Origin of the sequence: Curvibacter soli (genome assembly GCF_029211125.1) — a bacterium.
Lineage (GTDB): Bacteria > Pseudomonadota > Gammaproteobacteria > Burkholderiales > Burkholderiaceae_C > Curvibacter_A > Curvibacter_A soli.
Map to the genome: position 1 here is coordinate 1 of NZ_JARGEN010000071.1, position 57,215 is coordinate 57,215.

At 66.2% G+C, this 57,215-nt stretch carries 48 protein-coding genes and 2 pseudogenes (1 of these 50 running past the window's edge); 10 read left to right on the top strand and 40 right to left on the bottom strand.

Translation table 11 applies throughout. The features are described from left to right. Positions 1-90: 90 nt before the first annotated feature. From PY257_RS14285 to aroB, 7 genes are all read right to left on the bottom strand, one after another. On the bottom strand, positions 91-1,569 hold the full coding sequence (locus PY257_RS14285; protein ID WP_275742997.1) for a glutamate synthase subunit beta: 1,479 nt from the start codon (positions 1,567-1,569) through the stop codon (positions 91-93). A gap of 36 nt (positions 1,570-1,605) precedes the next feature. Then, positions 1,606-6,327 (bottom strand): glutamate synthase-related protein, encoded by a 4,722-nt coding sequence (locus PY257_RS14290; RefSeq protein ID WP_275742999.1) that lies wholly within the window; start codon positions 6,325-6,327, stop codon positions 1,606-1,608. 170 nt (positions 6,328-6,497) lie between these two features. Further along, positions 6,498-7,211: a transposase gene (locus tag PY257_RS14295; RefSeq protein ID WP_275743001.1), complete on the bottom strand. Its 714-nt coding sequence runs from the start codon at positions 7,209-7,211 to the stop codon at positions 6,498-6,500. A gap of 87 nt (positions 7,212-7,298) precedes the next feature. Next, positions 7,299-8,183 (bottom strand): class I SAM-dependent methyltransferase, encoded by an 885-nt coding sequence (locus PY257_RS14300; RefSeq protein ID WP_275743003.1) that lies wholly within the window; start codon positions 8,181-8,183, stop codon positions 7,299-7,301. Continuing rightward, on the bottom strand, positions 8,180-8,761 hold the full coding sequence (locus PY257_RS14305; protein ID WP_275743006.1) for a DUF1415 domain-containing protein: 582 nt from the start codon (positions 8,759-8,761) through the stop codon (positions 8,180-8,182). The genes PY257_RS14300 and PY257_RS14305 overlap by 4 nt, the downstream gene beginning before the upstream one ends. Before the next feature lie 43 nt (positions 8,762-8,804). Next, on the bottom strand, positions 8,805-9,977 hold the full coding sequence (locus PY257_RS14310) for a deoxyguanosinetriphosphate triphosphohydrolase (RefSeq protein WP_275743008.1): 1,173 nt from the start codon (positions 9,975-9,977) through the stop codon (positions 8,805-8,807). 73 nt (positions 9,978-10,050) lie between these two features. Next, a complete protein-coding gene (gene aroB / locus PY257_RS14315) occupies positions 10,051-11,181 on the bottom strand; it encodes a 3-dehydroquinate synthase (protein WP_275743010.1) in 1,131 nt (376 codons plus the stop codon). Positions 11,182-11,423: 242 nt separating this feature from the next. Here aroB and PY257_RS14320 point away from each other — a divergent pair, with 242 nt between their 5' ends. The 4 genes from PY257_RS14320 to PY257_RS14335 all read left to right on the top strand — a co-directional run bounded on the left by PY257_RS14320 (position 11,424) and on the right by PY257_RS14335 (position 14,932). Next, a complete protein-coding gene (locus PY257_RS14320; protein ID WP_275743012.1) occupies positions 11,424-11,879 on the top strand; it encodes a hypothetical protein in 456 nt (151 codons plus the stop codon). A 157-nt stretch (positions 11,880-12,036) separates the two neighbouring features. Then, positions 12,037-12,570, top strand: coding sequence for a TRAP transporter small permease (locus PY257_RS14325; protein WP_275743014.1), 534 nt, complete (start codon positions 12,037-12,039; stop codon positions 12,568-12,570). Next, a complete protein-coding gene (locus tag PY257_RS14330) occupies positions 12,567-13,865 on the top strand; it encodes a TRAP transporter large permease (protein ID WP_275743016.1) in 1,299 nt (432 codons plus the stop codon). The genes PY257_RS14325 and PY257_RS14330 overlap by 4 nt, the downstream gene beginning before the upstream one ends. Before the next feature lie 29 nt (positions 13,866-13,894). Further along, positions 13,895-14,932 carry a DctP family TRAP transporter solute-binding subunit gene (locus PY257_RS14335; RefSeq protein WP_275743018.1) on the top strand — a complete coding sequence of 346 codons (1,038 nt, stop codon included), beginning with the start codon at positions 13,895-13,897 and terminating at the stop codon, positions 14,930-14,932. Between the two features lie 10 nt (positions 14,933-14,942). Here the strand turns inward: PY257_RS14335 and PY257_RS14340 are convergent, their stop codons facing one another. From PY257_RS14340 to PY257_RS14365, 6 genes are all read right to left on the bottom strand, one after another. Continuing rightward, positions 14,943-15,125, bottom strand: a complete 183-nt coding sequence (locus PY257_RS14340) for a hypothetical protein (protein ID WP_275743020.1) — start codon at positions 15,123-15,125, stop codon at positions 14,943-14,945. A gap of 23 nt (positions 15,126-15,148) precedes the next feature. Next, positions 15,149-15,886, bottom strand: a complete 738-nt coding sequence (locus PY257_RS14345; RefSeq protein WP_275743022.1) for an amino acid ABC transporter ATP-binding protein — start codon at positions 15,884-15,886, stop codon at positions 15,149-15,151. Positions 15,887-15,897: 11 nt separating this feature from the next. Beyond that, on the bottom strand, positions 15,898-16,566 hold the full coding sequence (locus tag PY257_RS14350; protein ID WP_275743024.1) for an amino acid ABC transporter permease: 669 nt from the start codon (positions 16,564-16,566) through the stop codon (positions 15,898-15,900). 1 nt (position 16,567) lies between these two features. Then, positions 16,568-17,293, bottom strand: a complete 726-nt coding sequence (locus tag PY257_RS14355) for an amino acid ABC transporter permease (RefSeq protein WP_275743026.1) — start codon at positions 17,291-17,293, stop codon at positions 16,568-16,570. A 130-nt stretch (positions 17,294-17,423) separates the two neighbouring features. Further along, on the bottom strand, positions 17,424-18,323 hold the full coding sequence (locus PY257_RS14360) for an amino acid ABC transporter substrate-binding protein (RefSeq protein ID WP_275743028.1): 900 nt from the start codon (positions 18,321-18,323) through the stop codon (positions 17,424-17,426). 151 nt (positions 18,324-18,474) lie between these two features. Beyond that, complete coding sequence (locus PY257_RS14365) at positions 18,475-19,386, bottom strand: amino acid ABC transporter substrate-binding protein (RefSeq protein WP_275743030.1); 912 nt, start codon at positions 19,384-19,386, stop codon at positions 18,475-18,477. Between PY257_RS14365 and PY257_RS14370 the strand changes: the two genes are divergently transcribed. Further along, entirely contained in the window at positions 19,385-19,558 is a 174-nt protein-coding gene (locus PY257_RS14370) for a hypothetical protein (protein WP_275743032.1), read from the top strand. The genes PY257_RS14365 and PY257_RS14370 overlap by 2 nt on opposite strands. Before the next feature lie 383 nt (positions 19,559-19,941). On the opposite strand, the gene PY257_RS14375 is transcribed toward PY257_RS14370, so the two are convergent. The 3 genes and pseudogenes from PY257_RS14375 to PY257_RS14385 form a co-directional block, all read right to left on the bottom strand. After that, on the bottom strand, positions 19,942-20,889 hold the full coding sequence (locus tag PY257_RS14375; RefSeq protein WP_275743034.1) for a LysR substrate-binding domain-containing protein: 948 nt from the start codon (positions 20,887-20,889) through the stop codon (positions 19,942-19,944). Positions 20,890-21,055: 166 nt separating this feature from the next. After that, positions 21,056-21,253 (bottom strand): annotated as a pseudogene (locus PY257_RS16285) (NAD(P)-dependent oxidoreductase); the annotation flags it as partial. Between the two features lie 239 nt (positions 21,254-21,492). Further along, positions 21,493-23,409, bottom strand: coding sequence for an ABCB family ABC transporter ATP-binding protein/permease (locus PY257_RS14385; RefSeq protein ID WP_275743209.1), 1,917 nt, complete (start codon positions 23,407-23,409; stop codon positions 21,493-21,495). Between the two features lie 41 nt (positions 23,410-23,450). Here PY257_RS14385 and PY257_RS14390 point away from each other — a divergent pair, with 41 nt between their 5' ends. Next, positions 23,451-23,861, top strand: coding sequence for an acyl-CoA thioesterase (locus PY257_RS14390; protein ID WP_275743035.1), 411 nt, complete (start codon positions 23,451-23,453; stop codon positions 23,859-23,861). A 63-nt stretch (positions 23,862-23,924) separates the two neighbouring features. Here PY257_RS14390 and PY257_RS14395 read toward each other — a convergent pair whose 3' ends face one another. The 14 genes and pseudogenes from PY257_RS14395 to PY257_RS14460 all read right to left on the bottom strand — a co-directional run bounded on the left by PY257_RS14395 (position 23,925) and on the right by PY257_RS14460 (position 41,073). Next, positions 23,925-24,461: a bactofilin family protein gene (locus PY257_RS14395; RefSeq protein WP_275743037.1), complete on the bottom strand. Its 537-nt coding sequence runs from the start codon at positions 24,459-24,461 to the stop codon at positions 23,925-23,927. Between the two features lie 273 nt (positions 24,462-24,734). Then, on the bottom strand, positions 24,735-24,929 hold the full coding sequence (locus PY257_RS14400) for a hypothetical protein (protein WP_275743039.1): 195 nt from the start codon (positions 24,927-24,929) through the stop codon (positions 24,735-24,737). Positions 24,930-24,977: 48 nt separating this feature from the next. After that, complete coding sequence (locus tag PY257_RS14405; protein WP_275743041.1) at positions 24,978-26,609, bottom strand: PEP/pyruvate-binding domain-containing protein; 1,632 nt, start codon at positions 26,607-26,609, stop codon at positions 24,978-24,980. Beyond that, on the bottom strand, positions 26,606-28,555 hold the full coding sequence (locus PY257_RS14410; protein WP_275743043.1) for a phosphate transport regulator: 1,950 nt from the start codon (positions 28,553-28,555) through the stop codon (positions 26,606-26,608). The genes PY257_RS14405 and PY257_RS14410 overlap by 4 nt, the downstream gene beginning before the upstream one ends. A 115-nt stretch (positions 28,556-28,670) precedes the next feature. Beyond that, positions 28,671-29,681, bottom strand: a complete 1,011-nt coding sequence (locus tag PY257_RS14415) for a formylglycine-generating enzyme family protein (protein ID WP_419095721.1) — start codon at positions 29,679-29,681, stop codon at positions 28,671-28,673. Between the two features lie 238 nt (positions 29,682-29,919). Beyond that, complete coding sequence (locus tag PY257_RS14420) at positions 29,920-30,687, bottom strand: enoyl-CoA hydratase (RefSeq protein ID WP_275743045.1); 768 nt, start codon at positions 30,685-30,687, stop codon at positions 29,920-29,922. A gap of 4 nt (positions 30,688-30,691) precedes the next feature. Further along, positions 30,692-31,522 carry an acyl-CoA thioesterase gene (locus PY257_RS14425; RefSeq protein WP_275743047.1) on the bottom strand — a complete coding sequence of 277 codons (831 nt, stop codon included), beginning with the start codon at positions 31,520-31,522 and terminating at the stop codon, positions 30,692-30,694. 47 nt (positions 31,523-31,569) lie between these two features. Then, the gene (locus PY257_RS14430; RefSeq protein ID WP_275743049.1) at positions 31,570-32,766 is read right to left on the bottom strand and encodes an acetyl-CoA C-acyltransferase; all 1,197 of its coding nucleotides are present in this window, start codon (positions 32,764-32,766) and stop codon (positions 31,570-31,572) included. Between the two features lie 38 nt (positions 32,767-32,804). Further along, positions 32,805-35,294, bottom strand: coding sequence for a 3-hydroxyacyl-CoA dehydrogenase/enoyl-CoA hydratase family protein (locus PY257_RS14435; protein WP_275743050.1), 2,490 nt, complete (start codon positions 35,292-35,294; stop codon positions 32,805-32,807). Positions 35,295-35,561: 267 nt separating this feature from the next. Continuing rightward, the gene (locus PY257_RS14440) at positions 35,562-37,367 is read right to left on the bottom strand and encodes an acyl-CoA dehydrogenase C-terminal domain-containing protein (RefSeq protein ID WP_275743052.1); all 1,806 of its coding nucleotides are present in this window, start codon (positions 37,365-37,367) and stop codon (positions 35,562-35,564) included. A 222-nt stretch (positions 37,368-37,589) separates the two neighbouring features. Beyond that, positions 37,590-37,937 (bottom strand): annotated as a pseudogene (locus tag PY257_RS14445) (TetR/AcrR family transcriptional regulator); the annotation flags it as partial. 88 nt (positions 37,938-38,025) lie between these two features. Then, the gene (locus PY257_RS14450; protein ID WP_275743056.1) at positions 38,026-38,874 is read right to left on the bottom strand and encodes a fumarylacetoacetate hydrolase family protein; all 849 of its coding nucleotides are present in this window, start codon (positions 38,872-38,874) and stop codon (positions 38,026-38,028) included. A gap of 28 nt (positions 38,875-38,902) precedes the next feature. Then, positions 38,903-39,571 (bottom strand): nucleoid occlusion factor SlmA, encoded by a 669-nt coding sequence (gene slmA, locus PY257_RS14455; protein WP_275743058.1) that lies wholly within the window; start codon positions 39,569-39,571, stop codon positions 38,903-38,905. 77 nt (positions 39,572-39,648) lie between these two features. Beyond that, positions 39,649-41,073: a sensor histidine kinase gene (locus PY257_RS14460; protein ID WP_275743213.1), complete on the bottom strand. Its 1,425-nt coding sequence runs from the start codon at positions 41,071-41,073 to the stop codon at positions 39,649-39,651. A 434-nt stretch (positions 41,074-41,507) separates the two neighbouring features. Here PY257_RS14460 and PY257_RS14465 point away from each other — a divergent pair, with 434 nt between their 5' ends. Then, the gene (locus PY257_RS14465; RefSeq protein WP_275743060.1) at positions 41,508-41,789 is read left to right on the top strand and encodes a type II toxin-antitoxin system TacA family antitoxin; all 282 of its coding nucleotides are present in this window, start codon (positions 41,508-41,510) and stop codon (positions 41,787-41,789) included. Further along, positions 41,786-42,283, top strand: coding sequence for a GNAT family N-acetyltransferase (locus tag PY257_RS14470; RefSeq protein WP_275743062.1), 498 nt, complete (start codon positions 41,786-41,788; stop codon positions 42,281-42,283). The genes PY257_RS14465 and PY257_RS14470 overlap by 4 nt, the downstream gene beginning before the upstream one ends. A 214-nt stretch (positions 42,284-42,497) precedes the next feature. On the opposite strand, the gene PY257_RS14475 is transcribed toward PY257_RS14470, so the two are convergent. After that, a complete protein-coding gene (locus PY257_RS14475; RefSeq protein ID WP_275743064.1) occupies positions 42,498-43,211 on the bottom strand; it encodes a response regulator transcription factor in 714 nt (237 codons plus the stop codon). Between the two features lie 269 nt (positions 43,212-43,480). Further along, positions 43,481-44,371 carry an acetylglutamate kinase gene (gene argB, locus PY257_RS14480; protein WP_275743066.1) on the bottom strand — a complete coding sequence of 297 codons (891 nt, stop codon included), beginning with the start codon at positions 44,369-44,371 and terminating at the stop codon, positions 43,481-43,483. A 104-nt stretch (positions 44,372-44,475) separates the two neighbouring features. On the opposite strand from argB, the gene PY257_RS14485 reads away from it, so the two are divergent. Continuing rightward, positions 44,476-45,597, top strand: coding sequence for an acyltransferase family protein (locus PY257_RS14485; RefSeq protein ID WP_275743068.1), 1,122 nt, complete (start codon positions 44,476-44,478; stop codon positions 45,595-45,597). A gap of 1 nt (position 45,598) precedes the next feature. Here the strand turns inward: PY257_RS14485 and PY257_RS14490 are convergent, their stop codons facing one another. After that, positions 45,599-46,702, bottom strand: coding sequence for a glycosyltransferase family 4 protein (locus tag PY257_RS14490; RefSeq protein WP_275743070.1), 1,104 nt, complete (start codon positions 46,700-46,702; stop codon positions 45,599-45,601). Positions 46,703-46,732: 30 nt separating this feature from the next. Further along, the gene (locus PY257_RS14495; protein ID WP_275743072.1) at positions 46,733-47,557 is read right to left on the bottom strand and encodes a glycosyltransferase family protein; all 825 of its coding nucleotides are present in this window, start codon (positions 47,555-47,557) and stop codon (positions 46,733-46,735) included. A gap of 63 nt (positions 47,558-47,620) precedes the next feature. Between PY257_RS14495 and PY257_RS14500 the strand changes: the two genes are divergently transcribed. Next, the gene (locus tag PY257_RS14500) at positions 47,621-51,532 is read left to right on the top strand and encodes a methyltransferase domain-containing protein (RefSeq protein ID WP_275743074.1); all 3,912 of its coding nucleotides are present in this window, start codon (positions 47,621-47,623) and stop codon (positions 51,530-51,532) included. 36 nt (positions 51,533-51,568) lie between these two features. Here PY257_RS14500 and PY257_RS14505 read toward each other — a convergent pair whose 3' ends face one another. The 6 genes from PY257_RS14505 to PY257_RS14530 form a co-directional block, all read right to left on the bottom strand. Next, positions 51,569-52,165 carry a methyltransferase domain-containing protein gene (locus tag PY257_RS14505; RefSeq protein WP_275743077.1) on the bottom strand — a complete coding sequence of 199 codons (597 nt, stop codon included), beginning with the start codon at positions 52,163-52,165 and terminating at the stop codon, positions 51,569-51,571. 15 nt (positions 52,166-52,180) lie between these two features. Continuing rightward, on the bottom strand, positions 52,181-53,071 hold the full coding sequence (locus tag PY257_RS14510) for a class I SAM-dependent methyltransferase (protein ID WP_275743079.1): 891 nt from the start codon (positions 53,069-53,071) through the stop codon (positions 52,181-52,183). Between the two features lie 24 nt (positions 53,072-53,095). Further along, a complete protein-coding gene (locus PY257_RS14515; protein WP_275743081.1) occupies positions 53,096-54,331 on the bottom strand; it encodes an ABC transporter ATP-binding protein in 1,236 nt (411 codons plus the stop codon). A 1-nt stretch (position 54,332) separates the two neighbouring features. Continuing rightward, a complete protein-coding gene (locus PY257_RS14520; protein ID WP_275743083.1) occupies positions 54,333-55,133 on the bottom strand; it encodes an ABC transporter permease in 801 nt (266 codons plus the stop codon). Positions 55,134-55,145: 12 nt separating this feature from the next. Then, positions 55,146-55,970: a peptidylprolyl isomerase gene (locus tag PY257_RS14525; protein WP_275743085.1), complete on the bottom strand. Its 825-nt coding sequence runs from the start codon at positions 55,968-55,970 to the stop codon at positions 55,146-55,148. A gap of 295 nt (positions 55,971-56,265) precedes the next feature. Continuing rightward, positions 56,266-57,215, bottom strand: partial view of a cell surface protein gene (locus PY257_RS14530; RefSeq protein ID WP_275743087.1) — the 3' portion only. The gene runs 601 nt beyond the window's last position; 950 of the gene's 1,551 nt are visible here — the last part of the coding sequence; its start codon lies off the right edge, out of view; its stop codon occupies positions 56,266-56,268.

Sequence of the window (57,215 nt, forward strand, 5' to 3'; positions counted from 1 at the left end):
AGACCCCACACTAAGAACCAAAACAAGGACGGCTACGCCGTCCGCGCTATCCTTCCCCGCCCTGAACGGCAGGGCTTGTCGCGTACCGGGTCAGCGCGGCAGGTCGCTGAAGCCCATCAGGAACTCATCGACCGCGCGCGCGGCCTGCCGGCCTTCGCGGATGGCCCACACCACCAGGCTCTGCCCGCGCCGCATGTCGCCGGCGGCGAACACCTTGGGCACGCTGGTGGCATAGCCGCCGGTGAAGTCTGTCGTGGCCTTGGCGTTGCCGCGCGCGTCCTTCTCTATGCCAAAGGCGTCGAGCACGGGCGCCACGGGGCCGGTGAAGCCCATGGCCAGCAGTACGAGGTCGGCCTGGTAGGTCTTCTCGGTGCCGGGGATGTCGACGAACTTGCCGTCCTTGAATTCCACGTGCACGGTCTTCAGGCCCGTGACCTTCCCTTTCTCACCGATGAATTCCTTGGTGGCGATGGCGAATTCACGCTCGCAGCCTTCCTCGTGGCTGGAGCTGGTGCGCAGCTTGATGGGCCAGTAGGGCCAGGTGAGCGGGCGGTTCTCCTGCTCGGGCGGACGCGGCATCAGCTCGAACTGCACCACACTGGCCGCGCCATGGCGGTTGCTGGTGCCCACGCAGTCGCTGCCGGTGTCGCCACCGCCGATCACGATCACGTGCTTGCCCGTGGCCATGATCTGGCCCTTGAGCTTGTCGCCCGCGTTGACCTTGTTCTGCTGCGGCAGGAACTCCATGGCGAAGTGGATGCCGTCGAGGTCACGGCCCGGCACGGGCAGGTCGCGGCTCTGCTCGGCACCGCCAGTGAGCAGCACGGCGTCGAACCCGGCCTGCAACTGCTCGGGCGTGACGGTTTCCTTGGCCCAATTGGTCACCTTGCTGCCCTTGCCCAGGGTGTCCTTGGCCGCCCCCACGGCCACGCCGGTGCGGAAGACGACGCCCTCGGCCTGCATCTGCTCCACGCGGCGGTCGATGTGCGACTTGTCGAGCTTGAAGTCGGGGATACCGTAGCGCAGCAGGCCACCGGCGCGGTCATTCTTCTCGAACAGCGTCACGTCATGGCCGGCGCGCGCGAGCTGCTGCGCGGCCGCCAGGCCCGCCGGGCCAGCGCCGACCACGGCCACCTTCCGGCCCGTCCTGCGCTTGGCCGGACGCGGCACGACCCAGCCGTTTTCCCAGGCATGGTCGATGATCGCGTGCTCGATGCTCTTGATGCCCACGGGGTCGTCGTTCACGTTCAGCGTGCAGGCCGCCTCGCAGGGCGCGGGGCAGATGCGGCCCGTGAACTCGGGGAAGTTGTTGGTGCTGTGCAGCACCTCGATGGCATTCTTCCAATCTTGGCGGTAGACCAGGTCGTTGAAGTCCGGAATGATGTTGTTGACCGGGCAGCCGTTGTTGCAGAACGGCGTGCCGCAGTCCATGCAGCGGGCGCCCTGGATCTTGGCCTGCGCGTCGTCGAGGCCGACGACGAATTCCTTGTAGTTCTTGAGCCGGGCAGCCACGGGCGCATAGCCTTCGTCGATGCGCTCGTACTCCATGAAGCCGGTGACTTTTCCCATGATCTTGCGGTTCCTTCGTGCTTCGTGTTCCGGCGGTCAGGCGGCAGCGGTTTCCAGCCCCAGCTGGGCGTTGTTGCCGCTGCTGGCGGCTTCGATCTGGCGCTCGTACATCTCGGCCAGCGCGCGCTTGTATTCGTTGGGGAACACCTTCACGAACCGGGTGCGTGCGGACTCCCAGGTGTCGAGCAGTTCGCGGGCGCGCTTGCTGCCGGTCCAACGGTAGTGGTCGGCCAGCAACTGGCGCAATTGCACCTCGTCGCTCTCGTCGCGGTGCCAGCGGGTGCTGGCATGGCTGACCTTCTGCTCGGCGGCGGGAACCACCTTCTCCAGTGACACCATGGCGGTGTTGCAGCGCGCGGCGAAGTGGCCGTCCTCGTCGAACACGTAGGCCACGCCGCCACTCATGCCGGCGGCAAAGTTGCGGCCCGTCTTGCCGAGCACGGCGACGGTGCCGCCGGTCATGTACTCGCAGCCGTGGTCGCCCGTGCCCTCGACCACCGCCGTGGCGCCCGAGAGACGCACCGCGAAGCGCTCGCCGGCCACGCCGCTGAAGAAGGCCTCGCCCGTGGTGGCGCCGTACAGCGCGGTATTGCCGATGATGGTGTTGCGCGTGGCCTCGCCACGGAAGTCGATGCTCGGGCGCACGACGATGCGCCCGCCCGACAGGCCCTTGCCGGTGTAGTCGTTGGCGTCGCCGATCAGGTACATGGTGATGCCGCGCGCCAGGAAGGCGCCGAACGACTGGCCGCCCGTGCCTTCGAGCTGGATGCGGATGCTGTCGTCGGGGAGGCCCTCGGGGTGGGCCTTGGTCAGCACGCCCGAGAGCATGGCGCCCACGGTGCGGTTGACGTTGCGCGCCACTTCGATGAACTGCACCTTCTCGCCCCGGTCGATGGCCGGGCGTGACTTGGCGATCAGCACGTTGTCCAGGCTCTTTTCCAGTCCGTGCTCCTGCGACTCGACATGGCGGCGCGGCACGTCGGCGGGCACGTTGGGCAGCGCGAACAGGCGGCTGAAGTCCAGGCCTTTGGCCTTCCAGTGCTCGATGCCCTTCTTCGTGTCGAGCAGGTCGGCGCGGCCGATCAGGTCGTCGAACCTGCGGATGCCGAGCTGAGCCATGATCTGGCGCACTTCCTCGGCGATGAAGAAGAAGAAGTTGACCACGTGCTCGGGTTTGCCGGAAAACTTCCGGCGCAGCACTGGGTCCTGCGTGGCCACCCCCACGGGGCAGGTGTTGAGGTGGCACTTGCGCATCATGATGCAGCCCTCCACCACCAGCGGCGCGGTGGCGAAGCCGAATTCGTCGGCGCCCAGCAGCGCGCCGATGACGACGTCGCGCCCGGTCTTCATCTGACCGTCGGCCTGCACACGGATGCGCCCGCGCAGGCGGTTGAGTACCAGGGTCTGCTGCGTCTCGGCCAGGCCGATCTCCCACGGGCTGCCGGCGTGCTTGATGGACGACCAGGGCGAGGCGCCCGTGCCGCCGTCGTGGCCGGCGATCACCACGTGGTCGCTCTTGCACTTGGCCACGCCCGCGGCGATGGTGCCGACGCCGATCTCCGACACCAGCTTGGTGCTGATGCTGGCGTGCGGCGCCACGTTCTTGAGGTCGTGAATGAGCTGCGCCAGGTCTTCGATGGAGTAGATGTCGTGGTGCGGCGGCGGGCTGATGAGGCCCACGCCGGGCACGCTGTAGCGCAGCTTGCCGATGTACTGGCTGACCTTGCCGCCGGGCAACTGGCCACCTTCGCCGGGCTTGGCGCCCTGGGCCATTTTGATCTGGATCTGGTCGGCGCTGGTCAGGTATTCAGCCGTGACGCCGAAGCGCCCCGACGCCACCTGCTTGATGCGGCTGCGCAGCGAGTCGCCGGCCTGCAGCGCCACGTCGGCCTCGACCTGCGCCGCGCCGATCACGCTCTTGAGCGTGGCGCCGGCCTGGATCGGGATGCCCTTCAATTCCTGCCGGTAGCGCGCCGGGTCTTCGCCGCCCTCGCCGGTGTTGCTCTTGCCGCCGATGCGGTTCATGGCCACGGCCAGGGTGGCGTGCGCCTCGGTGCTGATGGAGCCCAGCGACATGGCGCCGCTGGCGAAGCGCTTGACGATTTCCTTGGCCGGCTCCACCTCGTCCACGGGAATCGCCTTGGCCGGGTCGATGCGGAACTCGAACAGGCCGCGCAACGTCATGTGGCGTCGGCTCTGGTCGTTGATGATCTGGGCGTATTCCTTGTAGGTGTTGAAGTTGTTGGCGCGTGCGCTGTGCTGCAGCTTGGCGATGGCGTCGGGCGTCCACATGTGCTCCTCGCCGCGCGTGCGCCAGGCGTATTCGCCGCCGGCGTCGAGCATGGTGGCGAGCACCGGGTCGTCGCCGAAGGCGGCGTTGTGCATGCGGATGGCTTCCTCGGCGATTTCGAACACGCCGATGCCTTCCACGCGGCTGGGCGTGCCGGTGAAGTACTTATCGATCGTGGCGCTGTTGATGCCGATGGCCTCGAACAATTGGGCGCCGCAGTAGCTCATGTAGGTGGACACGCCCATCTTGGACATGATCTTCGACAGGCCCTTGCCGATGGCCTTGACGTAGTTGTAGACGGCCTTCTCGGCGCTCAGGCCGCCCGGTAGGTCCTTGTGGATGACGGCCAGCGTCTCCATGGCCAGGTAGGGGTGCACGGCCTCGGCGCCATAGCCCGCGAGCACGCCAAAGTGGTGCACCTCACGCGCAGTGCCGGTTTCCACCACCAGGCCCGCCGTGGTGCGCAACCCTTCGCGCACCAGGTGCTGGTGGATGGCGGAGAGCGCCAGCAGCGCGGGAATGGCGATCTGTCCTGCACCCACGCGGCGGTCGCTGATGATGAGGATGTTCCTGCCGCCCTGGATGGCATCCACTGCCTCGGCGCACAGCGAGGCGAGTTTGGCCTCCACGCCCTCGCGGCCCCAGTCCAGCGGGTAGGTGATGTCGAGCGTGTAGCTCTTGAACTTGCCCTGCGTGGTGTGCTCGATGTCGCGCAGCTTGGCCATGGCGGCGAAGTCGAGGATGGGCTGGCTCACCTCCAGCCGCATCGGCGGGTTGACCTGGTTGATGTCGAGCAGGTTGGGCTTGGGGCCGATGAAGCTCACGAGCGACATCACGATGGCCTCGCGGATCGGGTCGATCGGCGGGTTGGTCACCTGCGCGAACAGCTGCTTGAAGTAGTTGAAGAGCGGCTTGTTCTTACTCGAGAGCACGGCCAGCGGGCTGTCGTTGCCCATGGAGCCGATGCCCTCCTCGCCCGCCGTGGCCATGGGGCTGAGCAGGAACTTGATGTCTTCCTGGGTGTAGCCGAACGCCTGCTGGCGGTCCAACAGCGGCACGTGGCTGGGCTCGGGCACGCCGGCGCTGCCGTCCAGGTCGTCTAGGCGGATGCGCAGGTTCTCGATCCACTGCTTGTAGGGCTTGCTGTTGGCGAGGGTGGCCTTGACCTCCTCGTCGTCGATCATGCGGCCCTGCTCCAGATCGATCAGGAACATCTTGCCGGGCTGCAGACGCCACTTGCGCACGATCTTGCTCTCGGGCACCGGCAGCACGCCGGATTCGGAGGCCATGATGACCAGGTCGTCGTCCGTTACGCAGTAGCGCGAGGGCCGCAGGCCGTTGCGGTCCAGCGTGGCGCCGATTTGGCGGCCATCGGTGAACACGATGGAAGCCGGGCCGTCCCAGGGCTCCATCATGGCGGCGTGGTACTCGTAGAACGCGCGGCGGCGCGGGTCCATGGTGGTGTGCTGCTCCCAGGGTTCGGGAATCATCATCATCACGGCCTGGCTGATCGGGTAGCCGGCCATCGTCAGCAGTTCGAGGCAGTTGTCGAACGTGGCGGTGTCGGATTGCCCAGCGAAGCTGATGGGGTAGAGCTTCTTCAGGTCCTCGCCCAGCACGGGCGAACTCATGACACCCTCGCGCGCCTTCATCCAGTTGTAGTTGCCCTTGACGGTGTTGATCTCGCCGTTGTGGGCCACGTAGCGGTACGGGTGGGCCAGCGGCCACTCGGGGAAGGTGTTGGTGGAGAAGCGCTGATGCACCAGGCCCAGGGCGGAGACGCAGCGCTCATCCCGCAGGTCGAGGTAGTAGGTGCCTACCTGGTCGGCCAGCAGCAGACCCTTGTAGACCACGGTGCGGCTGCTCATGCTCGGCACGTAGTATTCCTTGCCGTGCTTGAGCTTCAGGCGCTGAATGGCGGCGCTGGCGGTCTTGCGGATGACGTAGAGCTTGCGCTCCAGCGCATCCTGCACGATCACGTCGCTGCCGCGGCCGATGAATACCTGCCGCAGGATGGGCTCCTTGGCGCGCACGGCCGGGCTCATGGGCATGTCGCGGTTCACGGGCACGTCGCGCCAGCCCAGCAGGATCTGGCCCTCGGCCTTGATGGCGCGCTCCATTTCCTGCTCGCAGGCCAGGCGGGATGCGTGCTCCTTGGGCAGGAAGATCATGCCCACGCCGTATTCGCCGGGCGGGGGCAGCGCTATACCCTGCTTGGCCATCTCTTCGCGGTAGAGGGTATCGGGCATCTGGATCAGGATGCCCGCGCCGTCGCCCATGAGCTTGTCGGCGCCGACCGCCCCGCGATGGTCGAGGTTTTCCAGGATCTTCAGGCCCTGCTGCACGATGGCGTGGCTTTTTTCGCCGCGTATGTGCGCCACGAAGCCCACGCCACAGGCATCGTGCTCGGCGGCGGAAGAATAAAGCCCGTTTTCTTGGAGATGCTGGATCTCGGCTGCCGTCGTCATGGCGCGCTCCTTGAGTTTCATCGCAGGGGAACCGGAGCATAGGCGATTGCAACAACAATGCCAAGAAAATTAATAGGGGTCAGAACCCTTTTAAATCGCATGAAATACATCTCTCTATTTTTAAGGGACACATCAAAATATGTAGCATCAATCCCTTATTGGTGGCGCGCTCATGGCGTTTTTGCTATTGGTTCTTTTACCTGCAATGGTCGCCGGCCCGCCTGGCCTTTTGCCACCCGGCGCATGGTGCGTTTTTGCAAGTCGGCCACAAAGTCCGGGCTGCCCAGCGCCCATCCGCTGAAGGCGGAATCGGTCAACGCACACTGCTGGTCCGCGGACAGGCCGGCGCGCACCAAATCGGCATAGGCGGCCTCGCGCGCGAAAGGCGTGTTGCCCAACTGCCAGTAGAGCGGGTGCGGGGTCAACAAACGGTCCTGGCGCAGGCCCGCGTAGTGGCAATGGCTGGACCACGGATAGGCGGCGGGATCGCCCACCATGCCAGCACGCACCGGGTTGAGGTCGATATAGGCCATGCAGGCCAGCAGGTGGCGCTCGGCCTCGATCAGCGTGCTGCGGTAGCGGCCCTCCCACAGCGTGCCGCTGCGGCCCTGGCGGTCGTTGAACCAGCGCACGTAGCTGCGGCCCACGGCCTGCATCATGGCCGGGATGCCCTGCGCGTCCTGCGGCGTGGCCAGCAGGTGGAAGTGGTTGCTCATCAACACGTAGGCATGCAGCGCCACGCCGAACTTCGCCGCATTTTCGTCCAGCAAGGCCAGCAACCGAATGTAATCGGCAGACTCGGCGAAGATCGCCTGGCGGTTGTTGCCGCGCTCGATGATGTGGTGCGGGTAATGCGGGACGGTCAGGCGGGGGAGACGGGCCATGGTGCGTGCCGGATGGAACTGTGCGCCATGATAATTGGAATCTGACCCCTATTGAGTGCTATTGAGTGCTATTGAGGGCCCATGCAGTCAGCCCAGCAGTTCCGCTGCGCGTGGATAGCGCCGCCCGAGCAGCGCCTCCAGTCCGAACTCCGCCAGGATGGCCTGCATGCGGCGCGCGGCGCTGTGCCGGCCGGCGCCCTTGCGGCGCGCGAGGATCAGTTCGTTCTTCATGCTGTGCTCCCAGCCGACCAATTCCGTCACCGTCACCTCGTAGCCGCAGGCTTCGAGATACAGGCAGCGCAGCACGTTGGTGAGCTGGCTCCCGAATTCGCGCGTGTGCAGCGGGTGGCGCCACAGTTCGGCCAGCGGGGTGCGCGCGAGCGACTGCGCCTTGGCGCTGCGCAGGCAGGCCGCCACCTCGGCCTGGCAGCAGGGCACGATGGCGATGGCGCGCGCATCCTTGCGCAGGGCGAAATCGATGGCGTCGTCGGTGGCGGTGTCGCAGGCGTGCAGGGCCGTCACCACGTCGATGCGTTCCGGCATTCCGGGCGCGTCCGCCGCGTCGGCGGCCTGCACGTTGAGGAAGGCCATGCGCTCGAACCCCAGGCGCACAGCCAAGGCGCGCGACGATTCCACCAGCTCGGCGCGCGTCTCGATGCCGTAGATGCGGCCACCCGCGCGGGCCTTGTAGAACAGGTCGTAGATGATGAAGCCCAGGTACGACTTGCCCGCGCCGTGGTCGGCCAGCGTGGCGCCCTCGCCTTCGCCGGGCAGTTCGCGCAGCAGCGCCTCGATGAACTGGAACAGGTGGTAGACCTGCTTGAGCTTGCGCCGCGAGTCCTGGTTGAGCCGGCCTTCGCGTGTGAGGATGTGCAGCTCCTGCAGCAGTTCGACCGACTGGCCTGGGCGCAACTCCTGCAGCACGGCGTCGGGTGCGCCCGCGGCCTGCGGCTTTTGCGGCCCGCGCTTCACTGCGGCGCCTCCAGCAGCGCCTGCCAGCCGGCGGCGCCCAGGTCGCGCAGCGTCTGCATGTTGCGCTCGAAGATGGCCTCGGCCTCGGGGAACGCCGCCACGGCGCGGTCGATGCTCTCCTCGCGGATCAGGTGCAGCGTGGGGTATGGCGCGCGGTTGGTGCAGTTGGTGATGTCGCCGGCCTCGGTGCCGGCGAACTGGAACGCCGGGTGGAAAGCCGCGATCTGGACCGTGCCCACCAGCCGCATGCGACGCAGCAGGCGGTCGGCGCTGGCAAGAAAACCGTTGAAGTCCAGAAAGTCGTGCAGGCAGCCCGGCGCCATGAGCAGCGTGGTGTCGCGCTGTTCGGCGGGCAGGGCCACCAGGCTGCCCAGCTCATGCTCCAGGTCTTCGAGCAGCGCCACGTCATCGGCCGCGTCGCTGACGGCGCAGTGCACCTGGCCCTTCACGTGCACGGCCTTGGCGAAGGGGCAGAGCTGCAGGCCGATGACGGCGCGCTCCATCCAGCGCACGGTGTCGCGGATGACGGCGTTGCCGCCGGCCAGGGGGAAGGAGGGAGTGCTCGCGCTGATCGCCATGAGGGAATCCGCTGCACGCACGGGCCCCAGCGGAAGACCGATTCTAAGAGTCCAGCAGCCGTCGCCCGGTGATGCGCGCATGCTCGCGGGCGGCGAAGCGGTCGGTCATGCCAGCCACATAGTCGGCCACGGCGCGTACATGGTCGGCAGGCGGGGCGGCATCCAGGGCCTGGGTTGCGACACCACGGTGCAGCTGCGCCGGGTCATTCATATAGGCTGCGAACAGCTCGCGCACCACTTGCCGCGCCAGACCCGTGGTCTGCATGACCTGCGGGTGGCGGTACAGGTTGCGCAACAGGAACTGCTTGAGCGGCGCGAGCTGCGCACGCATGGGCTCGCCGAAGCACACCAGCGGCCCGCCATGCGCACGCACCGCGTCGGCGCAGGCGGGCGCGGCGGCGTCCAGCGCGGCCCGGGTGGCGGCGATCACGTCGTACACCTGTGCGCTCAGCATGCGGCGGATGGTTTCGTAGAGCAGGCGGCGCCCGTGGCCAGCGCCGGCCAGCTCGGGGTATTCGGCCAGCACCTCGGCGCAATGGGCGTCGAACAGCGCGACCTCACGCATCTGCGCCAGCGTGAGCAGGCCCGAGCGCACGCCGTCGTCGATGTCGTGGGCGTTGTAGGCGATTTCATCGGCCAGGTTGCAGAGCTGGGCCTCCAGCCCCGGCTGCTGGCGCAGCAGGAAGCGCCGGCCCACGCCGCCGGGCTCCAGCGCCTCCAGATGCCGCGCGTTGGCCTGCGAGCAGTGCTTGAGGATGCCCTCGCGCGTCTCGAAGGTGAGGTTGATGCCGTCGTAGCGCGGGTAGCGGTGCTCCAGCGCATCGACTACGCGCAGGCTCTGCATGTTGTGTTCGAAGCCGCCGTAGGGCGCCATGCAGTCGTTCAACTCGTCCTGCCCCGCGTGGCCGAAGGGGGTGTGGCCCAGGTCATGCGCGAGCGCGATGGCCTCCACCAGATCCTCGTTGAGCCCCAGCGGACGCGCGATGGAGCGGCCGAGTTGCGCCACTTCGAGCGAATGCGTGAGCCGCGTGCGGAACAGGTCGCCCTCATGATTCAGGAACACCTGGGTCTTGTAGACCAGCCGGCGGAACGCGCTCGAATGCACGATGCGGTCGCGGTCGCGCTGGAACTCGGTGCGCGTGGGCGTGGGGGCCTCGGCATGGCGGCGCCCGCGCGTGCGCGCCGGGTCGCAGGCGTAGGGTGCCAGCACGGTCATGGGTAAAAAACGCCTTCAGCGCCCGTATTTACTGGGCATGTAGCTATTAAAAATATAGTAAACAGGATCTGCATCAGGCGCACGATGCGTCGATCACCTCGCGCACCAGCGCGTCGGGCGCGCCGCGCACCACGGCCTCGCCGGGACGGGCGATCAGCACGAACTTGATCTCGCCGGCCTCGGCCTTCTTGTCCACGCGCATCAGCGCCAGATAGCGCCCGGGGTTGTCGCGCGCATCGATGCGCGGCGCGCGCACCGGCAGGCCGGCGCGCTCGACGATGGCAACCAGGCGCGCCACGAAAGCGTCGTCCACCAGCCCCAGCCGCGCCGACAGCCGCGCGGCCATCACCATGCCGCAGCCCACGGCCTCGCCATGCAGCCATTCGCCGTAGCCCAGGCCGGCCTCGATGGCGTGGCCGAAGGTATGGCCGAAGTTGAGGATGGCGCGCAGGCCCGCCTCCTTCTCGTCCTGGCCGACGACGCGGGCCTTGATCTCGCAGCTCCGGCGCACGGCATGCGCGAGCGCGGCGTGGTCGCCAGCGCGCAGCGCGCCGACGTGCGCCTCGATCCAGGCCAGGAAATCCATGTCGGCGATGGGTCCGTACTTGATGACCTCGGCCAGCCCCGCACTCACCTCGCGCGCCGGCAGCGTGGCCAGCGTGGCGAGGTCGCAGAGCACCAGTTTCGGCTGGTAGAACGCGCCGATCATGTTCTTGCCCAGCGGGTGGTTGATGGCGGTCTTGCCGCCCACCGAAGAATCCACCTGCGCGAGCAGCGTGGTGGGCACCTGCACGAACGGCACGCCACGCATGTAGCAGGCCGCAGCGAAGCCCGTCATGTCGCCGACCACGCCGCCGCCCAGGGCGAACAGCACGGTCTTGCGGTCGCAGCCGTGGCCGAGCAGCGCGTCGAAGACGAGGTTGAGCGTGGGCCAGTCCTTGTGCGCCTCGCCGTCGGGCAGCGCCACGGTGTGAACCTGGGCGTAGGGCGGGCGCAGCGCGGCGGCCAGCGCCTCGGCGTAGAGCGGCGCCACGGTGGTGTTGGTGACGATCATTGCCGCTGCCGACCGCAACGCCGGGTGCGTCAGCGCGGGGTGCGCGCCGATGCTGGCCAGCAACCCGGCGCCAATCTCGATGGGGTAGCCGCCGCCATCGTCGAGCGTGACGTGAACGGTCTGGGCGGCGGCGGGCGAAGAAGATGGCATGCGCGGGGACGGTTGCGGCGGGGAAAGTGGGCAGTTTAGCGGGCAATGCCGGGCCGTCATCAGGCGCCGCGCACCTCGGCCACCATGCGCGCGAAGGCCCCCGGTTCGCGCGTGACCTGCCAGCGGCTGGGGCCGGATTGAGAAAACCTGTGCGTAAAGGCACATACGGCGAGGCGGCGGCTCAGCCCTCCTTGCGTGCCCAGCGCATTCCGCGCGGCACAGACAACGAAAGGAAACACACCATGCATGCCAAGGCTCTCCTCGCCATTGCCGCCCTCGCCGTTGCCGGCGCCGCCTCCGCGCAGCAAGCGTTGCCCGCCGCCGAAGCCGGTGCCGGGCTGTCGCGCGCCGAAGTGGTCGCTGATCTCAACCTCTGCAAGCGTGCCGGCATGGGCCAGTACGCCGTGAGCAACGCCAGAGCTTCCTGCCCGGCCACGAAGAGCGCCTGGTCGCCTACCAGCGCCTGCGCAGCGGCCCGGAATACCTGGCCGAAGCGCAGCGCGTGCAGGCCGGCGGCGCGTCGGGCTGCACGGTCACGCCCGTGCCACGCAAGCCGCCCATACGAGCGCGAATTGAGCGCCATCCCGCGCCAAGCGGCCGGCCGGCGCTCTGCGCTGCCGACCGGCTTGCCGTTTGCCGAGCAGGCGAGGCCCGGGCGTTGTGCCCGCGCTGCCGCGCACCCCTGGGTACGCTCCTGAATCAGTAGCATCCAACGCAGGCTGAACGGGCGACTTGGCCTGATTTTGTTTTCAGCATCATGGAAAGCCCGAATCCCCTGCCAGCCTGGCCACCACTAGGATGGCTGCACGCGTGCGCGCCACGCGGCGCTTCCATTGCGACAACAACGGCCTTTCCATGTCCCTGCATTCCGAGTCCGGCCCGCCCCCCGGCGACGCCGGCGGCGCCCCGCCGCCCGCTGACGAACCCACCCGCATCCCGCTGAAGATCGAAGACTGGCTCACCGTCGCCATCATGGCGGCGCTGGCGCTCATCACGTTCGCCAATGTGCTGGTGCGCTATTTCACCAATTCGTCGTTCGCGTGGACCGAGGAGTTCTCGGTGTTCCTCATGATCCTGCTGACGCTCGTGGCGGGCTCGGCCGCCGTGGCGCGCGACCGGCACATCCGCATCGAGTATTTCGCCGAAAACGGCTCGCTGGCACGCAGGAAGCGCCTGGCGCGGTTCGGCGCGGCCATGGTGGCGCTGCTGTTCGCGCTGATCGCGGTGCTGAGCGCGCGCATGGTGTGGGACGACTGGCGCTTCGAGGAGACATCGCCGGGCATCGGCGTGCCGCAGTGGTGGTATTCGATCTGGCTGCCCATCGTGTCGCTGGGCATCGCGCTGCGCGCCGTGGGGCTGTGCATCCGGCGCGGACGGACTTCATCGTGATAGCCACTCTATTGTTCGTGGCTTTCCTGGCCATGATGCTCGCGGGCGTGCCCATCGGTGCCGCGCTGGGCCTGGCGGGCGCGGCGGCGATCGCGCTGGCCAACCTGGACACGCAGTGGTTCGGCCTGCTGGCGGTGCCGCAGAACTTCTACGCGGGCCTGGGCAAGTACCCGCTGCTGGCAATCCCGATGTTCGTGCTCGTGGGCTCGATCTTCGACCGCTCGGGCGTGGCGCTGCGACTCGTCAACTTCGCCGTCGCCATCGTGGGGCGCGGCCCCGGCATGCTGCCGCTGGTGGCCATTTGCGTGGCGATGTTCCTCGGCGGCATTTCCGGTTCCGGCCCCGCCAACGCCGCCGCCGTGGGCGGGGTGATGATCGCGGCCATGTCGCGCGCGGGCTACCCGGCGAGCTTCTCGGCCAGCGTGGTGGGCGCGGCGGCCGCGACGGACATCCTGATCCCGCCCTCGGTGGCCTTCATCGTCTATTCGGTGCTGGTCCCCGGCGCCTCGGTGCCGGCGCTGTTCGCCGCCGGCATGATCCCCGGCGTGCTGGCCGGCATGGCACTGATCGTGCCGGCGGTATGGATGGCGCGCAAACACAGCATGGGCGCGCTGGAGGCCAGCATGCCGCGCCCGCCGTTCTGGCGCAGCCTGCGCGAGGCAGTGTGGGGGCTGGCCGCGCCGATGCTCATTCTGGGCGGCATGCGCGCGGGTTGGTTCACGCCGACCGAGGCGGCGGTGGTGGCGGTGTTCTACGGCCTGTTCGTGGGCATGTGCATCCATCGCACGATCGGGGTCGGCGACCTGTTCCCGATCCTGCGCGAATCGGGCGAGCTGTCGGCGGTGATCCTGCTCGTGGTGTCGCTCGCGGGCATCTTCGCGTATTCGCTTTCCACGCTGGGCGTGATCGACCCGGTCACCAATGCCATCGTGCATTCGGGCCTGGGCGAGTACGGAGTGCTGGGACTGCTGATTCTGCTGCTGATCACGGTGGGCATGTTCCTCGACGGTGTGTCCATCTTCCTGATCTTCGTGCCGCTGCTGCTGCCCATCGTGCAGCACTACCACTGGGACCCGGTGTGGTTCGGCGTGGTGCTAACGCTCAAGGTGGCGCTGGGGCAGTTCACGCCGCCGCTGGCGGTCAACCTCATGGTGTCGTGCCGCATCGCGGGTGTGCGCATGGAGGAGACCGTGCGCTGGGTCGGCTGGATGCTGCTGGCCATGTTCCTGGTCATGCTGCTGGTGCTGGCCTGGCCGCCCCTGGCGCTGTGGCTGCCGCAGCGGCTCGGGTACTGATTTTCTTCCACAACTCAAGGAGACTTTTCATGCAACCACGACGCTCCCTGCTGGCCCTGGCGCTCGCCGCCGCGGCCATCGCCGGCCTGCCCCAAGGCGCTGCCGCGCAGAGCAGCTACAAGCCCGAGTACAAAATGTCGCTGGTGCTCGGCCCCGCGTTCCCATGGGGCAAGGGCGGCGAGATCTGGGCCAACCTCGTGCGCGAGCGCACACAGGGCCGCATCAACATCAAGCTCTACCCCGGCACCGCGCTGGTGCAGGGCGACCAGACGCGCGAGTTCACCGCGCTGCGCCAGGGCGTGATCGACCTGGCCGTGGGTTCGACCATCAACTGGTCGCCACAGGTCAAGCAGCTCAACCTGTTCTCGCTGCCGTTCCTCATGCCCGACTACGCCGCAGTGGACGCGCTGACGCAGGGCGAGGTGGGCCAGCAGATCTTCCAGGCCATCGAGCGCGCGGGCGTGCTGCCGCTGGCCTGGGGCGAGAACGGCTACCGCGAGATCAGCAACTCCAAGCGCGCCATCCGCACGCCCGAGGACCTGAAGGGCCTGAAGATCCGCGTGGTGGGCTCGCCGCTGTTCCTGGAGACCTTCACCGCGCTGGGCGCCAACCCGACGCAGATGAGCTGGGCCGATGCGCAACCCGCCATGGCCAGCGGCGCCGTGGACGGGCAGGAGAACCCGATCTCGGTCTACATGGCGGCCAAGCTGTACACGGTGGCGCAGAAGTACGTCACGATGTGGGGCTACATTGCCGATCCGCTGATCTTCGTGGTGAACAAGGAGGTGTGGAACTCCTGGACACCCGCCGACCGTGAGATCGTGCGCCAAGCCGCCGTCGACGCCGGCAAGGAGGAGATCGGTATCGCGCGCAAGGGCATGGTGGAGCCCGGCAAGCCGCTGCTCAAGGAGATCGCGGCCCAGGGCGTGACGGTGACGGAGCTGAACCCCGCCGAGCGCGAGGCATTCGTGAAGGCCACGCGGCCCGTCTACGACAAGTGGAAAACCGCGGTGGGTGCGGATCTGGTGAATGCGGCGGAGAAATCCATCGCGGCGCGTAAACCGTAGCCGCAGCCCCTCACACCTTCATCGCCACGGGCAACGCCTGCCCGGGCAGGCTCTGCGAGAACGGCACCGCCGCGGTGTGGTAACCGACGACCACTTCGCGGCGGCTGCGAACCCTGTCGAGCGTGCCATCGGCCCGGGCCAGCGCGGCCAGCAGTGAACCCGCCAGAAAGGCAAGCACCAACAGGCCGGGCACGGCGGGGAATGCCCCGCGCAGCCTCAGTGCTGCAGGATCTTGTTGAGGAAATCCTTGGTGCGCGGCTGGCGGGCGTCGAGGTTGCCGAAGAAGTCGTCGCGCGAGCAATCTTCCAGGATCTTGCCGCCCACGTCCATGAAGATCACGCGGTTGCTGACCTTGCGTGCGAAACCCATTTCATGCGTGACCACCATCATGGTCATGCCTTCCTTGGCCAGACCGACCATCACGTCGAGCACCTCGCCCACCATTTCTGGATCGAGCGCAGAGGTGGGCTCGTCGAACAGCATCACGATCGGGTCCATGGAAAGCGCGCGGGCGATCGCCACGCGCTGCTGCTGGCCGCCCGAGAGCTGGCCGGGGAACTTGTCCTTGTGGGCGATCAGGCCCACGCGGTCGAGCATCTTGAGGCCGCGCGTCTTGGCCTCTTCCGCGCTGCGGCCCAGCACCTTGATCTGCGCAATGGTGAGGTTCTCGGTCACCGAGAGGTGCGGGAACAGCTCGAAGTGCTGGAACACCATGCCCACGCGGCTGCGCAGCTTGGGCAGGTCGGTCTTGGGGTCGTGCACGGGAACGCCGTCGACCCAGATCTCGCCTTTCTGGAACGGCTCCAGCGCGTTGATGGTCTTGATGAGCGTGGACTTGCCCGAGCCCGAGGGGCCGCAGACCACCACCACCTCGCCCTTGTTGATGCTGGTGGAGCAGTCGGTCAGTACCTGGAAGCTGCCATACCACTTGGATACGTTCTTGAGTTCGATCATTTTTCCCCCGCTCAACGAATGATGGCGATTTTCTTGTGCAGGCGCTTGACCAGCGCGGACAGCCCGAAGCAGATGATGAAATAGACGACAGCAGCCAGCAGGTATGCCTCGATGGGGCGGCCATAATTCTTGCCCGCCGTCTCGAAGCCCTTGAGCATGTCGTAGGCGCCGATGGCATAGACCAGCGACGTGTCCTGGAACAGGATGATGGTCTGTGTGAGCAGCACGGGCAGCATGTTGCGGAACGCCTGCGGCAGGATGACGATCTTCATGTTCTGCGCATAGGTCATGCCCAGGGCCTGCCCCGCGAAGACCTGGCCGCGCGCAATGGACTGGATGCCCGCACGCATGATTTCGCTGAAGTAGGCCGCCTCGAACGCGACGAAGGTCACCACCGCCGACCATTCGGCGCCGATGGGCCGGCCGATGAAGAAAGGCACGAGCAGGAAGAACCACAGGATCACCATCACCAGCGGAATGCTGCGCATGCCGTTGACGTAGATGGTGGCCGGCACCACGAGCGCCGTCTTTCCCGACAGCCGCATGAGCGCCAGCAGGGTGCCGAAGACAATGCCCCCCAGCGTGGAGATGACCGTGAGCGCCACGCTGAAGTAGAAGCCCTTGAGGACGAAGTTGCCGATGATGTCCCAGTTGTAGAACGAAAGGTCGAGGTTCAGCATGTCAGTGGCCTCCCCCGGCGCTGCTCGCGACGATGAAGCCCGGCACGCGCGTCTTCTTCTCGATGAAGGCCATGATGCGGTTGATGGCGAACGCGGAGATCACGTACAGGCCGGTCACGGCCAGGTAGACCTCGATGCCGCGCGAGGTTTCCTCCTGGGCCTGCATGGCGAACATGGTCAGTTCCGAAACGGACACCGCGAACGCGACCGACGAGTTCTTGAAGATGTTCATGGTCTCGCTGGTAAGCGGCGGCAGGATGATGCGCAACGCCATGGGCAGCAGCACGTAGCGGTAGTACTGCGGCGTGGTGAAGCCCAGCGCCATGCCCGCATAGCGCTGCCCGCGCGGCAGTGCCTGGATGCCCGAGCGCACCTGCTCGGCGATGCGCGCCGAAGTGAAGAAGCCCAGCGCCAGCACCACCAGCACGAAGCTCGGCACGTTCTTGAGCACCGGGATGATGGCCGGCAGCACGTGGTACCACAGAAATATCTGCACCAGCAGCGGTATGTTGCGGAACAGTTCGACCCAGGCATTGCCGAACCGCACCCAGACAGGGCTGTCGGGCAGCGTGCGCAGCGTGCCGACGATGGCGCCCGACACCAGCGCCAGCAGCAGTGCCAGCAGCGACACCGAGACGGTCCAGCCCCAGGCGGACAGCATCCATTCCAGATAGGTCGGATATTTCCCCCCCGGGTCCTGCAGAAAGACTTGCCAGTCCCAACTCATAAGGAAGGCTCCATGGGTATTTTCAAGATCAGGTCAAACATCATCATCCATGCGCGTTGGCCAGCGGGCAAGACTGAACCAAAAAAAGCCCGCCAATGCATTGGCGGGCTCCATTGTCACCGTGACACGATCACTTCTTGGCGTACTCTTCCATCGGCTTGTCGTTGGGATTCGCCCAGGCATCCTTGGTGGCGTCGGACATCGGCAGGCCGATCTTCGTGTTGGCCGGGGGGATGGGCTGCATGAACCACTTGTCGTAGAGCTTGGCCAGCGAACCATCCTTGATCTGGCGGATGATGCTGTCGTCGACGGCCTTCTTGAAGGCCGGATCGTCCTTGCGCAGCATGCAGGCGATGGGCTCGACGCTGAGCACCTCGCCGACGATCTTGAAGTCCGCCGGGCTCTTGGACTTGGAGATGTTGGCCGCCAGGATGGAGCCGTCCATCACGAACGCATCGGCGCGGCCCGACTCAAGCAGCAGGAAGCTGTCGGAGTGGTCCTTGCCGAACACTTCCTTGAAGTCGATGCCCATGGCGCGCTCGTTCTTGCGCAGCGTCTGCACCGAGGTCGTTCCGGTGGTGGTGGCAATGGTCTTGCCGGACAGGTCCTTGATGCCCGTGATGCCGGAATTGGCCTTCACCGCGATGCGCACTTCTTCCACATAGGTGGTCACTGCGAACGACACGTCCTTCTGGCGCGCGGCATTGTTGGTGGTGGAGCCGCATTCCAGGTCCACGGTGCCGTTCTGCACCAGCGGAATGCGGTTCTGCGAGGTGACCGGGGTGTACTTGATGTCGAGTTTGGCAAGGCCCAGTTGCTTCTGGATGTCGGCCAGGACGCGCTCGCCCATTTCGGTATGGAAGCCCACATACTTGCCGTTGCCCAGGGTATACGAAAGCGCGGACGAATCGCGCACGCCAAGGCTCACGCTGCCCGTGGACTTGATCTTGGCGAGCGTGTCCTTTTCCTGTGCGAATGCGCTGCCCATTGCGAGTGCAGCGATAGCGATGGCCAGTACTTGCTTCTTCATGAGAATCTCCTTGGATTGAAGCTTGGGGTAGAGATGAACCAATGTAGCGCACTCGGACACATTCCGTTTCCGGCCTGCTAGCAATCCAGCGCTCCGTTCACACGGAGTGCCGGCGCCCCATTGGCGAGAGGGAACTTTGGCAGAGGCGGCGCTAGTTGATCACCAGATCGCCCACCTTGTCGCTTGGGAACTTGAAGGACTCGCGCAGCATGAAGGGCATGCGCAGATCCAGCGTGATCCCCTTGGGCGGGATCGGCTTGAGGAACCACTTGTCGTAGAGTTGGTTGATCTCGCCGCTCTGGATCAGGCGGCGCATCTCCTGGTCGACGACCTTCTTGAACGCCGGGTCGTCCTTGGGCAGCATGATGGCGTAGGGCTCGATGGTCATGGGCTTGCCGATGACGGCGTACTTGGCCGGATTGCCGGAAGTCGCACGCAGACCGTAGAGCAGGATGTCGTCCATGGCGAACGCATCGGCGCGTCCGTCGGCCACCATGGAAAAGGCCTGCGCATGGTCAGACGCAGCGATGATCTTCATGCCAAGGATCTTGTCGTTGTTGACGCGCTCCAGCGTCTTGATGTTGGTGGTGCCCTTGGTGGACACGACGGTGCGACCCGCGAGATCTTCCACGCGGTCGATGTGGGAATCGGCGCGCACGATGAAACGCGACGAGGCGATGAAATGCGGGATGGTGAAGTCGATCTGCTTGCGGCGCTCGGCGGTGTTGGTGGTGGAACCGCATTCGAGCGATGCCTTGCCCTCTGCGATGGTGGGGATGCGGCTGGCCGATGTGACCGCGAGGTACTTGACCTCCAGGCTCGGCAGCTTGAGCTCCTGCTTGATGGCCTCGGCGATGCGCTGGCAGATCTCCACTGCATAGCCCATGGGGCGCTGCTGGTCGTCCACGTAAGACAGCGGGACCGATGCATCGCGGTGGGCGATCGTGATGGACTTGGCGTCGCGGATGCGATCCAACTCGCCGGCCTGCGACAGCCCCCCCAGGGTTGCCAGGGCCGCAAATGCAGCGATACGCACGCCCGCGATGAAAGTTGGTTGAATCATGTTGCGCCCCACTGTTCGGCTGGAAAAAGCGTTTCAGCCAAGGCCCAGTGGCCGCGCGCCGCAAGCCGCCAAAGCCTTGCGGGACGAACAAGCAGGAAGCATGCCCATCATCCTGGAAACGGCAGTTGACCGCTTTGCATCCCTTGCCAGGCCGCATGAAATCGAGCGTTGACGGCGCCGATGGGGTTCACCTCGTGGGTGAGAGCGCCATGCCCCTGCCAGCACCGCGCTCGGCGCGCCATGCGGCGTTGCTCCTCCTTGCGGGCACCAGCCCGCCGCGTCGCCCGGTCTTGCCTGGCACCCCGATCACGGCACCGGCAGGCGCATCCAACTGCCGTTTCCAGGATCATTCGAAAACCGCCTCTTCCACGGAGTTCGCCGCATGCCGGGATGCCTGGAAGCAATCACGCGCTGTGCTGAATCGAAACGGCATATGGGGCACCATCAAAAAATGCGATGGCGCGAACTGTAAATGTCGGTTTCACGAAACGCCAATGCCGTTTCATAGGCGGTGTCATGCAAATTATTTATAACCTACCCACTCCGGCGCAAGCACTACTTCGGGGCATTGTGGCGGGCGAGGTAAGCCCACAGCGCCTGCGCCAGCCCCTTGGGCTCCTTGGGCTCCTTGGACGATGCATCGCTGGGCCGCTCGCGGTAGGCGCGCACGTCCATGGTGATCTCCAGCGGCGGCTGGATCAGCGGCGCGGCGCTGACCAGGCGGCGCGTGCGCAGTTCCTTGCGCACCGCGCTCAGCGGCAGGAACGCGATGCCATGCCCTTCGAGCGCCATGGCCTTGAGACCCTCGGCCATATCGGTTTCGTACACGCGGTCGAGGTGCATGGCCACGCCGTGCTGCGTGAGCATGGCATCCACCACCCGGCCCAGGTAGGCACCCGGCGCATAGCCCAGGTAGGGCAGCGGCTGGCCCGCGCGGCCGGGCAACTGGTACAGCGGCTGGCCCTGCGCGTCGGGCTTCACGTAGGGCGCCAGCACTTCCTGGCCCAGGCTCACCATCTCGTAGCGGTCGGCGTCGAGCTGCAGCGGCTGCGCATTGTGGTGGTAGGCGATCAGCAGGTCGCAACTGCCTTCCACGAGCCGCATCACCGCGTCATGCACGTTGAGCGCGATCAGGCGGCTCTTGATGGGGCCGAACTTCTCGCGCAGGCTCGACACCCAGGTCGGGAAGAACGTGAAGGCCAGCGTGTGCGGCACGGCGAACTCGATCACGTCCTTGCCCGCGCTGGCATGGCCGCGCAGCATGGCGCGCGTGGTCTGCAGCGCCTGCAGCATCTCCAGCGCCTGCTTGTAGAGCGTCTCGCCCGCGGGCGAGAGGCGCGTGGGGTAGGAGCTGCGGTCCACCAGGTCCGCCCCCGCCCAGGCTTCGAGCGCCTGGATGCGCCGCGAGAACGCGGGCTGCGTCACGTGCCGCAGTTGGGCCGAGCGGCTGAAGCTGCGCGTCTCGGCCAGACTGATGAAATCCTCAAGCCATTTGGTTTCCATGGCCGCGCATTATGGACCCGCGCCCCTGATGCCTGTTCGCTGCTGCGCGAGCCGCTCCCATCCTCAAGGAAACGCTCCGGCGGACCGGCAAAGCCGGCTCCACGGGGGCACTGGCCGGGGCCCGCGCCGGGGTTCATGCGTGCAGGCGGCACGCGCCTCGGTACGCTCAGACCGGCGACATCGGCGCCTCGCCCGCGAAGTGGCGGCGCGCGTTCTCGACGAAGCGGCCCACCGATGCCCGCACCGCCTCGGGCGACCAGCCAGCCACGTGGGGCGTGGGCACGACGTTGGGCAGATCGAGCAGTTTGGCGGGCGGCTCCGGCTCGCTTTCGTACACATCCAGCCCTGCGCCGCCGTATCCCCCACGCTGCCGCGCGCGCTATCGATGTTCTCGTAGCCCGCGCCCAGCGCACCGGCGAACGAGCGCCGGGGCATCGCATCCATCTCCGCCGCCGCAAGGCCCACGCTGCCGATAGTGAGCACACGGGGCCTGCACAGACTCGCCGCTCCGCGCGATGGCCTGCGCGCGCTGCGCGTGGTCTGGCGCGTAGATGACCGCGCGGTGTTCTTTGGAAACGGCGTTGCGGATGAGAAGCAGCGGTTTCATGCGGGTGAGACGAACATGCGGCCAGCGCCGCCAGAGCCGTGACTGTGCACCGCATCCATCTCTTGCGCGGCCGCGGACTCTTCGGCCCCGCTTTGCTGCAACTCCCACATCCGCGCATAGCGGCCCTGCTGCGCCAGCAGTTGCGCATGCGTGCCGCGCTCGACGATGCGGCCCGCCTCCATCACCAGGATCTCGTGCGCGTCCACCACGGTGGACAGCCGGTGCGCGATGAGCAGCGTGGTCTTGTTGCGGGCCACGCCCTGCAGCTCGGCCTGGATGGCGCGCTCGTTGGCCGAGTCGAGCGCCGAGGTGGCCTCGTCGAAGATCAGCACCGGCGGGTCCTTCAGCAGCGTGCGGGCTATGGCCACGCGCTGCTTCTCGCCGCCCGAAAGTTTGAGTCCGCGCTCGCCCACCATGGTTTCGTAGCCCGCAGGCGTGCCGGCGATGAAGTCGTGGATGCGCGCCGCGCGGGCAGCGGACTCGATCTCGGCCTGCGTCGCGCCGGGGCGTCCATAGGCGATGTTATAGGCCACGGTGTCGTTGAACAGCACCGTGTCCTGCGGCACGATGCCGATGGCCTGCCGCACGCTGGCCTGCGTCACCGCGCGGATGTCCTGGCCGGCGATGGTGATGCGCCCTTGCTGCACGTCGTAGAAACGGTAGAGCAGCCGCGCCAGCGTGGACTTGCCCGAGCCCGACGGCCCCACCACCGCGACCGTCTTGCCTGCGGGAATCTCGAAGCTCAACTGCCGCAGAATGGGCCGCGCCGGGTCATAGGCGAAGCCAACGCTCTCGAAGCGCACGGTGGGCGGCGCCTGCAGTTGCCGCAGCGGCCGGGCGCCGCCCGCATCGTCAACCTCGCGTTCGCGCTCCATCAGCGTAAACATCTTCTGCAGATCGATCAGGCTCTGCTTGATCTCGCGGTAGAGCACGCCCAGGAAGTTGAGCGGCATGTAGAGCTGGAGCATGAAGGCGTTGACCATCACCAGGTCGCCCAGCGTCATGCGGCCCTGGGCCACGCCCTCGGTCGCGCGCCACAGCAGCGCGACCAGCGCCACCGCGATGATGAGCTGCTGGCCGCTGTTGAGCAGCGACAGCGAGGTCTGGCTCTTCAAGCGCGCGCGGCGCAGTTTTTCGAGCCGCTCGTCGTAGCGGCGGGCCTCGAACGCCTCGTTGTTGAAGTACTTGACCGTCTCGTAGTTCAGCAGCGAATCGATGGCGCGCGCATGGGCAGCGGAATCCAGCTCGTTGGCCTGGCGGCGGAACTGCGAGCGCCACTCCGTCACCGAGACGGTGAACGCGATGTACAGCACCAGCGCGCAGCCGGTGATGCCCGCGAACCAGGCGTCGAAACGCACCGCCAGGATGCCCAGCACCAGCGCCACCTCGATGATGGTGGGCACGATGCTGTAGAGCGAATACGACACCAGCGACTCGATGCCGCGCACGCCGCGCTCGATGTCGCGCGTCATGCCGCCGGTCTGGCGCTCCAGGTGGAAGCGCAGGCTCAGCGAATGCAGATGGCGGAAGGTCTCCAGCGCGATGCTGCGAACCGCGCCCTGCGTGGCCTTGGCGAAAACCAGTTCACGCAGCTCGGCGAACAGCGACGTCATCAGCCGCAGCGCGCCGTAGCCCAGCAGCAGCGCCACCGGCACCACCAGCATGGCCCGCGGGTCGCCGGGGCGCAGCGTCATGCTGTCCACCAGCCGCTGCAGCAGCAGCGGCACGGCCACGTTGGCGAGCTTGGCCCCCACCATGAACAGCAGGGCCGCGATCACGCGCCACTTGTAGTGCCACAGGTAGGGAAACAGGCGGCGCAGCGCCTGCCAGTCGGTCTGCACGGGGCGTGCGGGCGCGGGACTGGAAGGCGGCGGGGTGGATGGGGACGGGGCGGCTTCGCCGTGGTGGCGCATGCGGGACAATCGGGCTTTCTATGGTTTTGCAGATTGTGCCCATGTCCTCTTCTTCAAGCCTTCCGGCGGTAGAACTCCCCCGCGACCGGGAACTGGTTCTCAAGGTCATTCCCATGCCGGCGGACTGCAACGTCAATGGCGACATCTTCGGCGGCTGGGTCATGGCGCAGGTCGACCTGGCCGGCTCGGTGCTGCCCGCGCGCCAGGCACGCGGGCGCATGGCGACGGTTGCGGTCAACGAGTTCATCTTCAAGCAGCCGGTGCGCGTGGGCGACCTGCTGTCGTTCTATGCCCAGATGAAGCACGTCGGCCGCACCTCCATGACGGTGGAGGTGGAGGTCTACGCCGAGCGCATCCACGCCCAGGGGCAATACGTCAAGGTCACCCAGGCCACGCTCACCTACGTCGCCATCGACGCGCACGGCAAGCCGCGGCCCGTGCCGCGCGACTGACGAACGCGCGCCGCAGCCCGAACCACGGCGACCAGCCAGCAGGGCGACGAGGGCTCCGCCTGCTCAGGCCACCAGCGGGGCGCGCGCAACAGGCGCGGCGGATGCGGCGGGACGCGCCGCGCCGCCGAACTCGATCTCGCCGGCCAGTTGGCCACCCTCCTCGATCACCACCTTGCCGTAGCGGATCTTGCCGTTCACCTTGCCGGTGGAGAAGATCACGAGTTTCTCCCGCACGGTCAGGTTGCCGTTGAATTCGCCGCGGATCTCGGCGATGTCGATCTCCGCCGAGCCGCGGAACGCGCCCTGCTCGGCGATCTGGATCACGCGCGAATCCATCGTCGCCTCCACCAGCCCTTCCACCACCAGCGTGTCGCAGTCGGTGATCTCCACCCCCTTGAGCTTGATGTTGGGGCCGACGGTGAGCTTGCTGCCGCCCTCTTTCGCGGGCACCGCAGTTGCGGGCGCGGCAGCCGGCGGATGGCCCGGCAGGCTGGCGCCGCCCAGCCCGCCGGAAGCGGTGCCGGCGCTGCCGGGGTAACGCGCAGGGGGCGTGCCCGCCTCGGAGTCACGCTTGCCGAAGAACGGCGACTGAACGGCCATGGGAGCTCCTTCAAAAAGTGAGGAAATCCTACGCAGGGCCGGCGCCGAAAGCTCCACGCATTGCGCAAGATCGGTAACCAATTCCGCCGGCGCGGCGACAGGCCGCGCAGATCAGCCAGCTACTGCTCGGTGACGCTGACCAGCAGGTCGAACTCGGTGCTGTCCACGTGCGAGGCCATGGGCAGTTGCTGAACTGCAACCGGGCGAAACCTTGACTGATCGGCACAGCCAGTCCAGGCGATGGGTTATGTTTGGGCTCGACGTCCCAAAAAATCATCCTGGAAACGGCAGTTGGATGCGCCTGCCGGTGCCGTGATCGGGGTGCCAGGCAAGACGCGACGACGCGGCGGGCTTGCTGCCCGCAAGGAGGAGCAACGCCGCATGGTGCGCCGAGCGCGGTGCTGGCAGGTGCATGGCGCTCTCACCCGCGAGGTGAACCCCATCGAAGCCGGCAACGCTCGATTGCATGCGGCCTGGCAAGGGATGCAAAGCGGTCAACTGCTGTTTCCAGGATCATCAGCGTCCATGGTTGCGCGCCTTTTTGCCGTGGTGCTGGCTGCGCAGTTCTTTCAGCCGCTCGCGCAGCGCGGTGTCGGGCACCAGGGCGCTGGTGGCCTGGCCCGCGTAGATGGCACCGTCGTTGCCGTCCAGGGTGATCAGCTCGTTCTCGGCCAGGGTCTGGCTGCCAATTTGCACAGTGCGCGCGGCTTCGTCGATGTGCAGCGCCGTGCAGCCCACCAGGCAGGTTTTGCCCATCTGCCGCGCCACCACGGCGGCATGCGATGTGCGGGCGCCGCGCTGGGTGAGCAGGCCTTGCGCTCCTTGCATGGCGGTGATGTCGCTGGTTTCGGCGTCCTGGCGCACCAGGATGGCTGGCACGCTGCGCTGCACCAGGCGATCCACCGCCTGCGCGTCCAGCGCAATGGCGCCGGACGCCACGCCCGAGCAGGCGGGGTTGGCCAGGGCCAGCGGGGTGGGGGCGTTGTCGGGGTCGTCGCTGGCGACGATGCGCACAGTGCCCAGTTTGTCTTCCGGGATGGCCTGGGTGCGTGCCAAGGCCTCGGCGCTGTCGATCAGCCCTTCATCGAGCAGGTCCAGGGCAATGCGCACGGTGGCCAGCGGGGTGCGCTTGCCGTCGCGTGTTTGCAGCATGTGCAGCACGCCGTCCTGCACGGTGAATTCGAAGTCTTGCATGTCCTTGAAATGCTGCTCCAGCGCGTGGGCCGAGGCCTGCAGCTGTTGCCAGGCATCGGGCGCCACCGCCTCCAGGGTGGCATGGCCGTGCGCATTGCGCCGGCCCGAGACCACGTCTTCGCCCTGCGCGTTGGCCAGAAAGTCCACCCACAGGCGGTTTTCTCCGGTGCTGGGGTCGCGCGTGAAGCCCACGCCGGCACCAGAATGCCCGCCGGTGTTACCGAACACCATGCGTTGCAGGATCACGGCGGTGCCCATGTCGTGGTCGATCTGGTTGATGCGCCGGTATTCCACCGCCTTGTCGGCATTCCATGAGGCAAACACCGCCTCGATGGCGCCGGAGAGCTGTTCGCGTGCGTCTTGCGGAAAGGGCCGGCCGGCATGGGTTTCATAGATGGCCAGAAAGCTGCGCGTGAGCTGGCGCAGCTGGTTGAAGTCGAGCAGCCGCTCGTCCTCGCCCTGGGTAACGCGGTTGATTTCGGCTTCGAAAAGCGCTGCAGGCAGCCCTTGCACTACCTCGCCGTAGCTTGCCACCAGGCGCCGGTAGGCATCCCAGGCCATGCGGGGGTTGCCGGTCTGGCGCACCAGGCCGGGCAGGGTGTGGTCGTTCAGGCCGATGTTGAGCAGGGTTTCAAGCATGCCCGGCATCGATACCGGGGCGCCTGAACGCACCGACAAAATCAGCGGGTTGCGCTCGTCGCCAAACAGCAGGCCGGTGCTTTCTTCCAGCGCGTGCAGGCCCACGGAGAATACCGGCAGGAAGCAATTTTGCGGGGCGTGGGTGAAATACGTTCCAATGACCAGCGCGGCGGGAACGTTCAGCCCGGCCTGGGTCATGCGGTGCAGGTTGTAGCCCTTGGAGCCCATGGTTTCCCGCGAGGGCTTGTGCAGGTTTTGGCTGGCCGGCGTGTGGATGAGGTACAGATGCTTGGGCAGGCTGGAGTTGGATTTCATGCCGACATTCCTGTTTTGTTGAGCACCATCTGGCGCAGTGCATAGCCGACCTGCAGCAGGTTGTCGGTGGCTTTTTCAATCGTGGCGGCCAGGTCATTGGCCAGCATCAGGTCCATCGGGGCGTTGTGCAGGTTCTTGACCATGGTGGTGCGGGCCTGGCGAAACAGTTCGTCGCACTGGCGCTCGGCGCGCAGCATGCGCCACAGGGTCTGCAGGAACAGCTCGCTGTCGGGGCCATCGGCCCGCTGGCTGACCTGGCGGGCGATCTCGATGGCCTTGACCTGGTCCTGGATGGCGGCCAGGGTGGTGGCCGCCAGCTGGCACAGCGCTGCGCGCACGTCAGCGGGCAAGCCGGGCGCTGGATGAATGAGTGTGAGCGAGTGCATGAAGGTGGCTTCTTCCAGCGCATCGGCCACATCGTCGGCTTTGGCCAGGCAGTCCACGACCGGCAGCCAGCGGGGCCTGCGCTCGGCCCGCTCGCGGGCATCCATGAGCAGGTGATCGGCCTGACGCTCCCAGTTCTTGGCACGCAGCACCTGGGCCTGGGTCTGGGCGGCATCGCCGGGGTTTTCCAGGGCATCGCACAGGCCCTCGGCCAGCGCGTGCGTGAAGGCGGCGTGCTCGGCCAGCAGGTCGAATTCGAAGGTGCGCTGGCGCAGCACGCGCGCCAGCAGCACGCGCGCTTCATCGGCCACCAGCGATATGGGCTGCTGCTGGCGCAGCAGCACGCTGGAGATGCGCAGCAGCTCCAGCAGATAGGCGCTGGCGACGGCTTCGCCCAGCACGTCGTCGAGCCGGTCGCCCACTTGGAAGGCCTCAATGTCCAGGGACTGCATGGCGTTGTAGACCAGGCGCTCGGCCCCCGCCATCAGCCAGGCAATGTGGCCCCAGTCGTTGCGCGCGGCCTGCGAGAGCAACTCGACGGCCTGGGACTTGCCCACGAAATGCTGCAGGCGCTTGCGGGCCCGGTTCCAGTCGATCACGAAGACGATGCGCGAGGCCACGTTCTCCAGGCCGGCTTGTAGCTGGGCGTTGTTCTGCGCCTCCAGGCGGGCCTGGCCCACCATGTAGGGCTTGCCGGCGTTGAGCCCTTCAGAGACCCGGGGGTCGAAAATCTGCCAGGTAAAGCCCATGTCTTCGAGCATCTGCCGGAAAAAGCCGAAGCGGCCCGGGTGCAGGTCGGAATAGGTGAGCGAGATGGTGTTGTCCTGCACCTCGATCACCAGCACATGGACGTCGTTGGTGCCGATGTCGTTCTGGATCAGCAGCCGCTCGCCGTCGCGCGTGACGGCGGTGTCCAGCCCGGGGTGCGAGAACTTCAGGGCGGCCGTGCGGTGCAGCCCGCGCATGAAGGCGCGGATCAGCGGCCGGTCATCGTCGTTCACCTGCCAGGCGTGGGCGCCATCGATATCTTCGGTGGCCAGTTCGCTCGACAACGCATTGATCTGCTTGTGCAGGTCCATCACCAGCAGGTGCAGGCTGTCGCCGCGCTGGCGGTCGCCGTGGGTGAGTTCATTCAATGCCGCGCGGGGCAAGCCTTCGTTGTCGGCCAGGGTGTGCAGTTGCTGCAGCCAGTAGTCGCGCCGCCCGGCGATGTCGGAGGCACTGGCCTGCCCGGTGTCGCACACGGGGCGGGCCATGATGGACAGGTCGTTGGAGAGGGCCTCCAGCAGGTTTTCCATGTGGGGCAGGATCAGCAGGTCGTCGTCGTAGTAAGCGCCGCTTACCAGTTCCTGGGCCCAGGGTGCGTCCTGCAACCCCGCGTGCGCGATATCCTCTTCCCAGCGCCCCACCGGCCCATCGGGCGTTGACGCATGCTGCGCCGCCGATTGAAGCAGGGTCAGGTACAGCTTGAGCCGGTCGTTGGCTGCCAGGGCCGCCTTGATCCACGCCGGCATCAGCAGCGAGGGCTGCCCCAGGGATGCAACCGCTTTTTCCTTGAGCATCGATTAATTCTCCGCAAGTTCAGACGGTATTAGCGCCTGCCAGGAAGGCGGCCCTATGACGGTTTGGTGACAGCCTGGTGGTGACGGTGCAGCCGCCCAGAGGGTCGACAGGCGTTCAGCGCGGCCCGATTTCGCGCACCAGCCGCATGCCCACCAGCGTGTAACGTGTGTCGGGGCTGTTCCAGTTGCGGTAGCTGCAGCGGGCATAGAACGCCCAGGTGTGCCACGAGCCGCCGCGGCGCACCCGCACGCTGCCCTCGGCGGGGCCTTGCGGGTCGGTGCCAGGCGACTGGGCGTAGTAATTGTCGCCATGCCAGTCAGACACCCATTCCCACGCGTTGCCCAGCATGTCATGCAGCCCGAAGGTATTGGGGGCCAGACGGCCCACCGGCGCCGTGAAGGCATAGCCGTCGCTGCGGGCCAATGCATGCTGCTGCCAGCGCGGCCAATAGGGCGCGGCGGCCTGGTCGAAGACGTTGGCCTCCTGCGCCAGCCCCGCGGGCGCATCGCCATGCGGGTAGCGGGTGCGGGTGCCGGCGCGGCAGGCGTATTCCCACTCTGCTTCTGTGGGCAGGCGGTAGTGGTGGCCTTCGGTGCGGCTCAGCCAGGCGGCCAGCGCCTGGGCGTCGTTCCAGGTCACGTTGACCACGGGATGGGTTTCATCCTGCGCGAAACCCGGGTTGCGCCAGGAGTAGCGGGGGTTGCGTCCTTCAAACGCATCGCCGCGTGCCGTGGTGGCGGGGTCGTAGTCGGGGTTGTAGCCATAGCCGCCGGTGCCGTCAGCCTCCGATTCCGGGCGGTAACCCGAGGCTTCGATGAACCGGCGAAACTGCCCCACGGTGACTTCATGCTGCCCCAGATAGAAAGCGCGGCTTATGCGCACGCGGTGCACCGGGGCTTCGTCGGCGAGCTGGGTGAACCGCTCACGCTCCAGCTGGGGGAAGGCCTGGGCCAGCGTGTCGGGGGATTCGCCACTGCCCATCCAGAAGCTGCCTGCCGGTACTTTCACGAAGGCCATGCCGATTGTGTTGGTCCAGACCGTGGGGCCAGGCGCCGCAGGTGGCGCTGCCAGGGCGCAGGCCATCGGGGCCAGTACACAGAACAAGGTGATGGTTGGGTGGGCCATGGCGTACCTGGTGTGGAGCTGAGCAACAGGGGCTGAACGCTGTGGGCGGGACAAAAGGCAGCAGCGTTTGCGGGCCACATTGTGGCATGGGCCGCCATGCCTGCGGCGCTTGCAGCTATATTTTCAGGAGCACCGGGTTCGTGCGGATGGCCCGGGCCAGCGCACTGCGCAAGGTGCCGTCCGGACTTCCGGGGGATGCCTGCCTGCCGCGCCCGGAGCACCCGCGGGCGACACGACCTCAGCACGCGCTGAAGTCGGGCTTGCGCTTTGCCATGAACGCGGTGAATGCCTCGCGGGCGGCGGGCTCGTGCAGCATGCGCCCGAAGATGGCGCCTTCCTCTTCCATGCGTGCCTGCACCTGCGCGGCCTGGCCCTGCTTCATGAGGCGCTTGGTGACCGTCAGCGACGACAGCGGCTTGGCTGCGAGCTTGCGGGCCTGGGCCTGCGCCACGGCATTGGCCTCGGTGGGCGGCACCACGCGGTTGACCAGGCCCACCTCCAGCGCGGCCTCGGCCATGAAGGGCTCGCCCAGCAGCAGCGCCTCGGCGGCGCGGTGGTAGCCCAGCATCTGCGGCAGCAGCAGCGTGGATGCCGCCTCGGGGCAGATGCCGAGGTTGACGAACGGCATCGAGAACGCCGCGTTGTCGCCCGCGTACACCAGGTCGCAGTGCAGCAGCATGGTGGTGCCGATGCCCACCGCCGGGCCGCACACCGCCGCCACCAGCGGCTTGGGGAAGGCCGCAAGGACGTGCAGGAAGCGGTACACCGGCGCGTCGGGCATGGCCGGCGGCGCATCCAGGAAATCGGCGATGTCGTTGCCCGCGCTGAAGATGGTGGCATGGCCCTGCACCACCGCCACGCGCACGCCGGAGTCGGCTCCTGCGGCCTGCAGGGCATCGGCCAGCGCGGTGTACATCGCGGCGGTGAGGGAGTTCTTCCTCTCTACGCGGTTGAGCGTGATGGTGGCCACGCCGGCTTCGGTGTGGACGAGGATGTCTTGCGCCATGGGGCTATTCCTTGAAGTAAACGATCTGGTGCGTGGTGGCGAGCATGCTGCCGGCCTCGTTCCAGAGCTGCGCGCTATGGTCGAAAAAGCCGTTGCGGAACTCCTGCGCGCGCACCCGGCCCAGCAGATAGCCCGTGCCGGTCTCGGCCAGCCGGGCCGCACCGGCATGGAAATAGATGGTGATGGACACGGTGCCCGCCGGCACGCGCGTGGCGCGGCGCAGCCAGACGCGCGGGAAGAAGATGTCGGCCATGGCCGCGAGCGCGCAGAAGTCCAGCGGGCGGCCGCCGCCGTCGCGCATCCACAGCCGGGTCTCGCTGCCCTCGCCCTGGCCGTTCCAGACGGTGGGGATGGCGCCGTGGACGGGGCGGAACTCGTAGCGGTTGACCCACTCCACGCCCTCGAACAAGGGCACGCGCTGCACCTCGCTGGGCGCGGGCACGGCGGGCATGGGCATGTCCGACACGCTCCAGGTCTCGCGCCGCGCGGCGGTGACCGCCGTGGCGGTGGTGGTGAGCACGTCGGCGCCCTGCGGGTCGCGCTGCAGCATCGAGAGCGTCCAGTGCTGGGTGGAGCGGTTGGTGCGCGCGGGCTGGGCCACGATCTCGAACGGGCCCTCGGCCAGCGGCCCGGCGTAGTTCACGGTGAGCGACAGCGGCTCGCCAAGCAGGTCCGGGTGCAGTTGCACGGCGCGCAGCAGCGTGGCCGCGGTGATGCCGCCGAACGGCCCCACCATGTTCCAGTAAGCGGCGCTGGTATGGCCGCGCCAGCGGCCCGGGGCGGCAGCCTGCAGCGCCAGCGCCTGATCGAAGGGGTGTGGTGGTGTAGTCTCCATGGGGTGCCAAGTGTGCCGGCATTTCGGCCGGTGCGCAGTCGTGCGCGCTACACCCGCTCGAAAATTCCCGCCGCGCCCTGCCCCATGCCCACGCACATGGTGACCATGCCGTGGCGCAGCTTGTGGCGGCGCAGCGCGTGCACCACGGTGGCCGCGCGGATGGCGCCCGTGGCGCCCAGCGGGTGACCCAGCGCGATGGCGCCGCCCATGGGGTTGACCCTGGCCGCATCCAGCCCCAGGGTGCGGATGACCGCGAGCGACTGCGCGGCGAAAGCTTCGTTGAGCTCGATCCAGTCGATCGCGTCCTGCCGCAGCCCCGCGCTGCGCAGCGCGGCGGGAATGGCCTCGATGGGGCCGATGCCCATGATGGCCGGCGGCACGCCCTTGCTGGCGAAGCTGACGAAGCGCGCGAGCGGCGCGAGGTCGAAGCGCTTCACCGCCGCATCGCTGGCCAGGATCAGCGCGCCCGCGCCGTCGCTGGTCTGCGAGCTGTTGCCCGCCGTGACGCTGCCGCGCGCGGCGAACACGGTCCTGAGTTTTGCCAGCCCTTCGATGCTGGTGTCGGCGCGCGGCCCTTCGTCGAGACGCACGGTGCGGGTACTGGCAACGGACTCGCCCGCCTCCAGGCTGGCCGTGCGGTCGGTCACCTCCACGGGCGTGATCTCGTCGGCGAACTCGCCGGCCTGCTGCGCGGCGATGGCGCGGCGGTGCGATTCGAGCGCGAAGGCGTCCTGCGCCGCGCGGTCCACCTTCCACTGCCGCGCCACGCGCTCGGCGGTCAGGCCCATGCCGTAGGCGATGCCCACATCACCGTCGCGCGCGAAGATGGAGGGCGACAGCGAGGGCGAGTTGCCCATCATGGGCACCATGCTCATGCTCTCCACGCCGGCGGCGACCATCACATCGGCCTCGCCCACGCGGATGCGGTCCGCGGCCATCTGCACGGCAGACAGCCCCGAGGCGCAGAAGCGGTTCACGGTGATGCCGCCCACGCTGGCGGGCAGGCCCGCCAGCATGGCGCCGATGCGCGCCACGTTCAGGCCCTGCGGGCCTTCGGGGATGGCGCAGCCGCAGACCACGTCCTCGATGGCCGCCGGGTCCAGCCGCGGCACCTGCGCCAGCGCGGCCCGCACGATGGTGGCCAGCAGCTCGTCGGGCCGGGTGTTGCGCAAGTAGCCGCGGTGCGAGCGGCCGATGGGCGTGCGCGTGGCGGCGACGATGTAGGCGTCCTGTAGCTGTTTCATGTGCATGTTCCTTCGCGTCGTGCCGTTCACGTTCACGTTCAGTTGCGCAGGGGCTTGCCCGTGCTGAGCATGCCCATGATCCGTTCCTGCGTCCTGGGGTGGACGATGAGGCCGCAGAACGCCTTGCGCTCCAGCGCCATCAGGTATTCCTCGCTGACCAGCGTGCCGGCGTCCACGTCGCCGCCGCAGACCACCGTGGCGATCTGGCTGGCGATGTGGAAGTCGTGCGCGCTGATGAAGCCGCCGTCGCGCAGGTTGACCAGCGAACCCTCGATGGTGGCGATGCCGCTGCGCCCGGCCACGGGAAACAGGCGCTTCATCGGCGGGCGCCAGCCGGCCCCGGCCAGCGCGGCGGCCTCGTTGAGCGCCACGGACAGCAGCTCGTCCTTGTGCGCCACGACCACGTCGCTGTCCAGCAGGTAGCCGATCCTGCGGCTCTCCAGCGCGCTGGTGCCCACGGTGGCCATGGCCGCGGCCTTGAAGGGCTCGGCGAGGAACTTGAGCAGATCGCGGTCGGTGCTGGCCGCCGCGTTCTCCGCCGCGCGGCGCGCGATGTAGGTCAGTCCCCCGGCGCCGGGCACCAGGCCCACGCCCACCTCGACCAGGCCGATGTAGCTTTCCAGCGCCGCCACCCGGCGCGCCGAATGCACGGCCAGCTCGCAGCCGCCGCCCAGCGCCATGCCGCGGATGGCCGACACCACCGGCACCGCGGCGTAGCGCAGGCGCAGCATCAACTGCTGCATCTCCTGCTCCGCGCCCTCGATGGCGTCGACGCCCGCGACGGCGAACGCCGGCAGCATGGCCTGCAAATCCGCGCCCACGCTGAACGGCTCGTCGCCCTGCCAGACCACCAGCGCCTGGTAGTCGCGCTCGGCCAGCTCCGCCGCGCGCACCAGCCCTTCGACCACGCCGGGGCCGATGGCGTGCATCTTCGTGCGGATGCTCGCGATCAGCACGCCGGCATGGCTGGGCAGCGTCCAGAGGCGGATGGAGTCGTCCTCGAACACCGTGGCGCCGGCCTGGCCGAACGGCACCTGGCCGTCGCCGAGCACGCCTTCGCGGAAGACCTGGCGGCCATAGACCGGCAGGTCGCGGCGCGGCACGAAGCCGCCCTGCGCCGGGCTCCACGAGCCCTCGGGCGTGTGCACGCCGCCCGCCTGGGCGACCGGGCCGTCGAACACCCATTGCGGCAGCGGCGCGCTGCAGAGCGCCCGGCCGGCATCGATGTCCTCCTGCACCCATCGGGCCACCTGCAGCCAGCCGGCCTCCTGCCACAGCTCGAACGGGCCCTGCCGCATGCCGAAGCCCCAGCGCATGGCCTGGTCCACGTCGCGCGCATTGTCGGCAATGGTTTGCAGATGCACGGCGGCGTAATGGAAGCCGTCGCGCAGGATGGCCCAGAGGAACCGGCCCTGCGGCCCCTCGGCGTTGCGCAGCAGCCGCAGCCGCTCGGCGGCCGGTTTCTTCAGCATGCGGCCATACACCTCGTCGGCCTTCTGGCCGCCGGGCACGTAGCCGCGGCTGGCCAGGTCGAAGCGCAGGATGTCGCGGCCCACCTTCTTGTAGAAACCCGCCTGGGTCTTCTGGCCCAGGTTGCCCAGCTCCAGCAGCGTCTTCAGCACCGCGGGCGTGCCATAGCTGGCATGGAACGGGTCGGATTGCTCGTCTAGGTTGTCCTGCAGCGTGCGGATGACGTGGGCCACGGTGTCCAGCCCCACCACGTCGGCGGTGCGGAAGGTGCCCGAGCTGGCGCGCCCCAGGCGCTTGCCGGTCAGGTCGTCCACCACGTCGTAGGCCAGGCCGAATTTTTCGGCCTCCTGGATGGTCGCCAGAATGCCGGCGACGCCGACGCGGTTGGCGATGAAGTTGGGCGTATCCCGGGCGCGCACCACGCTCTTGCCCAGCGTGCGGGTGGCGAAGGTTTCGATCTGGTCGAGCACCTCGGGCCGCGTGGCGGGCGTGGCGATCAGCTCCACCAGTTGCATGTAGCGCGGCGGGTTGAAGAAGTGGATGCCGCAAAAGCGCGGGCGGATCGCCTCGGGCAGCGCCTCGCCCAGCGTCGTGATCGACAGGCCCGAGGTGTTGCTGGCCAGGATGGCGTGCGGCGCGATGAACGGCGCGACCTGGCGGTACAGGGCGGTCTTCCAGTCCATGCGCTCGGCGATGGCCTCGATGACCAGGTCGCATTCCTGGAGCAGCGCCAGGTGCTCCGCGTAGTTGGCGGGCTGGATCAGGGCGGCATCGTCCGCCAGCCCCAGCGGCGCGGGCTTGAGCTTCCCGAGGTTGTCGATGGCCCTCAGCGCGATCGCGCTCTTGGGGCCGGCCCCACCGCCGGGCCGCCCCAAGGCGCAACCCGCCCCCCCGGGGGGCAGCGAACCACGCGCAGCGGGGAGCGTGGGGGCCATATCCGCGGCCAGGTCGAACAGCAGCACGGGCACTTTCACGTTGACGAGGTGGGCCGCGATCTGCGCGCCCATCACGCCCGCGCCGAGCACGGCGACTTTTCTCACGAGCATCCTGGTGGTCATGGGTTCTCCGTATTCACTGCGGGGCCGCGATGCGCACCCAGGTTTGCGTGCGCCAGAACGGGCCCAGGGAGCCGCGCACTTCGCGGCGCGCGCCGCGCGCCGCCCCGTCGATGGGCGTGAACCTTGTCGTCCACGCTGCGCCACAGGCCCAGCGGGCCCATCTGCGCCTGCGCGGCACTGCCTGATACTATCAAAAAGATAGCTGCCGCCGCCCTTGGAATAAGCGTTTCCATGCGATTTCGCTTGTAAATGAACAGGCCGGCCGAATCAGGCCAGCGCGGCATCGGTATCCATGAGCACCCCGGCACCCGCGCGCGCGGTGCGCATGAGCGTGGCCGTCTCGGGGAACAGCCTGGCGAAATAGAAGCGCGCGGTCTGCAGCTTGGCGGCATAGAACGGGTCGGCGCTGCCGCCCTCGATGGCGCGCAGCGCGGCCTGCGCCATGCGGGCCCAGAAGTAGCCGAACACCAGGTGGCCGGCCACGCGCAGGTAGTCCACGGCAGCGGCGCCCGCCTCGTCGGGGTTGCCCAGCGCCTTGAAGCCGATCTCGGTGGTGAACCTGGTCATCTGGTCGCCCAGGTAGGCGAGCGGGTTGATGAACTCGGCCATCTTCTCGCTCACGCCCTCCTCCTCCACCAGCTTCGCCACCAGCTTGCCGAACTTTTTGAGCGACGCGCCGTTGTCGCCCAGCACCTTGCGGCCCAGCAAATCCAGCGCCTGGATGCCGTTGGTGCCTTCGTAGATCATGTTGATGCGCGCGTCGCGCACGAACTGCTCCATGCCCCATTCGTGGATGTAGCCGTGGCCGCCGAAAACCTGCTGGCATGCCACCGTAGCGGTCCAGCCGTTGTCGGTGACGAAAGCCTTGGCGATGGGCGTGAGCAGCGCCACCAGTTCGGCACTGTCGGCGCGCACCTTGGCATCGGGGTGGTGCTGCTCCTTGTCGAGCAACAGGGCGCAATAGTTGAGCAGCGCGCGCGCGCCTTCGGCATAGGCCTTGGCGGTCAGCAGCATGCGGCGCACGTCGGGGTGCACGATGATCGGGTCGGCGGGCTTGTCCCGGGCCTTGGCGCCCGACAGGCTGCGCATCTGGATGCGATCCTTGGCATAGGCCAGGGCGTTCTGGTAGGCCACTTCCGTCAGGCCCAGCGACTGGTTGCCCACGCCCAGGCGCGCGGTGTTCATCATCACGAACATCGCGGCCAGGCCCTTGTGGGGCTGGCCCACCAGCGTGCCCATGGCGCCATCGATGACCATCTGCGCGGTGGCGTTGCCGTGAATGCCCATCTTGCGCTCCAGTCCGCCGCAATAAATGGCGTTGCGCTCGCCCAGGCTGCCATCGGGGTTCACCAGGAACTTCGGCACCACGAACAGGCTGATGCCCTTGCTGCCCGCGGGCGCATCGGGCAGGCGCGCGAGCACCAGGTGCACGATGTTCTCGGTGAAGTCGTGCTCGCCCGCGCTGATGAAGATCTTGCTGCCGGTGATGCGGCAGGTGCCGTCGGGAGCCCCCGGCACGGGCTCGGCCCTGGTGCGCAGCAGGCCCAGGTCGGTGCCGCAGTGCGGCTCGGTCAGGCACATGGTGGCGGTCCACTCGCCGCTGATGAGGCGCGGCAGGTAGAGCTTCTTCTGCGCATCGGTGCCGTGCGCGCGCAGCGCCTCGTAGGCGCCGTGCGACAGGCCCGGGTACATGGCCCAGGCCTGATTGGCCGAGTTCATCATCTCGTAGAAGTTCTGGTTGACGACGAACGGCAGCCCCTGCCCGCCATAGGCCGGATCGCACGAAAGCGCGGCCCAGCCGCCCTCCACATACCTGGCGTAAGCCTCCTTGAATCCCTTGGGCGTGGTGACGGCATGGGTGGTCTTGTCGAGCGTGCAGCCCTCTTCGTCGCCGCCGAGGTTGAGCGGCAGCATGACCTCGGCGGCGAACTTGCCGCCTTCTTGCAGCACCGCGTCGATGGTGCCGGCGTCCACGTCGGCGTGGGGCGGCAGGGCCTTGAATTCCTCGGCGACCTTCAGCACCTCGTGCATCACGAACTGCATGTCGCGCAGGGGCGGGGTATAGGTGGGCATGTCGTCTGCTCCTGAATGGGTCTTGGATGAATCGGGTCAGGCCGCGGCGGCACCGCGGCGCGCTAGCGCAGTGTTCGATGCTTGGCGGCACCAATAAAGCAATGCGTTTTGGCGCAGGGCAAGGCGCAAGCCACAGCGATGGCCGTCGCTAGCGCGCGGATTTGCACCGCCGCCATGCGTCAAAAGGCGCGGTTTTATGCGAGTGCTGCTTGGCGTTTGACACTGCACCAGGATGTCGTCGAAGCCGCGGTTGGCGCGGGCGATGGAGCCGGGCGTCTTGAGAAAGCGCGCCGCGTAGTGCAGCGCGAGGATCAGGCCGTGGATCTCGAACCGCACATGGTATTGGCGCGCCACGGAAATCTGCAGTTCCTCGCGCGAGCCGAAGTGGGCGAGCACGCCCGACTTGCGCATGCCCATCACTTCGGCCAGCGCGCCGATGGACAGCCCCTGCAGCCCGATCTGCGTGGCCAGCGCCAGGGCGGCATCGACGATGGCGGCCTTGGTCTGCCGGCCCTTCTGCGGCCCGCGCTTTTCACGCGCGAGGGGAACGATGGGTACGAGGGTGGACATGGCCGCCTGGAAAAGAACGAGCATGCTATTTTGCGGCGGGCGGCGCAAATGCGCCCATGGGTAAACCGTTTCGAGGACTGCGCGCCCTTCAGGGCTTGAACGCCACCACCGCCTGCCGCTGCCGCCCCAGGCCCTCGATGCCCAGTTCCAGCGCGTCGCCCTGCTTGAGGAACACCGGCGGCTTCATGCCCATGCCCACGCCGGGCGGGGTGCCGGTGGCGATCACGTCGCCGGGCTCCAGCGTCATGAAGCGGCTCACGTAGCTCACGATCTGCGCCACGCCGAACACCATGGTGCGGGTGCTGCCGGTCTGCATGCGCCGGCCATTCACGTCTAGCCACAGCTCCAGGCGCTGCGGCTGGGGCACCTCCTCGCGCGTGACCAGCCAGGGGCCGATGGGGCCGAAAGTGTCGCAGCCCTTGCCCTTGTCCCAGGTGCCGCCGCGCTCGATCTGGTATTCGCGCTCGCTCACGTCGTTGACCACGCAGTAGCCGGCCACGTGGGCCAGCGCGTCCTTGCGCGCCACGTGGCGCGCGCGGGTGCCGATGACCACGCCCAGCTCCACCTCCCAGTCGGTCTTCTTCGAGCCCTTGGGCAGCATCACCGCGTCGTCCGGGCCCTGGATGCAGCTCGTGGCCTTCATGAACACGATGGGCTCGCGGGGCACGGGCATGCCGGCCTCTGCTGCATGGTCGGCGTAGTTGAGGCCGATGGCCACGAACTTGCCGATGCCCGCCACCGGGCAGCCGATGCGCGGCGCGCCGCGCACGATCGGCAGCGACTCCGCCCGCACGCGGCGCAGCCGCGCCAGCGCCGCCTCGCCCAGTTGCGCGGGCCCGATGTCGGGCAGCAGCGCGCCGAGCGCGCGCAGCCGGCCCTCGGCATCGATGAGGCCGGGCTTTTCGCGCCCCGGCGCGCCGTAGCGGACGAGTTTCATGGGGGAATCTCCAGCGGGGGTGGGGCTGCTACAGCATGAGCGCCAGCGCGGGCTGCAGCAGTTCGCCCGGCAGGCGGCGGAAGTCCGAGCGCTCGTAGCGCTGCAGCCGCCCGATCATGAACGCCACCAGCGTGCTGGCGCGCACCTGCGCGTCCACGCTGGGGGTCTGCGAGCCTGCGGCGCCGGCAGCGGGGCGCAGGCACTGGCGCAGGGTGGATTCGATGCGGTCGAAAAACTGGTTCATGCGCTGGCGCAGGCGCGCGTGCTCGTACACCAGCGCGTCGCCCACCATGACGCGCACCATGCCGGGGTTGCGTTCGCCGAACTGCAGCACCAGCGCAACGATGCGCCCGGCCTGCCGGCTGCCGGCGTCTGCGTCGCCCTCCTCGCCCCCGCTCTCGACGATCTGGCCCACCAGCGTGAACACGCTCTGCTCCACGAAATCGATCAGCCCCTCGAACATCTGCGCCTTGCTGGCGAAGTGGCGGTACAGCGCCGCCTCGCTCACGCCCAGCCGCGCCGCCAGCGCCGCCGTCGTGACGCGCTCCGCCGCGGGCTCCTGCAGCATGGCGGCCAGGGTCTGCAGTATCTGCAGGCGCCGCTCGCCGGGCTTCGGGCGCCGGCGCGGCGCGGTGCCGGCAGGTGCCGGCGCGGGGGGCGCAGGGGGCGCAGCAGGGGGGCTGTCTTCGTGCGGCATGGCTCGTTGTAATTCGTATGCAATTCATTCTCGCATACCGGTTTTGCATCCCTCGCCCCCAAAAACCAGAACGGTTCTCAGCGCGCAAACACCAGTGTCACGACCAGCCCGCGCCCGCCGCCGCCGCTGGCCAGCGACAGCGCGGCGCGGTGCAGCCGCGCGATTTCCTCGGCAATGGCCAGGCCCAGGCCATTGCCCTCGCCCACGGTGCCGGGCACGCGGTAGAAGCGCTGCGCCACGCGCGCGCGCTCCGCCGGCGCGATGCCCGGGCCATCGTCCTCCACCTGCAGAAATGGCTGGGCGTGGCCGCCGGGCGCAGTCTCCACGCCGCAGCGGATGGTGACGGTGCCGCCCTCGGGCGTATAGCGCACCGCGTTGTCCACCAGGTTGCCGAGCAGCTCGCGCAGCAGCCAGCCATGGCCCGTGGTGCGGGCTGGCGCGGCGTCGAGGCCCAGATCGATGTGCTTGGCGGTGGCCGCGTCGAGGTGCTGCTCCAGCATGGCCTCGCACAAGTCCTTGAGGTCCACGCGCTCCATGGGCTGCGCCTCCATGGCCCGCGCGTCGGCGCGCGACAGCGCCAGCAATTGGTTGGCCAGTTGCGACGTGCGGCGCGTGGCCAGGCGCAGCTTGTGCAGTTGCTGCGCTTCCAAAACGATAGCGCCCGGCGCTTGATCCGCCTGCGCTGCGGGCTGATTTGGCTTGTATCCCACCTGCGCCGCCAGCGCCCATGCCTCGACCTGCGCCTGCACGCCGGCCAGCGGCGTGCGCAGTTGGTGCGCGGCGTCGGCGATGAACCTGCGCTGGCTTTCGGCCTGCGCGTCCACCAGGCTGAACAGCCGGTTGAGCGCCCCCACCAGCGGCCGCACCTCCAGCGGCGAGGCGGCCTCGTCGATGGGGCTCAGGTCGCGCGGGGAGCGCCGCTCCACCGCCTCGGCCAGGTCGCGCAGCGGCTTGAAGGCGCGGCGCACGGCCCAGCCCACGGCCAGCACGGCGGCGGCCAGCAGCACCGCGTTGGGCAGCAGCACGCGCAGCAGCGTGCGGCTGAGCCAGTGCTGGCGCGGGTTGGAGCCGTCGGCCAGCGCCAGCACCAGCTCGCCCGCCGCGGTGTGCACGCGCTGCGCGACGATGCGGTAAGTGACGCCGCCCCACTCCATGCTGTGGAACTCGGGGCTGGCGGTGGCCGGCGGCGCCTCCATGCCCAGCCACAGGTCGCCGTACAGCAGCCGGCCCGACAGGTCGAAGACGGCGTAGGCGCAATAGCCCGCGCGCTCCTTCAGGAACTCTTCGAGCGGCGGGGCCAGCAGCAGCGGCGGGTCGCCCGGCAGCGCGGCGGGGGCGACGATGGAGTCGCCCAGCAGCGGCACCATGCGCAGCAGGTTGCGGTCCTGCCGCAGGGCGGCGTCGTCGGCGGAGCGGTAGTCGAGCCAGGCGTTGAGCAGCGCCAGCAGGCACAGCGGCACGATGAGCAGCACCAGCAGCCGGTTGCGCACCCCGGCGGTCATGGCAGGCGCGAACTTCGCCACCATCCTAGAAACGGCGGTTGAACCAACCGACAAACTGAAGAAGCCCAATATCCATGCGGGTTTCCAAAGACTTCAAGTGACGGCAGAGCAGCTCCGAATGGGTGAGTCTGGAAAGCATGGAAACTCAATGCGTGACAGGTGCTTGCTCGAATTTTGGGGATTCAACTGCCGTTTTTAGCGATCATCCCAAGCCGGCGGAGCCGGAACCAAACAGGTTGGAAATGCGAACACAACCTTACCCTCTCGGTCGTACGCAAGAGTTTTGGACGTTCCACTTGGGGTCGCTCAGAAAATGGGGTCGCTCAGAAAACGGGGAAAATCGTACGCTAACGTAGAGTACGCCGGAACCGCCGAAAATTCCGCCCTGAGTTGCACGGCACTTGGCCGTTTGATTGCTTCAGCAGGACAAAACCATGCCCGCCACTACCTCTACCGCCCGTCTCGAAGCCCGAATCAGCACCGATCTGCATTCGATGCTCAAGCGTGCCGCCGAACTACAGGGGCGCACCATGACCGATTTCGTGGTGTCCGCCGTGCAGGAGGCTGCGCAGCGCGCCATCGAGCAAGCCGAAGTCATCCGCCTGTCGCTGGCCGATCAGGAATGTTTCGCGCAAGCTCTGCTGTCGCCACCGAAGCCGGCCCCGGCTCTGGAACGTGCCTTTACCCGTCGCAGCAAGCTCTTGCGCACGGAATGAGCCGCGCACCGTTGCAGCTTGCCCCGCTCGATGCTGCACATGACCGCGCTGCCTTCCGCAGTGATTCGGAGCCGCTGAATCGCTACCTGCGAGAGCAAGTCACCCAGGACATTCGCCGCCGCGTGGCTGCCTGTTTCGTGGCCCTGGCAGACGGAGAGCAGATCGCGGGCTACTACACCTTGGCCTCGGCAAGCCTGCTGCTGGCCGATCTTCCGGCCAGCACCGGCAAGAAGCTGCCGCGCTATCCGACCGTGCCCGCCGTTCGCATGGGCCGCCTGGCGGTCGATCGGGCTTTCAAGGGCCAGGGCCTGGGCGGTGCGCTGCTGGCCGATGCGCTCCAGCGCGCCGCCCGCTCGGAGATTGCCGCCTTCGCCCTGATGGTGGACGCCAAGGACGAGGCGGCAGCGGCTTTTTACCGGCATCACGGCTTCATTGCCTTGCCAGACTCGCCGCTGACCTTGTTCCTGCCGCTGGCGAGCGTCCAGCGTTCTTGAAACTCGCCGTTCCAAGCCGGTTGAACCTGGAAACGGCAGTTGGATGCGCCTGCCAGTGCCGTGATCGGGGTGCCAGGCAAGGCGCGACGACGCGGTGCCGGCAGGTGCATGGCGCGCTCACCCACCAGGTGAACGCCATCGAAGCTGGCAACGCTCGATTGCATGCGGCCTGGCAAGGGATACGCAGCGGTCAACTGCCGTTTCCAGGTTGAACCTACCGCGGCTCGGCGGCGGCCAGCAGCTCCAGCCGGTAGCCGAAACCGCGGATGGAGCGCAACGCCACGCCGTGCGGCTCCAGCTTGCCGCGCAGGCGCGAGACGTACACCTCCACCGCGTTGGGCGTGATCTCCTTGTCCCAGCCGGTGAGGGCCTGCAGCAGCTTGTCCTTGCGGGCCGGCTTGGGGGCGTTGAGCATCAGGTACTCGAGCACCGTCCATTCGCGCGGGCCCAGCTCGATGGGCTGCGCGGGCGCCGCGCCGCAGTCCGCCCGCACGCAGGCGCGGCGCCCGGCGGTGTCGAGCTCCAGCGGGCCGAAGCACAGCACCGCGCTCAGCGCGGCCTGCGAGCGGCGCAGCAGCGCGCGCAGGCGGGCCAGCAGCTCGGGCAGCTCGTAGGGCTTGACCATGTAGTCGTCGGCGCCGTGGTCCAGGCCCTGCACCCGGTCCTGCAGCGCGTCGCGCGCGGTGAGCATCAGCACCGGCATGGCATGGCTCGCCACCTCGGGGCGGCGCAGCCGGCGCGTGAGCTCGATGCCGTCGATGCCGGGCAGGCCGATGTCGATGATGGCGGCGTCGAACGTCTCGCTGCGCAGCACTTCCTCGGCGCGCTCGCCGCTGCCCACCCAGTCGACGGCGTAGCCGGCATCCGTCAGGCCCAGCTTGATGCCGCTGGCGACCATGACGTCATCTTCCACGAGCAGCAGGCGCATGGGGTAGCTCGGGTAATTTACATATACTCCCTAGGAGTATGTATCAAAAACTGTTGAAACACCTGCGGCGGCAGACGTTAGCATGGGGAGTATGCACGAAGACGCGGAGAGCCGACGCAAATCCGCCCACCCAAAGGCCGCGCAGCAGGCCGCCAGCGACCGCCGCGGAACCGGCTTGGCCGGGCCGCCGGCGGTGTCCCCCTTCCCGCAGCGCGTAGCGATGCGAGAGAAGGGGGAAGGCGCGCAGCGCCTCAGGGGGTTGCTCTCCATCAATGGCTGCGGATCATGGTGCCATACGCCTGATCCGTCAGGATCTCCAGCAGCATGGCGTGCGGCACGCGCCCGTCGATGATGTGCACCGCGTTCACGCCGCTCTTGGCCGCGTCCAGAGCGCCGGCGATCTTCGGCAGCATGCCCCCGGAGATGGTGCCGTCGGCAAACAGCTCGTCGATCTCGCGCGCGCTCAGGTCGGTGAGCAGCACGCCGGCCTTGTCGAGCACGCCGGGCGTGTTGGTCAGCAGCATCAGCTTCTCGGCCTTGAGCACCGTGGCCAGCTTGCTGGCCACCACGTCGGCGTTGATGTTGTAGCTCTCGTTGGCCTCACCGAAGCCGATCGGGCTGATGACGGGGATGAAGGCATCGTCCTGCAGCGCCTTCACCACGCTCGGGTCGATGGTGACGATGTCGCCCACCTGCCCCACATCGTGCTCGATGTTCGGGTCCTTGTTGTCCACCATCTTGAGCTTTTGCGCGCGGATCATGCCGCCGTCGCGCCCCGTCAGCCCCACGGCCTTGCCGCCGGCCTGGTTGATCAGGCCCACGATGTCCTGCTGCACCTCGCCGGCCAGCACCCATTCCACCACCTCCATGGTCTCGGCATCGGTCACGCGCATGCCCTGGATGAAATGGCCCTTCTTGCCCAGGCGGTTGAGCGCCGCCTCGATCTGCGGGCCGCCCCCGTGCACCACCACCGGGTTCATGCCCACCAGCTTGAGCAGCACCACGTCCTCGGCGAAATCGGCCTGCAGATCGGGGTCGGTCATGGCGTTGCCGCCGTACTTGATGACGATGGTCTTGCCGTGGAACTTGCGGATGTACGGCAGCGCCTGGGCCAGGATTTCGGCCTTGTCGCGCGGGGCGATGGATTGCAGATCGGTCATGGTGCGGCGGCGGTTGGGGATCGATGGATGCGCGGATTGTGCCGCATGGATTGATAAGATGAACCGCTCGGCGCCTGCCCGACGGCCACCCACCTAACGCATTCATGAAATCCTCGTCAGGGGCACACTACATCGCGCTCGACCACCTGCGGGCGCTCGCCGCATTTTTGGTCTTCATCTGGCACTTTCTGCACTGGACTTCCGGCACCCCTGTTCCGTTCAGTCAATCCCCCGTCATATTTCCATTGGCAATACTCGACGAAGGGCATGTGGGCGTTGCCTTATTCATGACCCTGAGTGGGTACCTTTTCGCCAAACTGCTCGGCGGGCGGACCGTCATTTATCACCGATTCCTATGGAACCGCGCCTTGCGACTGCTTCCATTGCTGGTGACAGTGCTCTTCGCGAAATTTCTCGCCACCGTATTCAATGGCACCGGCCCACAGGAGACGAACGAATACCTCCAATGCATTTTGTCAGGGTTCATATATCCAACCCTGCCCAACGGGGGCTGGTCGGTTACTGTAGAAGCGCATTTCTACCTAGCCCTGCCATTGCTGATGATTCTGAGCAGGAGGTCTGCCTGGAACGCGCTCTGGATCATCTTGGCCGCTTGCGCTGTGCGCACCGTGATTTTCTTGGACCAACATTCTGTTCAACATGCCGCTTATTTCACGATCATAGGCAGAATCGACCAGTTCACACTCGGGATACTAGCCTGCCAAATACGCATCAACAAGCTATATCTGCAGAAAATCATCCCCCTGGCCGCCGTCTGTTTCTGCGCCTTCTACTGGGCATTCGACCATGCCGGAGGATTCATGGGCATGCCAAGCTATCCATCAGACAGCCCGATATGGATTATCATGAGCTCCATCGAAGGGGCTTTCTTCGCCCTGCTCATCCGCTGGTATGACACTCTCGACATACCTTCGACAAATATATTGTCCACCTGGATCGGCCGCATCGGTGAATATTCGTATTCGATCTACCTGCTTCATATGTTCTTTGTAGCCGCCGCTGCCCAATATATCCACACGCACATCACGGACATATCCAACTTCTACATCGGAGCCACTTGGGGCACGGCGTGCTTCTTGCTCACGATTCCAATAGCCTGGATCAGCCATGTGCTCGTCGAAAAGCCATTCATGAGGTGGCGCGTAGCGTATTTGAAGCCTGGCAGTATTGCATCAAACGGGCCGGGTATGCAGACCCGGTACTGACCTATTTACGCAACCAGCGCGGGACTTTGAAGCGCACGATTGCAAGGTAGCAACCCACATAAAGCAGTACGAACAACATGGTAAAAACCATCAGCACCAGCGTGTTGCGCCAGAATAGCACCGCCGGCACCACGGTGAACATGGTGAAGCCCCATAGATAAGGCGACGTCCGGTTGTTGCGCATGAGAATGCGGCGCGAATCGTCATCACTGAACACGTGCCTGACGATGCGGCGGTAGATCAGTTGATGGAAATGCAATGCGTCGGCCACACTAGGCGACATGCCTCGCGCAAGCTTGCGGTAAATGGAGAAGAAGGTTTCCCACACTGGATAGGCCAGCAACAGCACCGGGAACCAAGGGGAAACCATGGCATGACGCTTCACCAGAACAAGGCTTGCCACCGCAATCGTCAGGCCCCACAAATAAGCCCCCCCGTCTCCCGCGAAAAGCAGGCCGCGGGGGTAATTCCAGAACAGGAAGCCGACCGTAGCTCCGATCAGCGCCAGCAATACGGTAGCCAGTTGCCTATCCCCTACCTGCAGCGCAACATAAGTTAGCGCCACGTAAACCACCAGAGCCACCATGCCGGCCAACCCGTTGTAGCCATCGATGATATTGAAGGCATGGGGCAGCCCGGCCATGGCGACCATCGCCAATGCCAACGCCAACCAAGGCGCAGCCACCACCAATGCATCCAACATCGGCAGGCCCAGCCGAACAATCGATACATCGACGAACAAAACCGCCAGCAACGCAGAAAAGGCCGTCAACAACAGGCGGTAGCGGATCGCCAGACGCTGCGTCAGATCCTCCTGCACCCCCCCGGCGATGGCGGGGAATATCACCACGACCCACTTCAGCGCCAGCACAGGGTCAACATACATCCAGCCAAGGTTCCCACAAAAATAGGCGATGACGGCGGCAGCCCAGCCACAAGCGCATCCACTAAAGATCGCCACCCCGCCCAGCCGGGGAGTGTCCCCCACATGGAACCGCTGCGGCTTGGCGTAGCCATAACGCCCCGCATGCGCTTTCGCGCGCCGCACCAGCAAACCCGAAACAAGCAGGGAAGCCAGAAACCCAATAAAAAAAATCAACACCATATGACTAGGCGCCCCTGCGGCGCGATGAAATCAGGAGAGGGGTTTCAACTCTTTTCGCCGCCAAAGGCAACGCCAGAACGTCTTGCTTGTCCACAGATGCAGCAGGCTGCACACATGCCATGCCATATGATCCAGGCGCCGCCGGCTTGCCCGTTGCGCCTCATGCATCATCGGCGAATCCACCCTGACGATATGCAACCCATCGAGTTGCAACCGCATACAAAAATCGGCATCCTCGCAATACATGAAATAACGCTCATCGAATCCATCCATGCGGGCATAGATGTCCGAAGGCATCACCCAGCACGCCGCGCTGGCCCATATGCGTGGTTCGCGGTCAGTCTTTCTCCATACATGCCTGCGCAAAAGCGAAAAGGGCGTCAATAGTGATCGCACATTATCCTGCCTACTGCCGTTCGCATCGACTAGCGTTGGGAATGCACAGCCTACCCCAGCCGCGGCGACGCGAAGAACAGATCGCTCCCACACCATCTCGTCCAAGAACGAAACATCCGGATTCAGGACACAGAAGAACGGGGTGCTGACATGTGCGAATGCGCGGTTATGGTTGGCCCCGAAACCCAAAGGATGCGAATTACAACGTTCTTTCAGGACGAAAGGCCAGCCCTCGGACTGTACGGAGCGAACAGGGCGCAGGTTGTGCGTCACGATCACATGCGTGATCACGTTGCGCGCGGTTTTTGCCAACTGTTGTAACAACCCGGGTAGCCAGTCATCATGCCCATGACTGACAATAGAGACGGTCAAGGCCATGGTCGAAACTGCTGAAGCATCCTGTGCCTTGCCTTGCGACAGTCCGCTGTGCTTGCCCAGCGCTCCAGAACACACCATCATCAAATCCCGTCTTCCAAGGATGCAGCGCCCGCATCCGGCCCGGCGCCATCGGAAACCTCAAGTATGACAAACCCCGCCCCAGGCGCCCATGCAGAGGAGCTGCATCTCTATGAGCGCGAAATACGCGCCGACGACCGTACATCCCTGACCATTGTGGCCTCGCACGTCTTGCAGGCCGCAACAGTACTAGATCTTGGCTGCGGCACAGGCGCCCTTGGCAAGTATTTGCAAACCACCAAGGCATGCACCGTTGATGGATTGACGATCAGCCAAGCCGAGGCAGCACGCGCCCGTGCGCACTACCGTACCGTGGAGGTCGCAGACCTGGAAACCTGCGATCTGCACGGCCTGTTTGGCGCACATCGCTACGACTACATTGTCTGCGCCGACGTTCTTGAACACCTGCGCTTCCCCGAACGGGTGCTCGCGGCATGCCGTGGACTATTGGCTCCCGGAGGCGCCATCCTCATCTCCGTGCCGAATGCAGGCTACAGCGGCCTGATCGCAGAATTGCTGATTGGCGAATTTCGCTACCGGGACGAGGGACTACTCGACCGAACCCACATCCGGTTCTTCACCCGAAAGTCGCTGTTGGCATTCCTGCACCAGCAGCACTGGGACGTGGAGGGCATCGAAACCGTCGTGCGCAAACTCCCCGAATCAGAGTTCCGGGCGCCTTTTGATGCATTGCCGCCCAGCGTGGCCCGCTACCTTCTCGCCGCTCCCGATGCACTGACATACCAGATCATCGCCAAGGCCCGCCCCTTGGCCGGCCACGCTGCCGCGGCGTCCGCGCCACCGGACATCTCGCCCGCCGATCTCCACCCACCCCATGCACTATTTACCGCAGCGGTGTACTACGGCCATGCTGACGCATACACCGAAACCCGCAGCGTCAATGCGAGCGGCATCATGGGCGAAGGCCGTCAGACCCTACTGTTCCAGCTCCCCGCCGAAGGGGGCAGCTATGACTCCCTGCGCCTCGACCCCGCCGACCGCCCCGGCTTCATGCATTTGCATCAGATCACACTGCGCACCAACGCGGGAGAGACTGTGTGGGAATGGCACGCCGAGCGCCGCGAAGACGCCCTGGCGCTCGCCGCCATGCCGTCCCATCAAATATTGCTCAACGCGTCGTGGAACGTCCTCGGCGCGAACCAACTCCTGCTGCACGGCGACGACCCATGGATCGTCCTGCCCATACCCGCATCGGTCATCGCAGAGACCATTTCGCGCAGCGGCGGCTCTCTCTCGGTGGAAGTCGGCTGGCCCATGTCCGCGGACTACCTGGCGCTCGCCTCCGTTGTCCAGCAGCTACAGCAACATGCCATAGCCGAAAGCCAGCGCACCGCTGCAGAACTCGCGTCTTTGGAGCTCGCGCTCCGCCAGACGCGAACCGAATCGGAGATACTCCAGCAGACGGCACAAGCCTCGAAGGCAAAAATCGCAGAGCTACAGGAACAGCTCGACGCCCTGCAATCCCGGCACGCTGCACTGCAGCAGTGGAAACAGGAACTCCAGCAGCAAAAAAGCGTGCTGCAAACCGACCAACAGCAATTGATCATCGCCAATGCCCGGCTCCGCGAAGATGCCGAACGCCTGAGCACGCACCTTCAATGGATAGAAAACTCCACCGTCTTTCGGGTCAGCCGGCCCCTGGTGAGAGCCAAGATGTGGGTTGACCGACTACTCCGGAGTAGTGGCGCGCCACAGCAACAGCCCACCCAGGCCCCTGCGCCGCTGCCGCCCATACCGCAAGAACCAGTCGACATTGTCGTCCCCGTCTACAAGGGACTCGAAGATACACGCGCCTGCATTTCGTCGGTTCTGGCAAGCCAGTGCCAGACCCCATTTCGCCTCATTGTCATCAACGATGCCAGCCCCGAACCCGCGCTCACTGCATGGCTGCGCGAACAAGTGGGCCGCGACCCTCGCTACGTTCTGCTGGAGAATGCTGAAAATCTGGGGTTTGTCGGCACGGTGAACCGAGGTATGTCCTATAGCGATGGCCACGACGTGCTGCTGCTCAACAGCGACACCGAAGTCGCCAATGACTGGCTCGACCGCCTGCGCCGCGCCGCCTACTGCGATGCCAAGGTTGCCACTGTCACCCCCTTCTCCACCAATGCGACCATCTGCAGTTACCCGACCTTCTGCGCCGCCAACGAATTGCCCGCAGGCTACGATACCGCGCGCCTCGACGCACTCTTTGCGCGCACCAATGCCGGCCAGGTAGTCGACATCCCCACGGGCGTGGGTTTCTGCATGTACATCCGCCGCGACAGTCTGCGCGCTATCGGCCTGTTCGACGTGGAGACCTTCAAAAAGGGTTACGGCGAAGAAAACGACTATTGCCGCCGCGCCGTGGCCAAAGGCTGGCGCAACCTGCATGCGCTCGACACGTTTGTGCTGCACACCGGAGGCGTCAGCTTCGGCGACAGCAAGAATCAGCGGGAACGTGACGCGGTCGCTATCCTGCGCCGCCTCTACCCCGACTACGAACCCGAAGTGATGCGCTTCGTCGAGCGCGACCCTGCACGGCCCTATCGGCAATTGGCGGACCTGGCACGGCTGCAGGAACAGGCCGTCCCGACGGTGCTTGTCGTTGCGCACAACCGGGGCGGCGGCACGCAGCGCCATACCGAGGAACTCGCGCTTCACCTGCGCGGACAAGCACAGTTCCTGCTTCTGAGCCCCGCCCCCGACAACGGCCTGCGGCTACAGACATTGCCCGCAGCAGAAAACCTCGACCTCCGCTTCCAGATTCCCGAAGACTGGGAACTCCTCCAGCGCTTTCTGCGCGCGGCCCGGGTTGCGCACATCCATATACACCATCTCATCGGCCACGATAGCCGCATCGCCGACCTCCCAAAGCTGCTAGGCGTCTCCTACGACTTCACGGCGCATGACTTCTACAGTTTCTGCCCGCAAATCACGCTCACCGAACAATCCGGGCACTACTGTGGAGAAAGAGGCACGGAACAATGCCGCGCATGCCTTGCGCGCAGTCCAGGCCCCGGCGGCGTCACCGACATCACCGCTTGGCGCGAAACCCACGCACGGATCCTCAACGAAGCGCGCCAAGTCCTGGCCCCAAGCGTCGACACCGCCCGCCGCTACGTCCGCTTCTTTCCAGCCGCCGATATCCGCGTTGCTCCGCACACCGACCTGGCGCTTCTCCAACCGCAGCCGGCCCCGTCCCCATCGCCATTGCCGCCCGGCAAGCGGCTTCGCATTGCCGTCCTCGGCGCACTCAGCATCATCAAAGGGGCCGATCTGCTGGAGCAGGTCGCACTACTTGCGGCAAAGCAACGCAGCCCCGTTGAATTCCACCTCCTGGGCTATGCCTACCGAAGCCTGCGCACGCAGCCACGTGCCGCCCTCACCGTGCATGGCGAATACACGGAGACTGACTTGCCTGGCCTGCTGCACTGGCTGCAGCCCGATCTGGTCTGGTTCCCAGCGCTTTGGCCCGAAACCTACAGCTACACCCTCAGCGCCTGCCTACTTGCCGGCCTGCCCGTGGCTGCACCCGATCTTGGCGCCTTCGCCGAACGCCTCGCGTCACGCCCCTGGACCTGGATTCGCCGTTGGGATACCCCGCCCCAGGCATGGCTGGAATTCTTTGAAACCATCCGCACCGAGCACTTCCTGTCGGGTACCGGCCCCACACCACCGGCAGCCGTCCCGGCAACGGGGCTCGACGCGCGCATGCTCTCATGGGACTATCGCACCGATTATTTGAAAAACCTCACCACACCCACCGCAAATCCGCCGCCCCTCGGCCTGGACATCCTTCCCCAAGGCCCCTTCGGCAACCGGCTGGCGCTCAGCGAAACCGTGCTCAAAGGCCGTTTGCGCCAGAGGACGCTTCGGGCCCTGAATACCCTGCGTCATGCCGCCATGCTTCGCCCCCTGGCGCGCAGCATCCCCCACCATTGGCAACGGAGGGTCAAGGACTGGCTGGTGTCGTGAGTAAGCAAGCGATGCCCCCGATCCAGGGGCCAGGCGTTAACGGCGATAGCCTGGCAACAGGCGGTAACGCAGCCTCTGCATCAAAATGCGCCGCCAGCGCTGCAACTGCGACAAGGCAGGCTGCCGGAAGACGCCGACGGTATCCCCCCATGCGGCACTGTCTTGCGCCTCATGGGGCTGCCAATCGGTGGACACGTCCAGCAGCTCCAGGCTTCCATACGCCGCCAGCGCGCGGTATCCGTCCGGGTAAAAGCGCCAGCAATCCTGCGGGTAGCGATGTTCCGGCCCGCGCGAAGGCGCCAGCAGAAAAATCAACCCGCCCGGCTTCAGTACCCGCACCATTTCCAGCCACGTCAGCCAGAAGAACTCCACATGCTCGAAAACCTGGCCCGACACGATCAAGTCGGCGCTGTGGCTCCTCATGGGCAGGCGATACGGCGACTGCAGCACCACGTCCACATTCGGCCCTGCCACCAAATCCACCCCGCAATAGCGCCAACCCGGCCGATCGAAGAATGGCCTATAGCTTCCATTGACGTCGTAACTGCCGATATCGACGATATTGAGCGCAGCCTGTGCCGACAGATACGTGCCCACCAGCCGCTCCACATGCTCCAACGAACTCGTGTGCATGGCAATCCCAACCCTTCAGCGTGCCGCCCGGGCCACGACATAAGCGTCCTGGTGCGCCCAGAAATACCTGGGTGCCCATTCCTGCAAATGCCCTGATCCGATGCATTCCTCGATCTGCGCCATCACATAGGCATGTGACGTGAACGCCGTACCATAGTCTGCGCCGTCGATGGCATTCGACTCGCTGGAGGGCACGAAGAAATAGCCGCGTGAATCCAGCGCCACCCCCTGCATCCGCGCCGCGTACTCGCCATGCGTCGTGAACACCAGCACGCCACCCGGAGCCACCGCCTCGTACAGACGCCGCAGCCATGCAGCCCAGGTCCACTCCGGCAAATGGCTGAACAGCGAAAGCACGAACACTACGTCGAATGCTCCCGGCCAACGCACCGCGGCCGGCTCGCGCGCCGAAAGCACCCCATGCACGCCGAAACGCTCGGTGGAAAACCGAACCGCATCCTCCACCACGTCCGATACGACCACCCTCTGCGCCCCGATTGCCTTCACCAAATGGCGCGTAAAGCGCCCGTGCCCACTCGCGAACTCCAAAAACCGCCCCACCTTCGCCAACGGCCGATCGACCCGCTCCAACAGCAGCATCAACTCCGACAGAGTTCGCCAACCGTCAGCCAGGTAATCACGAATCGGATACGAGCAGGACGCGTGACCTGCGAAAAAACGAAAAATATCATCCGCTGGCGCAATCTCGCAGTTGAGCCCCATCCATTCGCCAAAGCAGCCCTTCAAGCCATGGCGCTCGATCAGGTTATGCGCATCCAGTTGCATGGCCGGCACCTGGAAAGCCTTGCGCAAAGCAGCCGCTGCCGCGTCCAGATCGCCCTGCTCCAGGCTTTGCCGGCCCTGCGCCAGCCAATCCGCATCCACGCAATCAATATTCATCACCATACGAAAATTCCAACATCATTTTGTTCACGACCACACATGGGGCAAGCGCACCAAACCCGGCATCAGCGTCGGGGAGACAAACTTGAAATGCTTGTAATGAATCCAGTAGTCGTACAAAACCAGCCCACTGGCATCGAAAAGATAAGCGCTGACGACATACTCACCCGTATGCAGCGGCAAATCGGGGAACCGCAACACCGAACGCCAACGCCCCTCACCCAGGCTCGTCGGCACCGCGCCCTCTTCATGCGTGGCCAGCGAAGTGATGCCCGACCCCTTCGACTGCTCCAGCATGAACCCGATATTCGGCCGCTCCTCGCCAAAACCCTGGACCGTGATGGTGACCACCAGGTCCTTGTCGTCAAGCCGAGGCGGCGCTTCCGTCTCATCGAGGTTCGACAACACCACGGACAGAATCGATGCGCGGGAACCCTCGCCCGCCTGCCGCCGCACGACCCTGGCTCGCTCTTTCGACGGACTCGCGCCACTTTCTTGCGCCACGTCCGCCTGTCCGCGTTGCCGACTGAATGTCTCGTAGGCACCCAGCACGGCCTCGGTTGCACCGAAAGCACGCACCCTCCCCGCCTGCATCCACAGCGCGCGGTCGCATAAATGCCGTATGTGGTAACTGCTGTGCGAACAAAACATGATCGTGCAGCCGCTCTGGCGGAAATCCTCGATGCGCTGCACGCATTTCTTCTGGAAACTCTGATCGCCCACCGCCAACGCCTCATCGATGATCAGCAACTCTGGCCGCACCGCCGTGACCAACGCGAATGCCAAGCGCACCACCATGCCCGAGGAATAGGTCTTCACCGCCCGGTCAATCGCATCGCCCAGCTCGGAAAACTCGATGATCCCCGCCTCCAGCCTCGCCATCTCCGCGGCACTGATGCCGATCAGGCTGCCGCCAAAATACAGATTCTCCCGGCCACTGAAATCCGGATGGAAGCCCGCCCCCAACTCCAGAATGGCCGTGACACGCCCGACCCGCTCGATACGGCCTTGCGTGGGCTGTATCGTGCCCGCCATCAGCTTCAGCAAAGTGCTCTTGCCGGCACCGTTGTCGCCAATCACGCCCAGGCATTCCCCGCGCCGCAGCGCGAACGACACATCGCGCAGCGCCCAGTGGCTCGTGTGACGCTGCCGGCCTGTCAACAGCGCCAGCAGGCGATCCTTGGGCGAGGCATAAATCTTGTACTCCTTGCCAAGCCCCTGGACATGCAACGCCCCGGCATCCACCGCCTGCACATCGCTCATCTCACAGCCAATCCGTCAACTGATCGCGGCAGCGCCGCACCACCAGGCGCAGCAGCCAGCCCAGCGCCAGCAACCACGCCAACAGGCCATGCCATACCGCTGCCGGCGGCCACCCGCCTTCCAGCAGAATGGCCTGGTAACCCAGCACCAAAGGAGTCATGGGATTGAGCCACAGAACCCAACGCCACGCCTGCGGAAACAACGTCAATGGGAACAGCACCGGCGACATGAAAATACCCACCGACAACCAAAAGCCCACCACCTGGATCACATCGCGCAGCGCGGCCGCGAAAATCGCCAGCAGATAAGCCAACAGAAACGACAGCAGCAACTGCCCCAGCAGCAACGGCGCCAGCGCCGCATAGCCCGCGCGCAGGCCATGCAAGGGCAAATAGGCCAATGCCAGCAACAGCATCAACGGCCCATACACCCAGGCCGTAGCCAGCACCGTGCGCGCGGGAAACAGTACCGGCGGCAAGGCATTTTTCTGCAGCACCGCGCCGGCATCCACCAAACTGCTCGTACCGCGGGCAATGGCATCGCAAAACGCCATCCAGGGCAGCGAACCGACGATCAGATACACCCCCAGGCGGGACGAGCCGCCAGCATGCGCCCCGCCCACGCGCATGGAGAACACCACATCGAACACAAGGTAATACGCGGCAATGCTCAAAAGCGGCTGCGCATAGGCCCAAGCCATGCCAGCGGCCGAACCGGCGTAGCGCGCCTGCACTTCCCGCCGCGTGAGCACCGCCACCAGAGAGCGCGCGCGCCACAGCGCGCGAACGTCACTCAACAGCATGCGGCTTCAAGGTCATTTGTTCGGGATCGGTGCGGGCTCTTGCTGTGCGGCGACAAAGCGCGCCACCGCGTCCTGCTCGATGATGGCCTGCTCCAGAACCGGCCCGGTACGGCGCTGCCGATGCTCAAGCTGCAGCTTCTTGAGGGCGGAGGCCATCAGTTGCTCGCGCACTTCTTCGTAAGGCCGTTTGCTGGCCGGACGGCGCTCTTCCAGTTGAATGATGTGCAAGCCAAACTCGGTCTCCACCAGCCCGCTCACGTCGCCGGGATTCTTCAGGGCCTCCACGGCGTCGTCGAACGGCTTGACCATCTTGCCTGGAGCAAAAAAGCCCAGATCACCACCCTTTTGCGCACTGCCGGGATCATCGGAATTCTTCTGCGCCAGCTCGGCGAAATTCGCGCCCGCGCGCACTTCCTGCAACAGCTTTTGCGCCTTGGTGCGCGCCTGCTCATCGCTGCCGCGCACGAGGATGTGGCGTGCGCGCACCTGCGCCGGAACCGCGTAACTCTTCGCATCGGCCTGGTACTGACTGCGGGCGTAGTCGTCTAGCGCCCTCTCGCCCGGCTGCACATCGGCATCCCCACGCTCCAGCAGGGCGTCGAACAAGATCTTGTCACGCGCATTCTGCAGCGCCGCTGCCACCTTGGGATCAGCCTGCAGCCCGGCTTTTTCAGCCTCGGCCGCCAGCACGCGGCGCACCAGCAGGGTGGCCGCCATGCGCGACACTGTTTCCGGGCTCGACAGCACCTTGGCCCGTGCAGTGGGCGGCACACGCTGCTCCACATCGGCCAGCACATCGGTCGCCGTCACATACACCTTGCCTTCGCGGGCCAGCACCACCGTGCCATCAGGCACGCCGGCCGCACCAGCGGAGCACGGCATGGCCGCGCCACCCAGCACCATGGCCGACAGCCAGGCCGCGCGCCAGCCGCGCCCTGCGCCCCACCTATCCACGTGAGAAAAAACCTTCATCGTCCTGCTCAAAAAATCAAACGACGTTGCAAAGATGCCGGGAAGGCGGCGCTAACCACCTTCCCGGCATTTTTGAAAACAAACAACTTTACAGAAAAAAAAGGCGGAGCATGACCCCGCCCTTCAAGCAATGCAACCGAAGTTGCACATTCCGTACGTATTACGGACGGGTGTAGCGGTGCGCCCAGCCCATGCCGAAGTTGCCGGCCGTACCCGCCGACACGCTCGGGTTGAACGCCGAGATGAAGGACTTGCCGATGACCGGCAGGCCAACGCCCGGCGTAGCACCAGGAGTGGCGATCTTCATCCAGCCGTTCGTGTACGGCAGGTCGATCGCCTTCTTCGCCACGGTAGCGCCGAGCACCAGGGTCGGGTCGGATTCGCTCAGGCCGCTGTTGAAGCTCAGCACGCTGTCTTCGCCGCAGAACGTCAGCGGAGCAGCCGGCAGGCCCGGGGAGATCACGACTTCTTCGCTGGAAGCCAGAGAGCCTTCTTCCTGGTTGAGCGTCGCGCCATCGCCAGCAGGCAGGGTGGACAAGCCCGTCACGCAAATCTGGTCACCCGTCAGGGTCAGGTTGGTGGCCACATCGAAATAAGTAATGTTCAAGGGATTCTGAACAATTGAGATAGGCGGTGCATACTTGACCGCAGCCGCATAACGGCGGGTGGGCATGGAGAACACCCAGTCCGTTTCCGCGAAGATGCCGGGTTCCGTGACGAATTCGTTGATCACCGACGTCGCCGCGATGGCAGCGGTCAAGTTGATGGCTTGAGCGGAAGGAGTAACGCCAACACCGCCGGCATAAGGCGTGGACATGTCGGGCAGGTCGTACATGCCGGCGACGACAATGCCCGTGGCCAGCAGCGGGTCAGCCGTGAAACCGACAGCGGCAGCCACCGGAACAGGCGCGGCCGATTGCGGGAAGTACACGATGTTGCCGGTTGCCAATGCAGGGGTGGCATCAACCGCCTCCACCGCCTGGGCCTCACCCGTCCACGACAGCGCCTTCGGCACGTTGATGTAGGTGTAGTTGGCCAGCAGACCCGTCGTCGGGTTGGCGAGGCCGATAGTGGCGCCAGTGTAAGTGGCAAGGCTAGCGTTCGTATCGA

What these genes read in the sequence shown, in the direction of transcription:
- PY257_RS14285 (WP_275742997.1), bottom strand. Translation starts at nt 1,569, where the DNA reads ATGGGAAAAGTCACCGGCTTCATGGAGTACGAGCGCATCGACGAAGGC.
- PY257_RS14290 (WP_275742999.1), bottom strand. Translation starts at nt 6,327, where the DNA reads ATGACGACGGCAGCCGAGATCCAGCATCTCCAAGAAAACGGGCTTTAT.
- PY257_RS14295 (WP_275743001.1), bottom strand. Translation starts at nt 7,211, where the DNA reads ATGGCCCGTCTCCCCCGCCTGACCGTCCCGCATTACCCGCACCACATC.
- PY257_RS14305 (WP_275743006.1), bottom strand. Translation starts at nt 8,761, where the DNA reads ATGGCGATCAGCGCGAGCACTCCCTCCTTCCCCCTGGCCGGCGGCAAC.
- PY257_RS14310 (WP_275743008.1), bottom strand. Translation starts at nt 9,977, where the DNA reads ATGACCGTGCTGGCACCCTACGCCTGCGACCCGGCGCGCACGCGCGGG.
- aroB (WP_275743010.1), bottom strand. Translation starts at nt 11,181, where the DNA reads ATGCCATCTTCTTCGCCCGCCGCCGCCCAGACCGTTCACGTCACGCTC.
- PY257_RS14320 (WP_275743012.1), top strand. Translation starts at nt 11,424, where the DNA reads ATGCATGCCAAGGCTCTCCTCGCCATTGCCGCCCTCGCCGTTGCCGGC.
- PY257_RS14325 (WP_275743014.1), top strand. Translation starts at nt 12,037, where the DNA reads ATGTCCCTGCATTCCGAGTCCGGCCCGCCCCCCGGCGACGCCGGCGGC.
- PY257_RS14335 (WP_275743018.1), top strand. Translation starts at nt 13,895, where the DNA reads ATGCAACCACGACGCTCCCTGCTGGCCCTGGCGCTCGCCGCCGCGGCC.
- PY257_RS14345 (WP_275743022.1), bottom strand. Translation starts at nt 15,886, where the DNA reads ATGATCGAACTCAAGAACGTATCCAAGTGGTATGGCAGCTTCCAGGTA.
- PY257_RS14350 (WP_275743024.1), bottom strand. Translation starts at nt 16,566, where the DNA reads ATGCTGAACCTCGACCTTTCGTTCTACAACTGGGACATCATCGGCAAC.
- PY257_RS14355 (WP_275743026.1), bottom strand. Translation starts at nt 17,293, where the DNA reads ATGAGTTGGGACTGGCAAGTCTTTCTGCAGGACCCGGGGGGGAAATAT.
- PY257_RS14360 (WP_275743028.1), bottom strand. Translation starts at nt 18,323, where the DNA reads ATGAAGAAGCAAGTACTGGCCATCGCTATCGCTGCACTCGCAATGGGC.
- PY257_RS14370 (WP_275743032.1), top strand. Translation starts at nt 19,385, where the DNA reads ATGTTGCGCCCCACTGTTCGGCTGGAAAAAGCGTTTCAGCCAAGGCCC.
- PY257_RS14365 (WP_275743030.1), bottom strand. Translation starts at nt 19,386, where the DNA reads ATGATTCAACCAACTTTCATCGCGGGCGTGCGTATCGCTGCATTTGCG.
- PY257_RS14375 (WP_275743034.1), bottom strand. Translation starts at nt 20,889, where the DNA reads ATGGAAACCAAATGGCTTGAGGATTTCATCAGTCTGGCCGAGACGCGC.
- PY257_RS14385 (WP_275743209.1), bottom strand. Translation starts at nt 23,409, where the DNA reads ATGCGCCACCACGGCGAAGCCGCCCCGTCCCCATCCACCCCGCCGCCT.
- PY257_RS14390 (WP_275743035.1), top strand. Translation starts at nt 23,451, where the DNA reads ATGTCCTCTTCTTCAAGCCTTCCGGCGGTAGAACTCCCCCGCGACCGG.
- PY257_RS14395 (WP_275743037.1), bottom strand. Translation starts at nt 24,461, where the DNA reads ATGGCCGTTCAGTCGCCGTTCTTCGGCAAGCGTGACTCCGAGGCGGGC.
- PY257_RS14400 (WP_275743039.1), bottom strand. Translation starts at nt 24,929, where the DNA reads ATGCAATCGAGCGTTGCCGGCTTCGATGGGGTTCACCTCGCGGGTGAG.
- PY257_RS14405 (WP_275743041.1), bottom strand. Translation starts at nt 26,609, where the DNA reads ATGAAATCCAACTCCAGCCTGCCCAAGCATCTGTACCTCATCCACACG.
- PY257_RS14410 (WP_275743043.1), bottom strand. Translation starts at nt 28,555, where the DNA reads ATGCTCAAGGAAAAAGCGGTTGCATCCCTGGGGCAGCCCTCGCTGCTG.
- PY257_RS14415 (WP_419095721.1), bottom strand. Translation starts at nt 29,681, where the DNA reads ATGGCCCACCCAACCATCACCTTGTTCTGTGTACTGGCCCCGATGGCC.
- PY257_RS14420 (WP_275743045.1), bottom strand. Translation starts at nt 30,687, where the DNA reads ATGGCGCAAGACATCCTCGTCCACACCGAAGCCGGCGTGGCCACCATC.
- PY257_RS14425 (WP_275743047.1), bottom strand. Translation starts at nt 31,522, where the DNA reads ATGGAGACTACACCACCACACCCCTTCGATCAGGCGCTGGCGCTGCAG.
- PY257_RS14430 (WP_275743049.1), bottom strand. Translation starts at nt 32,766, where the DNA reads ATGAAACAGCTACAGGACGCCTACATCGTCGCCGCCACGCGCACGCCC.
- PY257_RS14435 (WP_275743050.1), bottom strand. Translation starts at nt 35,294, where the DNA reads ATGACCACCAGGATGCTCGTGAGAAAAGTCGCCGTGCTCGGCGCGGGC.
- PY257_RS14440 (WP_275743052.1), bottom strand. Translation starts at nt 37,367, where the DNA reads ATGCCCACCTATACCCCGCCCCTGCGCGACATGCAGTTCGTGATGCAC.
- PY257_RS14450 (WP_275743056.1), bottom strand. Translation starts at nt 38,874, where the DNA reads ATGAAACTCGTCCGCTACGGCGCGCCGGGGCGCGAAAAGCCCGGCCTC.
- slmA (WP_275743058.1), bottom strand. Translation starts at nt 39,571, where the DNA reads ATGCCGCACGAAGACAGCCCCCCTGCTGCGCCCCCTGCGCCCCCCGCG.
- PY257_RS14460 (WP_275743213.1), bottom strand. Translation starts at nt 41,073, where the DNA reads ATGACCGCCGGGGTGCGCAACCGGCTGCTGGTGCTGCTCATCGTGCCG.
- PY257_RS14465 (WP_275743060.1), top strand. Translation starts at nt 41,508, where the DNA reads ATGCCCGCCACTACCTCTACCGCCCGTCTCGAAGCCCGAATCAGCACC.
- PY257_RS14470 (WP_275743062.1), top strand. Translation starts at nt 41,786, where the DNA reads ATGAGCCGCGCACCGTTGCAGCTTGCCCCGCTCGATGCTGCACATGAC.
- PY257_RS14475 (WP_275743064.1), bottom strand. Translation starts at nt 43,211, where the DNA reads ATGCGCCTGCTGCTCGTGGAAGATGACGTCATGGTCGCCAGCGGCATC.
- argB (WP_275743066.1), bottom strand. Translation starts at nt 44,371, where the DNA reads ATGACCGATCTGCAATCCATCGCCCCGCGCGACAAGGCCGAAATCCTG.
- PY257_RS14485 (WP_275743068.1), top strand. Translation starts at nt 44,476, where the DNA reads ATGAAATCCTCGTCAGGGGCACACTACATCGCGCTCGACCACCTGCGG.
- PY257_RS14490 (WP_275743070.1), bottom strand. Translation starts at nt 46,702, where the DNA reads ATGGTGTTGATTTTTTTTATTGGGTTTCTGGCTTCCCTGCTTGTTTCG.
- PY257_RS14495 (WP_275743072.1), bottom strand. Translation starts at nt 47,557, where the DNA reads ATGATGGTGTGTTCTGGAGCGCTGGGCAAGCACAGCGGACTGTCGCAA.
- PY257_RS14500 (WP_275743074.1), top strand. Translation starts at nt 47,621, where the DNA reads ATGACAAACCCCGCCCCAGGCGCCCATGCAGAGGAGCTGCATCTCTAT.
- PY257_RS14505 (WP_275743077.1), bottom strand. Translation starts at nt 52,165, where the DNA reads ATGCACACGAGTTCGTTGGAGCATGTGGAGCGGCTGGTGGGCACGTAT.
- PY257_RS14510 (WP_275743079.1), bottom strand. Translation starts at nt 53,071, where the DNA reads ATGGTGATGAATATTGATTGCGTGGATGCGGATTGGCTGGCGCAGGGC.
- PY257_RS14515 (WP_275743081.1), bottom strand. Translation starts at nt 54,331, where the DNA reads ATGAGCGATGTGCAGGCGGTGGATGCCGGGGCGTTGCATGTCCAGGGG.
- PY257_RS14520 (WP_275743083.1), bottom strand. Translation starts at nt 55,133, where the DNA reads ATGCTGTTGAGTGACGTTCGCGCGCTGTGGCGCGCGCGCTCTCTGGTG.